Genomic DNA, 57,671 nt, shown 5'->3' on the forward strand with positions numbered 1-57,671 from the left:
TAAGTGGTACACCAACGGTAGCAGGAACATTCAACTACAGCATTCCATTAACAGGAGGATGTGGAAGTGTTAATGCTACAGGTACTATTATAGTAACACCATTAAATACTGCAACACCTGGAATTACGACAACCTTATGTATCAATACAGCCTTGTCACCAAATATTACCCATACCACCACAGGTGCAACAGGAATTGGAACTGCTACAGGCTTACCAACAGGCGTAACAGCAGCTTGGGCAGGAAATACAATCACTATAAGTGGTACACCAACGGTATCAGGAACATTCAACTACAGTATTCCATTAACTGGTGGATGTGGAAGTGTTAATGCTACAGGTACAATAACAATATCAATCAATGCAGCTGGAGTTGCATCATCCTCACCAACTCTATGTATTAATACAGCCTTGTCGCCAAATATTACTCATACTACTACTTTAGCAACAGGAATTGGAACTGTCACAGGCTTACCAACAGGCGTAACAGCAACTTGGGCAGGAAATACAATCACTATAAGTGGTACGCCAACGGTATCAGGAACATTCAACTACAGCATTCCACTTACCGGTGGATGTGGAACTGTTAATGCTACAGGTACTATTATAGTGAAACCTGAACCTGTAGTAACTAATCAAACAGGTTCTATTTGTAGTGATTCCCCTTTTGGAATTGCATTAAATTCCAGCACTAGTGTTCCGGTAGCAACCTATAATATAACAGCCATTAATCTAAATGGATTAACAACATCGGCAGGGAATCCAGTAATAGGAACAGGTTTTTTAGCTAATGAAATTGCTAATGACGCATGGACAAATACTACACCAACAGCAGTAGATGTAATTTACACCGTAGTTCCTGCAAGTGCAGCAGGATGTTTAGGTAATTCATTTACGGTAACTATCACTGTAAACCCTGAACCAGTTGTGGTTAATCAGACACGTACAATATGTAGTGCTATTGCTAATAATATGGTATTAGGAAATGATATAGATTCACCATTGGCAGTCACTTATAATATTACCAATATTAATGCGGGAGGACTAACTCCATTTGGAGGAAATCCAATAACAGGTATAGGATTTTCAAATAATGAAATAGCAGATGATGCGTGGACTAACACAACACCATCGGCTATCAATGTAGTATATACAGTAGTTCCTGTAAGTGCATTAGGATGTACAGGTAATCCGTTTACCGTAACCGTAAAGGTAGAATCTACTCTTGGAGTTGGTCCACAAACGGTAACTACTTGCAGCGATGTCGCCCATGGATTTATTTTAGGCACAGCAGCCAATACTACTTATACTATTACGAATATTAACGATAATGGTCTGACTATTGTAGGTGGTAATCCTGTTATAGGAACTGGGTTTATAGCAAATGAAATAGCTGACGATGCATGGACTAACATGACTCCAGTAGCGGTAAATGTAGTTTATACCATTGAGCCTGTTAGTGCCAATGGTTGTTCCGGTGAACCATTTACAGTAACCGTTACTGTTAACCCGGAACCAGTTATAGCTAATCAAACAGGTTCTATTTGTAGTGATTCTCCTTTTGGAATTGCATTAAATTCCAGCACTGGTGTTCCGGCAGCAACCTATAATATAACAGCCATTAATCTCAATGGATTAACAACATCGGCAGGAAATCCAGTAATAGGAACAGGATTTTTAGCTAATGAAATTGCTAATGACGCATGGACAAATACTACACCTACAGCAGTAGATGTAATTTACACCATAGTTCCTGCAAGTGCAACAGGGTGTTTAGGTAATCCATTTACGGTAACCATCACTATAAACCCGGAACCCGTTGTAGTTAATCAGACAGGTACTATTTGTAGTGATATACCTATCGGAATTATAGTAGGCAATGATATAGATTTGCCAATGGCAGTTAGTTATAATATAATAAATATAAATTCCAATGGATTAACAGCATCAGCTGGTAATCCTCTTATCGGTAGAGGTTTTAGCGCCAATGAAATATCTAATGATTCTTGGACAAATACAGGAGCTTCATCGGTTAATGTAATTTACACAATTGTTCCGGTAAGTGCAGCTGGTTGTGAAGGCAATCCTTTTATGGTGACTGTTACGATTGAATCTGAATTAGCAATTGCCAGCCAGTCGGCAACAGTGTGTAGTGATGCAGTTAATGGCATTATACTAGGGACAGAGCCAACAGCAACTTATACGGTTACATCAATTGTTTCTAATGGATTAACCGCTTCAGCAGGGAATCCACAATTAGGAACTGGCTTTTTAGCAAATGAAATTGGAAATGATATGTGGACAAACTTAGGCACTGTAGCTGTGGATATAGTGTATAATATTATTCCCCAAAGTAGTTCAGGCTGTTTAGGAAATCCATTTACAATTACGTTGACGATAAATCCAGAGCCAATCGTTGCCAACCAAACACTTACGGTTTGTAGTGATGAACAATCAAATGTTATTTTAGGTGATGATGTTGATGGGCCTTCAGCTACAACTTATACGATTACGAATATTAATTCAAATGGTTTATTTTCATTTTCAGGAAATCCACAACTGGGTAATGGATTTTTAGCGAATGAAATCGCAAATGATGCGTGGAAGAATACTACTTTATTGACAGTTCCTGTGGTTTATAAAATAACTCCTGTTTCTGCTGATGGTTGTAAAGGAAATACATTTACTGTTTCAATTAATGTAAATCCACAAATAAATATTGCTGTTGCAACTACTCCAATAATCTGTTATGGCTCTAATGATGCATCAATTACGTTAACCGTAACTGGAGGTACTTCTCCTTACGCAATTGTATGGAGTAATCTGGGAAGCATGACGTTTCAGAATAATCTTTCGGCTGGTGATTATCTGATCACCGTTACAGATTCAAATAATTGTGTAAAAACACTGAATGTAAATATCCCTGAAGCACCCATTTTTACAATCAATCCAGTCGTTAAAAATATTTCTTGTTTTGGTGCCCATGATGGTAGTATCAATCTAAATATTATTGGAGGGATTGCTCCTGTGAAATTGGTTTGGGATGATAATGCAGTAGCCGGAAATGTCAGAAATAATTTAGGACCAGGCTCTTACACGGTAACTATTGTTGACAGTAAGCCTTGTACAATTAAAAAAACTTTTATTATATTAGAACCTCAACCTTTAATTTTATCAGCCAATGTCACCAATGCCTTTGATTGTGATAATTCCAACAGTGGTGCAATAAATCTTCTCGTTGCGGGAGGTACACCACCTTTTAATTATGCTTGGTCAAACGGATCTACAGCCGAGGATTTAGTGAACATTCCTGCAGGAAATTACTTGGTTACTGTAAAAGACGCTAATGGGTGTTCAAAACAGGCGCAATACAGTATCAACAGACCACCGCCTATCGTAATTGGAGTAGCTACAAAAACAGAATTTGACTGTGAAACGAAGTTCGTAAAACAAACATTTGTAGCCCAAGTTTCGGGTGGGGTTCCACCCTACCAGTTGGCATGGTCCAGCGGAACGGTCAGCGGTCCAAATAATGAAATGATGAATACCAGTCAAAACGGAACAGCAATATTATACGTAACGGATGCTTTGGGTTGTAAAGCAAATTACTCCTTCAATGTTAAATTGCAGTCCCTTGGAACACCTTCATTTGATGCAACCTCATATTCTTTTGTAACGTATGGAACTTATTCTATAATAGATCCCATACAGTTTACCAATACCGCTACTGGTGATTTTATCAGTATGGTTTGGGATTTTGGCGACGGTAGCTTTTCAACCGAGCTCAACCCAGTGCACACCTTCCTAAATCCAAAAGAGTATGTGGTGACACAAACTGTTACGTATCCTTTTGGATGTGTCTACGTGCAAAAAATTACATTTAATGTTGAAAAAGGATATTTATTTGTCGTTCCCACTGCCTTCACACCAAACAATGATACTATGAATGATGCATTCAGACCCGTGACTAAAGCGTTAAAAAATGTTCGACTGGATATTTATGATACTTGGGGTTCACTAATCTATTCAGAAACCGGAGACACTTTAAAGGGATGGGATGGTAAAATAAAAGGACAGAATGCGGAAAACGGTAATTATTATTGTAAAGTGAGCGCAGAAACCTTTTATGGAACTATTGTCAATGAAAATCACCCTTTTGTATTAATAAAATAAGCACCCAAAGAGAATGAAACTAAAATTTATTATTTATGTACTGTTAACTTCCATATCGATTGTAGAAGTTAAAGCGCAAGACCCTGTTTTTACGCAGTATTATTTTGTTCCTGAAACTCAGAACGGTGCGTTTACAGGAACCGTAAATACTTTAAACACAGGAATTCTACACCGAACACAATGGCCTGATGGAGCCAGAAGACTGGATACTGATTATGCGTTTATTAATGGCTCAATCGGAAACTTATCAGAAGATTCACGTCCAAGCGATTCCAATCTTCAAAATATTGGAATAGGGCTGACAGTCCTAAACCAGCATGAGGTTTTTACAGATTATAATTACACTCAAATCAATGGTGTATTTTCCCTAAATCTTGACCTTGATAATTTTTATTCCGGTTTAAGAATGATTTTAGGATTAGAAGGAGGTTATGGAACTAAAAATTTTAATTTCAAAAGCCTTTTGTTTGAAGACCAAATCAATACTAACGATGGTAGCATTGGCGGTGGCAGTTTAGATCCAAGTCTTTTACGCCTACAGAACAAAATAAATTTCTTTGATATTTCTTCCGGATTTTTGCTTTATACCGATGATTTTTGGCTCGGAGCTTCAATGAAGCATCTTAACACACCCAATATTGCATTTGACTCCCAAGGTAAACTGCCGTTAGATATGAATTTCACTCTTCAAAGTGGCTATTCATTTAATCTGGACAGTGGCCCCGGTTTTTCGTTCTTACCGGATAATTCCAAATTGGTCCTAACATCAAATTTCATGAAACAAGGTCAATTCAATCGGTTGGATTTTGGTAGTATAGTACATTTTAATCCATTTATTGTAGGAGTTATTGCTGCAACAAATCCTATGATGAAAAGTGCTGACAGCCATCTTCTGACTTCAGTAAATCTGATTGGCTCCATTAAAATATACAATTTCACTTTTGGTTATTCGTATGACGTAAGTACTTCAAAAATAGAGAATACTCAGGGAGTTCATGAATTTTCCCTGACTTGGCAAATAGGCAGGGAATGTCATAGTTGTAATAATTATTTGGCAAGAAGACCTTGGGGCAGGAACTATGATGATTAAAATTTTAAAAGAAATTTTATTGATCTTCAACATAAAAGAAAAAAATAATAAAAACTAGTGTTTTTTTACTGCCAATTATGGAACCATGCAGAATATAACAGATTATATTTCGGAATAGCTTTAGATTTTAAACCTGTTATTTTTGCATTCATTGCAGCCACTAATCTAGAAGGAAAAAGCTATAAAAACTACTTTTTCACCTCTGTTAATCTTTTTAGATCTATAAAATTAATTCATTTGTTTTTTGCTATTATTATGATATTAATACTTCAAAACTTTCAAATACTCATGGAATACATAAGCTTTCACTTACTTAGCAAATAGACTATGAATGCTAGAGCTGTGAAAATTATTTTATAAGTATTCGCGGGATAGAAATTACAAAGAGAGTGTTGCATAATAATCAAGCGTTGAGAAGTATCCCTACTTCATTTCCATTAATGTGAAACAACGTGAGATGTTCATTTAATATAGATTTTTAATTCGTATAAAGAACTCGTATTTAAGATAAATAACAAAAAATATGTACATCAATTTAAGTAAAGTAGTTTAAGGTTTCCATTATCTCATTCGGCTATGCAAAAAGTATCATTTTGAGAAGAAAACGAAAAAACAATTTTAAGTATTCCTAAAGTCTTACCACCTAAATTTTCATGACGCAAATCGAACTCTTTTCTCAAATAATTTCAATATTTAAAAAAAGGTTCCATTACAATAAACTTTCTTAATTATTTTTTTTCCGGAAAGTAAGTCTTTTACAACTAACTTATATATTGCTTCCCCTTGATCTTCACTTGGACTATCATCTAATCTTTCGATAAACTCAACAGTAACAGTATATTTGTCGTTGTAATATAAATCACCTTCACTAGTATCTTCGTTTTCCTTATTATTTTTAATATAATTTTCGTCTTTGAAAGATAATAGTACCTGTTCATTATTTATACAAATGACAAAACTCCTCCCTTGCAATGTAGATTCATATCCAACGAATGTTTTGGATTCAAATAATTCTTTGTTTTCAGAATAACCATTATCAAAATCACCTTGCTTACCCACAAAGTTAAAACTTGATAAAATAAAATATGACTATCCGTAACTAATACCAAGTTGTTTCTAAAGCAGCAATGATCAGTCTATCGGATAGTTTGTCTCCAAAATACCGTCTGTTAAATTTGTAGCAGAACTCATCAAGATAATTTTGTACATATTGCTGGTTTACACAATTATGATGAATGCCTAAAAGTACTTTTTTTGCAATACTGATTGTTCTATTTACCCAAGGAAATATCTTTGCTGACTTTTTCTTGTCTGGTTCTACTACAACATAATGATTTGTTATAACTTCTTTGAGTTTAGCATACCCTGTGTAACCATCGCTTAAGACTGATGCTGTTTTGTCTACTGATTTCCCAACCTCTTTGTTAATAGTGTCAGATTTCAAATCTTCCATAACTACCATTTTTAGATAACCAACTTTTCTGTTTGGTTTGTCCTTTTTTGGTGCAGATATACTGGGTTCCGATTCAACCATTACCAATACTTTTGCTTGTCTTTCACTTCCACGACCTCGTTTATTAGGAGTAGATTCTTGACTATTTTGGCTTTCTTTTTCTGTGATAATATTTTTGTTATCAACCCTTTCAAAGAATCCTTCGTCAAATTCAACACAGCCTTTTAATTGATATTTCTCATCACGCTTACTCATCACCCGACGTATCTTATGCATCATAAACCAAATAGGTTCATAACGCTTGTGACCCAACATACGTTGCATTTCTAATGCCGAAAAACTCTTTTTTGACAGCGTCATGAGTTCAATACACAGCATCCAATATTGAAAAGGCAAATTAGTATTCTCCATAACAGTACCGGAACGAAGACTGATACGATTACCACATTTTTTACATTGAAATTTTAAATCTGTCTTACGAAAGTAATGATCGGTGTGTTCACACTTTTTACATACAACTCCCATTTCAATCCGTTTGGCTTTGAATCCTTCGATACAAGAGGCTTCATCAGGGTATTTCTTAAAAAATTCAGGCAGGTTCATAGTTCAAATTTAATAGGTTGATCACTCAAAGATAAGCTCTTTTTTGAATTGGTACAAGTAACGGATAGTCATAAAATAAAATTATCAGTAGCATCTTTTTTAATCAAGGCACTGATTGTTTTTTCGCATACGTTTAATTCGTAATTTACTTTTTTGATTTTACTTTTTGTACTATAATCTTTAGTGTAACCGACACCTGTATTAAAAACGGTCAAAACATATTGGACGCTTTTAAAACTATTGCTGTATTACAGGCTGAATAGTTACAATTTTTTAACTTCTTATAGAAATATAAGATCCTTTTTGACGATAATTCACACCATTCCACATACAAATACACTGCTTCTAAATAGATTCATAATCGACTTAAATCCCTAATTATTGTCACTTAAAACGATTAATTTCCTCTAATTTTAAAGTTAATTAAAGGCTAAATAAATCTCAAATACCTATAAGAGCATCTAATTTCAATAGATTTGCAAACTTGAATTGATCATTATTTAAACTCATGTCAAAAGAAAAACTTAGAAAAGATAAAACCTGTCTCAATTGTAATCACGCTGTTATCGAGCGTTTTTGCCCTAACTGCGGACAAGAAAACACAAAAACAAGTAAATCTTTTCATCACTTGTTTGTTCATTTTTTTGAAGACTTAACCCATTATGACAATGCTTTTTGGAGAACAATATTCTATTTATTTTTTAAACCTGCAGCTTTAACAATCGCTTATCTATCTGGAAAGCGTTTGTCTTTTTTGGCTCCAATACGACTTTATATTTTTATCAGTTTTATAACTTTTTTATTAATCTCACTATTCCCTCTAGATTCAGCCGTAAAAAGTGAAACTAAAAAAGATCAGGTTATTGTTCCTTCACTAGATTCTTTACATATTGAAGAAAAAAGTGTTGATGGACTTACAAAAGTGGGGATTCTTTCCCAAAAAAATAATGACACTATTAAAAAAATACTTCAACAAACCGAAGAAATTGACAAAAAAGAAGTTGCAGATTTTGGATATAAATCCATTAATGAATTAGACTCGATACAAAAAAATGGAACTGCAAAAGTAAAGGTCAGCCCAACCGAATATTGGTTCCTCAAAAAATGGCTTGCCGTAAAAGAGGAAAATACAAATGAAGAAATTATTGAAAAATTCAGTGATTCTTTTACCAATAATCTGCCAAAAGTATTGTTTATGTATATGCCCGTTTTTGCCTTAATTTTATGGCTTTTCCATCATAAGAAAAAATGGGTTTATTTTGATAACGGAATTTTCACTTTGCATTATTTTTCTTTCTTGCTATTACTCATTTTAATACAATTTTTTATAAATAAATTTTTCCTGTTATTTGACAGTACTCCAATTTTAGAATGGATTCATTTCAGCATAAAAGCAGTTGGGACATTTTGGATGATTTATTATTTCTTCCCGGCACACCGCCGTTTTTACAAAGAAAAAATCATGATTTCTTTATTCAAAAGTAGTGCGATAATAATTATAAATCTACTTATTATAACTGTTCTAGTGGTACTATTTGCGTTGTACACCTACATTAATATACACTAACATTCATAACATAATAGATAACAATCCATAGGTAAACGCTAATCAAATAATAACGTCAATCATTATTTTCCTCTAAGTTGTTGTGATTGTCACCACCTATTCCGTAATGGTTATTTTCCTCATCTTCACTTCCGGAATTTTCAAATTCATCATCTAATTCTGAACCAGGAATATCTAAATCAGCCCCAGAAACATCTTCTTCAAAATCTTTCTCATTCAATTCTCTGACATTATTTATTTCAACAGCTGCCTTATTTTTAGAAATATCCTCAGGATCTATTTCCATCTCTTTTTGAAATTGGTTATAAATATCCTCACTTGGCGGATATAAAAGAGAATCAGGGACTTTATTTTTATCTTCCTTATCCAGTTTTCCTTTATGAAAACCCGATTTATCTTCACTATTTTTCATTTCACTATTTTATTTAATTGATTTACAATACACTAAGTTAATCATTTTTAAACAAAAATGTGTTTAATAAGTGTTTAAAAAATAACAAGACCTTCAAGGATTTTACAATACAAATGGTTATTTAGAATAGCTAAATGAAGTAGCCTGCTTTGAAATTTATTTAGAGTAGGACAGTTTATTTTTAAAAGGTTTCAGCTAACTATTATAAATCTTTTTTTCATTTTATACAACTTAAATAACTAACTTTAAGATACTTAATTTAATTGTGAATTGTAAAAACTAAAAATAGAAAAGCATTAAAAGACAATGGACTTCCCGAAAAACGCCATGAAAGAATACATTTTAACGGAAATTAAAGCTTCTTATTAAAATCAGACAGAATAAAAATGTTATTGAAGCCAGAAATATTCATACGAGAATTGGAAATAAGTGGAATTTGACACAGTTCCAAAGAGGTATTCGAACATTAATATTTGGAAAAAAATTTCATAGAATCTTTTGCCTCTTACTATTTATACCATAATCAACTTAAATTCAATTAATCGCAAACTATTAAATAATACGAAAATGGAAACTAAAAAAACAATTTATCAGTTGCATGAAGAACACAAAACTTGGCTAAACAAACTTTTGTTTTATAGAGATGAACTTAAAATCATGGGTAAACGAATTTCGGAAGTGGCGGAAAAAAACACTTCCAAAGAGGTTCGTTCCTTAGCAGATCACTTTAATAATCAGTTGATTATTCAAAAGGAACAAATTGATATCTTAACTCACGATATTAAAAGTCACGACTCGTTTCTTGAGGCAGCAGTGCTTGATAATCCAAATGCCATTGATCATGAAAAGTTTTCAGACCATATAAATCATAGAGAAAGTATTGCAACATTTGAAAAACTGTTTAAAGAATTGAGGGAAGAATTAATTGACTTTTTATCAAAATGGATGTGAATTACAATTGGTAAAAAAGAAGCAAATATCTCGTAATATAAATCAAGGGCAAGCCTTCCATGGCTATTTGTGCGCTGGGAATTCTAATTTTTATATTGATGCACAACCATTTACAATAATGAAGCCCGAAATGCCTTCTTGCTAACTTATTAAGTCCGAAAAAAAATATTATTCCAAATTTGGTTATTAAGCACTAATATCGTAATATTGCAATATAAATATATAACGATGGGAATTACTAAATCAGAACATTTCAAAGACGAGCAAAACGAACTGGCAATTTTGGCGAAAGCCATAGGTCATCCCGCCCGTATTGCCATTATTCAGCACCTCATCAACGTAAACAGTTGTATGTGCGGCGATATCGTAAACGAATTGCCATTAGCACAACCTACCGTTTCACAGCACTTGAAAGAACTAAAAAATGCCGGACTAATAAAAGGAAATTTTGAAGGAAATGCTATCTGTTATTGTCTCAACGAAGAAGGTTTTAATAAAATAAAAAGTTTTTTTCAACACATCAATACCTATTTAGAAAATAAGAAAAATCAATGTTGTTAATTTTTAAATTATAAAAAATGAAACTATCAGAAATTAAAAAAGAGTTGAGCACGTTAGAAAACGTTGCTTTTGTATTACCAAATGGAACTTATGTCCCAGAACATTTTCACGTAACTGAAGTAGGTTTAATCACCAAAAACTTCATTGATTGCGGAGGAAAAGTTAGAAATGAGAACGTGGTAAACTTCCAATTATGGGACGCCAATGACTTTGACCACCGTCTAAAACCAAAAAAAATTTTAGACATCATCACTCTTTCGGAAAAAGTTTTGGGTATTGAAGATTATGAAGTAGAAGTAGAATTTCAAGGCGAAACAATTGGTAAATACGATATTGGTTTCAATGGAACAGCATTCACTTTATTAAACAAACAAACGGCTTGTTTGGCCCAAGATCAATGTGGAATTCCTGCCGAAAAACAAAAAGTAAAACTATCCGAAATTCCAACACAATCTAGCTGTTGTACTCCCGGAGGAGGAGGCTGTTAATTCTTTAAAATTATAAAATGACTTTAACCAAAACCATCTTATTTCCAGAAATAGACGAAGTAATCCGTTCTTTGGATCTTGAAAGCGTAATAGCTGAGCGCAAAATTATTTTGCAACCACTTATTGATTTTATTCAAAACAAAGTTAACAAGCAACAAGAAATCAGACTTAACTTGATTTGCACCCACAATTCGAGAAGAAGTCATTTATCTCAAGTATGGGCACAGACAGCAGCGGCACATTTCAATATAAAAAATGTATTCTGTTATTCGGGTGGAACTGAAGCAACGGCTTTATTTCCCATGGCTGCCAAAACATTGCAACTATCCGGATTTAAAATTAAAACCATTGCTGAAGGGAAAAATCCAATTTATGCCATAAAATATGCGCCAAACGAGCATCCTATTATTTGTTTTTCTAAAACCTATGACGATGATTTCAATCCACAAAGCGAATTTGCAGCGATACTAACCTGTTCGCAAGCAGATGGCGGGTGCCCGTTTATTGCAGGTGCTGAAATGCGGATTCCAATCACATTTGAAGATCCAAAAGCATTTGACAATACTCCTCAACAAGCAGAAAAATATCAGGAACGCAGTTTACAGATCGCAACCGAAATGTTCTATGTTTTCTCTAAAATAAAATCATAATAATGGCAGCTAAAAAAAGATTAAATTTTCTCGACAGTTACTTGACACTTTGGATATTTCTGGCAATGGCAATTGGCGTTTCTATTGGCTACTTTATTCCGTCAAGCAGCGGCTTTATCAATTCTTTTTCAAGCGGAACGACCAATGTTCCTTTGGCAATTGGATTAATATTAATGATGTATCCTCCATTGACTAAAATTGATTTTTCAAAAATTCCTTTAATGTTTGAAAAGCCAAAATTACTCACCGCCTCTTTTTTAATCACCTGGATTATTGGTCCGTTTTTAATGTTTTTATTAGCAACATTCTTTTTGAAAGATTATCCGGAATACATGACCGGTTTAATCATTATTGGGATTGCGCCTTGCATTGCGATGGTAATTGTCTGGAATGAATTAGCCGAAGGAAACCGGGAATTAACTGCCGGTTTAATCGGAATTAATAGTTTGCTTCAAGTGTTCTTCTTTGGTTTATATGCCTACTTTTATCTGGAAATCATGTTGCCATTATTCGGAATAAAAGGGTTGGAACTAAATATTACTGTAGCACAAATTGCTACAACCGTTGGTATTTATTTAGGAATTCCATTCGCATTAGCGGTGATTAGCCGCTATGCCATCAAGAAATACATTGGAGACAAATGGTTCAATCAAAAATTTACTCCTTTTGTCTCTCCAATTACGTTGATTGCTTTGCTTTTTACAATTGTAATCATGTTCAGTTTAAAAGGCGAAATGATTGTTGAGTTGCCATTGGATGTAATTAGAATTGCCATTCCACTTGTGATTTTCTTTACCATTATGTTTTTCCTGATGTTTTTTGTTTCCAAAAAAATAGGGGCTAATTATAGAGATGCGGTTGCACTTTCATTCACAGCATCCGGTAATAATTTCGAATTGGCAATTGCAGTTTCCGTTGGAGTTTTTGGTATCAATAGCGGACAGGCATTTGCCGGAGTTATAGGTCCATTAGTGGAAGTCCCAGCGTTAATCATTTTAGTAAATGTTGCTTTTTGGCTGCGAAAAAAATATTATCAATCTAAGTAATTTCTAAAGGAAAATTTTAGAATAATACATATATAGTTCTAAATTAACACAAAGCTCCCTAACACTATTTTGGGAGCTTTTTTTTTGTCAAAATATCACTTTACTCCCCAATTACAATATACTTTTATGCACCAAAACAATACTTAAATTATAAATACCCTATTTAAAACTCCCTTTTTTGAAGAATTGCTAATTAATTTCAAAATCGTATAATTAAGTATTTTAATTACGTATTAATACTTATATTTGCGTAATAATACTTAATTAACGAGTTATGATTAAAGTAATAGTAGTCGGAAACGGCATGATAGGTTACAAATTTTGTGAAAAATTCATCGCAAAATCTGGACAAGAAGAATATCAAATCACCGTATTTGGAGAAGAACCAAGATGCGCATACGATAGAGTTCACTTGAGTGAATACTTTGCAGGCAAAAGCGCTGATGACTTATCATTATCGACATCAAATTGGTACGAAGAAAATAATATAATCCTAAATACCTCTGAATTAATCACTGATATTAATAGGGAACAAAAAACAATACATACCCATTTAGAAAAAACGCATACTTACGACTACTTAGTTTTAGCTACAGGGTCCGCTGCTTTTGTACCTCCTATTGAAGGTGTGGATAAAGAAGGCGTTTTTGTATACAGAACTATTGAGGATCTGGACGCAATCATGGCTTACGCCAAGAAAATAAAGCAAAATGGTGCTACAGAAGCTGCCGTCCTTGGTGGTGGATTATTAGGATTAGAAGCTGCTAAAGCGGTATATGATTTAGGATTAAACCCACACGTAGTGGAATTTGCTCCTCGATTGATGCCGAGACAACTAGACAAAGGTGCCAGTGATATGTTACAGTCAAAAATCGAAGAACTCAACATTAGCATTCATCTTAATAAATCAACACAATATATTGCTGGAGAACATGCCATTACGGGAATGATGTTTGAAGGCGATGATCTTCTAAAAGTGGATATGCTGGTAATTTCGGCGGGGATTAAACCACGAGACGAATTAGGCAGGGTTTCCGGGCTGGAAGTAGGCGTTCGAGGAGGAATTGTGGTAAATAACAAAATGCAATCTTCTGATCCTTATATCTATGCGATCGGAGAAGTAGCACTTTATAATCATATGATTTATGGTCTTGTAGCTCCTGGATATGAAATGGCGGATGTCGCTGCTGAACAAATCATGAAAGGGGTAAAAACGATGAGGGAAACCATCGATATGTCCACACAACTAAAATTAATTGGTGTTGAGGTGGCGAGTTTTGGTGATCCTTTTATAGAAAGTGAGTATGTGACCGCCATTGTTTATGAAAACAAATTCAGCGGAATTTATAAAAGAATCAATGTCACCAAAGACGGAAAAAAATTACTGGGCGGTATACTTGTAGGAGATTCGAGTGATTATAATGGATTGTTCCAAATTTATAGCAATGCTATGGCCTTGCCTCCAAATCCGGAAGATCTAATCTTGGGTTCAAGAGGTGGAGAAAGTTCTAGTATGGGAAGTGTTGTGGATTTGCCAGATACTGCCGTAATTTGTTCTTGTGAAAATGTAACAAAAGGAGCAATTTGCTGTTCAATAATTGATGGAACCTGTAAAACAGTATCAGATGTGGTAAAATTAACAAAAGCAACTTCAGGCTGTGGAGGTTGTAAGCCAATGGTAGTTGATTTAGTTAAAGAAGCTCAAAAATCAATTGGCAAAGAAGTGAAAGAAAGCATTTGCGAGCACTTTCATTTTACCCGACAAGAATTATTTGATATCGTAAAAATCAATAAATATACTAACTTTTACGAAGTTGTGGATCACCACGGAAATGGCGATGGTTGCGAGGTTTGTAAGCCGGTTGTAGCTTCTATTTTTTCAAGTATCTACAATGACACCGCAAACAAGCATGTTACTACTCAAGATACCAATGACCGATTCTTGGCTAATATTCAAAGAAACGGAACCTATTCAGTAGTGCCAAGGGTTGCAGGAGGCGAGATTACTCCAGACAAATTAATTGTTATCGGAGAAGTGGCCAAACAATTTGATTTATACACTAAAATTACGGGAGCGCAACGTGTCGATTTATTTGGTGCACATTTGAACGATTTACCAAAAATTTGGAAAATACTAATCGAAAATGGTTTTGAAAGTGGACACGCATACGGAAAATCATTGAGAGCCGTAAAAAGTTGTGTTGGTAACGCTTGGTGTCGTTATGGAATGGATGATAGTGCAGGATTTGCCATTGAACTTGAAGATCGTTACAAAGGTATTCGTGCTCCGCATAAAATTAAAGGAGGCGTTTCGGCTTGTATTAGAGAATGTGCCGAAGCAAGAGGAAAAGATTTTGGACTGATAGCTGTGGAAGGCGGTTGGAATCTTTACATCTGTGGAAACGGTGGAGCCAATCCAAAACACGCTGTTCTACTAGCAGAGCAAATTGATAAAGCAACTGTTATTAAATATTTAGATCGTTTTTTAATGTATTATATCCGTACAGCGGGACCTTTAGTACGTACCGCAACTTGGTTGGATAAAATGGAAGGCGGATTGGATTATTTAAAAGAAGTTATCATTCACGACCGTATCGGTATTTGTGAAGCATTAGAATCTGAAATGGAATCGCTTGTTGGAACTTTTGAATGTGAGTGGAAACAGGTACTTGAAAAACCAAGATTGATGAAACGTTTTAGTCACTTTGTGAATTCAGATGAAACGGATGATACTATCGAATACGTACCGTTAAGAGATCAAAAAATGCCAAAACCGTGGTAATAAATAATTAAATTCTTTCCAGTAAATAGTACTTCAACGGCTTTTTGGGAGTAATGGAAAGATAAAAAAATAAAATTATGGAAAATATATTAAACGATTACAAAGCTGTTTCGTTAGAAGACGTTAAAGTTTGGTTCAAAGCCGGAAAAATAAAAGACTTTTCTAGTAATAGAGGAGGATGTATTAAATATAAAAACAAACAGATAGCCGTTTTTAATTTCGAAAGAAGAAATGAATGGTATGCCTGTCAAAATGCTTGTCCTCACAAAATGGAAATGGTCTTGTCAAGAGGGATGACAGGTTCTGCAGATGGTATTCCAAAGATTGCCTGTCCAATGCACAAGAAAACTTTTTCTCTAATAGATGGTTCCAATCTGAATGGAGAGGAATTTTCAATCGCAACTTACCCTGTAAAAGTTGTAGAAGATGAAGTATTCGTTGGCTTTTTGGAATAATTATGTATCTTTGATTTTAAACATTTCTAATGACAGCAACACCATTCCAGAACGCAAGTAAATGGATTGACGCAGAGAATGCTCAAGATCCAAACCACGAAACATACCAAGCTATAACCTATCCAAAAGAATTATTATATTCAAATCGAATGTATGAAAGACTGATGGATTTTCATCCAAATGCATCAGAAGAAGTTCAAATTGCCTCCAAAGCACAACACATTTGCCGATGGAAAATAGCACGGGAATCCTATCCTATGAATCGTGTGGGTTATTTAAAATGGCGCGAAGATTTGAAAAAATTTCACGCCAAAACAACCGCTGTTATTTTAGAAAAAGCAGGGTACAGCGAGGAATTTATCGCAAGAGTTTCTTTTCTGATCGAAAAAAAATTACTTAAAAAAGACGCCGAAACACAGCTATTAGAAGATGTAATTTGTTTAGTATTTCTAGAGTATTACTTAGACCCTTTTGTACACAAACACGACAGGGAAAAAATGAAAAACATCATTCTGAAAACTTGGCTAAAAATGTCTGAAAAAGGACAGCAGGAAGCCTTAAAAATCAACTACAGTGCTGCGAATCTTGAATTGATCAAAGAGTCTCTTGAACTGTAATTTGATTTCGTTATGACAAAAAGCGCCAAAGGATCATCTATCGATACTATTTCATTTAAAAAATTAAGGCAATTGTATCTTTTCGCCTTATTAACAATTGCCATTACGGTATTGCTAAGCCAGTTGTTGATACAATACAATCTTAACAGCCAACTAAGTGATTCCCGAATAATCAATATTTCGGGAAAACAAAGAATGTTGAGCCAGAAGTTGACGAAAGAGGTTTTAATTTTAAATTTCGTAACGGATACTGCCAAAAAAAATGAAGAAATTACAAGCATAAACGAAACGCTTTCGCTTTGGAAAACTACCCATTTTAATTTAGAAAAAGGAAATGACAGCCTTGGTTTTCCAAAAGAAAAAAGCAAAACTCTTTCGGTATTATTTAAAGCAATTAAACCTAATTTTGACAGTATAGTTAACGCTACAACGCTTTTTTTAGAAAATAAAAAACAAAATACAAAGGAATCCGAAAATCAAAAATTAGTACAAACTATCCTTGAAAACCAAGTAGTTTTTCTTTCTAAAATGAACCAAATTGTTGATGAATACGACAAAGAGGCGCTAGAAAAAGTGACGCTGCAAAGTAAAACGGAATATGCAATTTTAGTATTTACACTATTTGTTTTATTACTGGAATTCTTGTTTATCTTTAAACCGACCAATCAAAAAGTAGAAAAACTTATTTCTAAACTTTTATCTTCCGAAAAAAAGGCATTAAAACTCGCTTATAACACGGAAATAATTAGCGAAATAAAAGAAAACTCTGTTAAAGAATTGAAATCGCTCAATTATGCCATGGAGAATACATTGCTCTATTGCCGTGTTGCGCCTGATGGTACGGTAATTCATATTGGCGAAAAATTCTCTAAACTACTGCAATACAACCCATTTATTTCTGACAAAACATTCTCCCAGGTTTTGACTCCAATAGAAAAAGAGCAAATTCTAATTGACAGGATTCTTGCCGAAAAACAACGCAGTGGCTGGCAAGGAGAGCTCAATATTACCAATAGAGATGGCGAATCGCTCTGGCTCGACTTATCGATGGTTCCCGTAACGATAAAAAAAGAAGAATCTGAATTATTGATTATCTGTTTTGATATTACCGAGCGTAAGAAAGCGGAACAAGAAGTTGAACGATTGAATACCGAAAATGTAACCGATAAAATCAATCAACAAAAGATTATTTCGAGTAAAATTGTCGAAAATCAGGAAAACGAGCAAAACAGGATTGCCCGAGAAATTCACGATGGAATTGGACAAATGCTTACCGGCTTAAAATTTAGTCTGGAAAGCATTAATCTGGATGATAAAGAAAAAGCGGCTCAAAAAATAGAGTACCTGAAAAAATTATCGCTTGACATTATAAAAGGAGTACGTACCGCCACCTTTAATCTAATGCCTCCTGAATTGAGCGACCATGGCATTGTTTCCTCCATTGCAAAATTGACTCAGGAATTATCAAAATTAACAGGGAAGAATATTCTTTTTTATAATAAGACCCATTTTGATAAACGATTGGATTCTTTAATTGAAATTAACATCTACAGACTGACCCAAGAAGCCATTAACAACGCACTTAAATATGCCGAATCTTCGCATATAATTGTACAATTATCTCATAGCAGCACAATTTTGAGTATTACGATTGACGATAACGGAAAAGGATTTGATATTACAACCGTAGAGAAAAAGAGAAATAGCGAGTCCGGAATGGGATTGCTTTTCATGAAAGAAAGGATTCAATATATTAATGGTCGGTTTTTCATCAACTCGATTCCGGGCGAAGGAACTCGTATTACTTTCAATATTCCTATATAATCTTCGGAAAATTACAAAATTCACTCTTTTTTCAATCCAAATAAAATAATTTCATTAGAATACGTATCTTAGCCTTTATTTTTAGGTTAATATACGTAATAATCAGATTTAAAAATTAAGTAAATTATGAGTAATACTATTCGAGTTGTTCTGGCAGATGATCATGTATTTGTAAGAGATGGTATCAAATCATTATTAGAAAACGAAGTAAACATAGAAGTTGTAGGCGAAGCTATTGATGGTTTAGAAGCCCTAAAAATAGTAGAAACGAGCAATCCTGACTTACTCATTTTAGATATTCGTATGCCTAATATGACCGGTATTGAAGTAGTCGAAAAACTAAGAAGTCAAAACAATATGGTAAAAATTGTTATGCTTTCTATGCATGAATCCGAAGAGTACGTATTAAAATCAATCAGAGCCGGAGCCGATGGATACTTACTTAAAGGTTCCAGCAAAGAAGAATTTCTTAAAGCACTCCATACTATTGCTAATGGTGGAAAATATTTCAGTGGTGACATCTCCTCTATATTAATTGGTCAGCTAAACAATCCGTATGGGGTAATGGAAAAAAAGCAAGTACTTGACGAAGAACTGATGATAACCAAAAGGGAAAAAGAAATTCTTAAACTTTTATTATCTGGAAAAGGGAATAAAGAAATAGCCGAAGCTTTAGACATCAGTAAGCGCACTGCAGAGGTTCACCGTTTTAATTTGATGAAAAAATTGAAAGTAAAAAATCTTATGGAACTTTCTAATAAAGCAACAGAATATTCTTTATTGTAATCTTTTTTCAGGAAGAGCATTTCCAATATTTCAAAGACTATGTACTTCTATATAAATTAAGTATAAATACTTAATTATTTTTAGCAAACTGCGAAAACGCAGGTTTAAACTAAGTTTTAGTACTTATATTTGTAAAAAATATAAGTATCATGAAAAATTCAAACTCTTTATCCCAATCCCATAAAATTTTGGTTTTAAATACACTTGCATTTACTGTATGTTTTGCATGTTGGACTTTAAATGGTGTTTTAGTTACCTTCTTAGTAGACAATGGTATTTTTAAATGGAGCGTTGTCCAAGTGGGCTGGCTTCTTGGTATTCCAATTCTAACAGGTTCTATTATGCGTTTACCAATAGGTATTTTAACTGATAAATTTGGTGGGAAACATGTATTCTCCATATTACTGCTTCTCTGTTCTATTCCTTTGTTCCTACTTCCTTTAGCTGATAGTTTTTTCATGTTTGCCCTTCTAAGCTTTTTGTTTGGTATGGTAGGAACCAGTTTTGCTGTTGGTATTGGATTTACTTCTATATGGTACCCAAAAGAATGGCAAGGTAGAGCATTAGGGATTTTCGGAATGGGAAATGCTGGAGCTGCCATAACTACATTTCTTGCCCCTTCCTTATTGAATCATTTTTCAATTGAAGACCCAGAAAATGGCTGGAAATTATTACCTATAATATACGGGGCTTCTCTGGTAATTATTGGTGTTGTATTCTTGGTTTTTGCAAAAAACAAAAAAATAGAGAACCAAACAAAAACGGTTTCTCAAATGCTTCAATCCTTAAAAAGTGTGAGAGTATGGAGATTTGGAGCCTATTATTTCTTAGTATTTGGATGTTTCGTTGCGTATTCCCAATGGTTGTTACCCAACTTTATGAACGTGTATCAAACTAGTCTTGTCATGGGCGGATTATTTGCTACCATGTTTAGCTTGCCTTCTGGAGTGATTCGAGCTTTTGGTGGTTATTTATCCGATAAGTTCGGAGCGCGAAAAGTGATGTATTGGGTACTATCCTCTTCGGTGATATTGAGTGCTTTGTTGATGGTTCCAAAAATGGATATTACTACAACCGGTCCCGGTGTAATGGCTACAAAAAAAGGAACTATTACTGCCATTTCTGATTCTAATGTGAAAATTGGTGAGAAAGATTTCCTTATCGCTCAAAAAGTAGAAAAACCTATGGAAAGCTCCATTTTTCCAGTTCGAACATCTTGGCAACAAGTGGTTGTAACCCAAAATCAAGAAGTGAAGAAAAAGGAATTGGTTGCTAAGGGAATAACCCACATCCGTTTTGACGCCAATATGTGGGTGTACTTAGTTTTAGTAATCGGGATTGGTATTTCTTGGGGAATTGGCAAAGCGGCCGTTTACAAGCACATTCCTGAATATTTCCCAACAGAAGTTGGTGTTGTCGGTGGAATGGTAGGTATGATAGGTGGCTTGGGTGGATTTTTTGGACCAATTATCTTCGGATATTTATTGACTTCAACTGGTGTTTGGTCGAGCTCTTGGATATTTGTACTTCTATTTTCAGCTATATGTTTGGTTTGGATGCATTATACGGCAACCAAAATCATGAACGAAAAACAACCTGATTTATCTAAAGTGATGGAAAGACAATCTTCTAGAAAATAAAAAAAAGACCTATCTAGAAAGCCTTTGAATGCATTCAAAGTCGTTTTTTTGTATTCAATAGACGTATATTTGATATTTAAATCAATTCCAAATGATTCCAAAATAACGAATCTTTAATTTGGTATTCAAAATACAAATGATGAAAGAACAAAAAACTAGTGTAAAAATACTGTTTAGGTTTTTTAGTGCTATTTTAAATGAATGGACTGTTGAAAATTTATGGGCAGCCACTATTAACGCCGAAGAAGGATTGTACAAACTGGATAATATCCCTTTTTATGCTTCTGTTTCCTGTGGCGATATTGTATTAGCCGAATTTGACGAAACCGAAAATAAATTAACTTACAGAGAAACGATTATACATTCTGGAAATTCAACTATCCAAGTTATTCTAAAAGATAAATCTTTTGTGGTAAATGATATACGCGAATTTTTCACTAGTTTGGGTTGCGAATCTGAAAAGTTCAACGACGATTACTTTGTTATAGAAATCCCAGCGGCTGTAGATTATACTCCAATTAGAGAGAAACTAATGGAGCTGGAAGAGAACCATATAATAACGTATGCAGAACCCAATCTTTCAAAAAATCATTGGTACTAAATTATGTTTATAAGACAAAATGAATTCTTGATTGACTATAAGCATCATTAAAATATAAATCCCCGTAATAATAGTCGTTACGGGGATTTAACCATAGACAAATTAAATAAAATTAACTTTTATACACCATCCCCATATCTTCAATAGAGAATTTATCCGTTAATAGATGTAACAATTTATCTCTTAACTCTATATATTAGGGCATTTTTACGATTTCGGTTTTGTTTCTTGGTCTTGGCAAATGAAGCTCAACGATTTCTCTGATGGTTGAAGCTGGACCGTTATTCAATACCACAATTCTATCCGATAAAAACAATGTTTCTACGATATCATTCGTAATCATTACAGTCGTTTTATCTCTGTTATTCAAGTTCCATAATTTCAAAACTTCTAATTACATGCTTTCTTTGGTACGTGCATCCAAAGCCCCAAAAGGCTAATCAAATAATAACGCCAGGGTTTATAGAAAATGCTCTTGCGATTGCTACCCTTCGTTTCATTCCACCGGATAATAGCCCGGCAATTTATCTTTGTACTCGTATAAATTAACTATTTTAGGATTTTTCTCTACGATTTCATGTTTCGCTGATTTGGAATATTTCATTTTAATCGTTGATTTTCAACAAACAGATCCCCAACGATGGAAACATTTTCTCCTTTTTTGATAGAAAGACTAATATCTTTTACTGCAACATATTTTTCGTTTGGTGTTGGAAATAAAATTTACAAATCTTTTATTTCTAAATAACTCATGATGTTTTTATTTTAAGAATTGGACACTCTAATTTATTTTTTGGCTAAAAAGTTAGGCTTGATATTTAGCATTAGATAAGCAAATTGTGGACTAAGATCTGGTGTTATAACATTTTTAACCGCTGCTGATGCCATCGAATTAGTTGCTTTCATTACAGAATATCCAGCTTCAATAGTGATCATTTTGGTCAAATTGTATTGTACCATTAAGTCAACCTCAGTCCCTAAATAAGAATCTAATTCTCCCCCAGCTCCATTAGACAAGGTGTTTGCTGCAGCAAAACCATGTAGATCAGCAAAAAATGTAAGGTTATCTTTCGCGTTGTATTTCATTTTAAAGAAATAGTTCAATAGCCCTTGTTTTCCAAAGCCATTCACAGCATAGAAATAATCCATACTTCCCCAGAATTTGTGCGGTGTTCCGTATAAGGGATCAAAAAGATTACTTTGTGAAGTTGCAGTAACTGCTTTTGTTCCGTCAGTTCCAGATAAATAATTAATTCCAGGACCTACAAATAATTTTCTTCCTACTTGTAAAGTTGATGTTACCGAAGCCAAATTAGCACTTATAGATCTGCCATCTTTGTCCTTACCCCCTTGATGGTAAAGGCTTCCTGTAAGATTGAATTTTCTGGTCACATTAGTGTTGAAATAAAATCCTGTAGTATTGCGACTCCAAACACCTTCACCATATACTTTACTAGTTACAGCCGGTGTTCCAGAAGTAACATTCGTATATTTATTAAAATCATCTTTAAAGAATAAAAACGAGATATCTCCAAAAGAAAGTTTCTTTCCTATATAAGTGTACTGAAATGATTTGTACATCGTACCAATTCCAGTTGTACCAGCACCATAAGCAGTAGGAACTCCATTATAAACTGTTCCTGTGTTCAGTTCTTTATTTTGATTGAATGCTGCCCCAACATTAGCAATCCATCCTTTATTGGCAAATTTAAAAACAATAGCATCGTGTCTTCTTCCTTGTTGTAACCAATCTAGACCTCCCAATACTTTCTGGTCGTCATAAGAAATTTCCTGGCGCCCTATTTTTAAAGATAAGTTTTGGACAGTGCTTATAGTGTCATTTAACATGATTTCTCCCCAAGCCTCATGCAAAAGGATTCCATTATTAGCTTCGGTAGTAGTCCTGTTTATAGAAGAAGCATCTTGTCCCCAAACGCGTACATCTTGCAATGCCATAAAAACTTTAAATCGATATCCTGTAAATCCTATATTTAATCGTGCTTTTTGAGAATTGAATAAGGCAGCTTTATCACCCTCTTTTTGCAATGTTCCTTGTCCCGCTCTTAACTCGGTTCTCTCTCTGATTTGTCCTGTTGCTGTAAATTGTGCTTTCGCTTCGTTTTGACTTAATGCTGTTAAGGCAATTCCCAGAAAAAGTAATTTTGAAATTTTTCCTATTTTTAAACGTTGAATCCCTGCCAATGTGGTTTTAAACTTTTGCATAATCTTATGTTTTAATTAGTATGAAGCAAATTTACATAAGTACTAATACTTAGTTATCTTCTAAATAACAGAAGAAAATAGCTTTTTAACACTTAAAACAACGGGATTAAAACGGTTTTACTTCTGCGATTTGACAGAAAAAGGCAAGAACACCAACAACACTGTGGCTTTAGAATCATCAAACATCTGGTAAGAAATACGTATAACAAAAACTTATCTTCTAGAAATCAAGTCAATCGGCTTTTAGAAAGATAAAAAGCGATTCTATATATTGATAAAAGAAAGGAAGATTGTACGTTCTCCAGAAGGAGACAACATACTGCGAGGACCAGGAAAAACAGAATAAAGGGCGGGATTTATACTTGTATCTATTTGTGTTCTTTAATTTCTGATCTTAATTTGTCAGGATTAACTAAGCCTATTTTCTTACCGACAGTTTTTATAAGCAGTTCTTTTTTTAAACTTGAAATTACCCGAATTACTTGTTCATCATTAGTTCCTGCAAAATCAGCAATCTCTTTTCGAGATAAATCAAGTTCTATTACGCCATTGATTTGTCCAAATTTTCGATGGATATACAACAAGGTATCAATCACTCTTTCTCGTACATTCATTTGTGCAATTTTGCGGATATTATTCTCGCTTTTATTCAATTCTTCTGCATAAAACAGCATTAGATCAAAAGTAAATTCAGGAACATTATGAAGTATTTCCAGCATATCTTCATTACTGAAATTACATAACGTCGTGTCTTCCAAGGCATAAGAACCAATAAGATAGCGCTTACTGGTCCCGAAACCTCTGAAGCCAACCGTATCGCCATCTTTGGTTAATCTCACAATTTGTTCCCTTCCGTTAATACCTGTTTTCACCGTTTTTACTTTTCCTTTATGGATAAAGTACAAACCCTGAATAGGCGAACCTTCAATGATAAATTGCTGCGCTTTTTTACAAGTAAAACTGCGTTTTCTTTCAATATAGCTTTTCATTTGTTCTAAATGAATGTGTTTTTTAATGAAACAATTTTCATTCACACAGCTGCTACAAGAGGCTAATTCTTCTTTCATACTACGCTACTATTTGTTTTTAAAAGGACCCGAGCGATAGCGAACGGGCGAAGCAATATACTATTCGCCATTCTTCATTATCATTTATTATTTTGAATAATGCAATGTCACTGATAAAATTTAAAATTGTTCCTGAGGCAATTCAGGGTTCCAATTTTTTTTAACCAAAAATATAAAATAAAATTCATTTAATACGTATTAATACGTAAAAATACTTATTTTTACACTTTCATAAGATAGACAGAGAATACATACTAGGCTTTCATTGTTAATAAAGAAATTCAATAATGCAAAATTCAGAAATAAAAACCACGTGTTCCTATTGTGGAGTAGGTTGCGGAATTATAGTAACCAATGATGCAAAAAATGGAGTAACCGTTACGGGAGATAAAGACCATCCCGTAAATAAAGGGATGCTTTGCTCAAAAGGGATGAACTTGCATTATGTGGTCAATGATACCTCCGATAGAATCCTTTATCCAGAAATGAGATGGAGTAAGTCACATCCTATGGAAAGAGTGAGCTGGGATACCGCGCTAGATCGTGCAGCAGCGGTCTTTTCCTCCATAATAAAAAAACATGGTCCTGACAGTGTTGGGTTCTACATTTCTGGACAATGCCTTACTGAGGAATATTATTTGGTAAACAAATTGGTAAAAGGGTACCTGAAAACCAATAATATCGATACCAACTCCCGTTTGTGTATGAGTTCAGCGGTGGCGGGCTACAAGAAAACTTTTGGAGAAGATTCTGTACCCATTGCTTACGATGACATTGAACTGGCAGATACCTTTTTGATTACAGGAGCTAATCCTGCCTGGTGTCACCCTATCCTTTTTAGACGAATCGAGCAACACAAGGAAAAAAATCCGAAAACAAAAATCATCGTTGTTGATCCTCGAAAAACAGATTCGGCTTTAGCTGCAGATTTGCATTTACAAATCATTCCGGGTACTGATATAATTTTATACCATGCTTTAGCCAAAAGGTTGATCGAAAAAGGATATGCCGATACTGATTTCATTAAAAAACATACTGAAAATTTCAAATTATATAAAGACCTTGTTCTTTCTAGTTCCTTAGAAAAAGCATCTAAACTTTGTGGCGTTCCTTTAAATGACATCAAATTAGCGGCTGATATCATTGGTAAAGCCAAAGGATTTCTTTCGCTTTGGGCAATGGGTTTGAATCAAAGTGCTATTGGCGTAGACAAAAACACAGCCTTACTTAACCTTTCTTTGCTAACCGGCCACGTAGGAAAACCAGGTTCTGGACCTTTTTCATTGACAGGACAACCCAATGCTATGGGTGGACGTGAAGTGGGCGGAATGGCAAATTTACTGGCTGTTCATAAAGAATTAAACAATCCGGTACATCGTAAAGAAGTATCTGATTTTTGGGGAGTTGAAGACCTATCTGAAAAACCGGGATTAACGGCAACAGAGATGTTTGAAGCTTTGGAATCTGGGAAAATGAAAGCGATCTGGATTATATGTACCAATCCGTTAGTGAGTTTGCCTGATTCTCGCAGAGTGGAAAAAGCTTTAGCTAATGCCAAATTTGTGGTCGTTCAGGATATTTCCCATAATGCCGATACGTCAAAATTTGCCGATCTATTATTACCTGCAGCAGGTTGGCTGGAGAAAGAAGGAACAATGACGAATTCTGAAAGACGAATATCCTATTTGCCAAAAGGTATCAATGCCCCAGGAGAAGCATTACCGGATGTGGAAATTCTGACTCGTTTTGCTAAAAAAATGAATTTCACGGGATTCAATTTCAATAGTACCGAAGACGTCTATAAGGAATATTGTTTAATGACAAAAAACACCACGATTGATATTTCCTTTTTAAATTACAATCGTCTAAAAAACGAAGGTACCTTTCAATGGCCTGTCCCTGATTACGGACATCCCGGAACGCCCCGTTTATTTACCGATAAAAAATTCTATACGCCATCACAAAAAGCGATATTTAATATTCCAACGGCTATTGAAAACACGTCCGAACAACCAAATGACAGGTTTCCGTTTATTTTAACTACTGGGCGCATTCGTGATCAATGGCATACGATGACGAAAACCGGAAAAGTATCCCGCTTGATGACCCATATACCAAGTCCCGTGCTTGAAATAAATCCTATTGATGCCTACAAAGCATCCATAAAAAACGGAGATATTGTTGTGGTCACCAGCAAAAACGGGACTGTTCGTGTAAAAGCAAAAGTGGCTGACACCATAAGAGAAGGCGTTGTTTTCCTACCGATGCATTGGGGAAAACAATTGGAAAATGATTTGAATAGAACCAATAATTTAACGAATACTCTCGTAGATCCTGTTTCAAAAGAACCTGATTTTAAGTTTACTACTGTTTCCGTAGCCAAATACGTGAAACCTTTCGAAAAAATCGCGGTTGTAGGTGCTGGAGCAGCGGCTTTCCGATTTATTCAAAACTACCGGGAAATCAATACTTCAGATGAAATCATTGTTTTTTCGAATGAAGAGAATCCATTTTACAACCGAGTTTTACTACCGGAATATGTAACTGCAGAACTTTCTTGGGAACAGCTTTTAAAAATAAAAGACGAAGCTTTACGCCACCTAAATATCAAGATGAAATCAGGCGTTTCAATTGACAACATCAATACTAAAGAAAATATAATTCTAGATAGTGAAGGCATTACCCATTCTTTCGACTCTTTAATATTAGCAACAGGAAGCCGCCCTTTTATTCCTGAAAATGCACAATTGCATTTACCAGGACGATTCACTATCAGAAAAAAAGAAGATGCAGACCGCTTGAAAAACTATTTGGATAACACTAATTTAATTCCAGAAGAGCAACATGTTGTTATCGTAGGTGGTGGATTATTAGGATTAGAATTGGCCGCAGCATTAAAACATAAGAAAGTAAAAATTACAATAATTCAAAGGGCTTCCCGATTAATGGAACGCCAATTAGACCGAATTTCGAGTAAGCTTCTGGCCGAAGAAGTCCAACTTCGGGACATTCAAATTTATTTTGATAATGAAGTCAGTACCGTGTTCGAAACAGATAATCCAAACGAAATAGAAATTGCCCTGAAAAGTGGCCGAATTATAACTGCCAATGCCATCGTTTATACCATTGGTACTATTCCAAATATAGAATTAGCAAAGGAATCCGGTATTTCCTGCGGACGTGGCGTAAAAGTAAATCAGTACTTACAATCGTCGATTCCTAATGTATTTGCGATTGGAGAAATCGCTGAATTCAACAACCAGCTATTCGGAATAACATCGGCAGCGGAAGAACAAGCGGATGTCTTGGCAAATTATATGGCCGGAGATATCAGCAGCTTTTATAAAAGTTCGGTGTTGATGAATATCCTGAAACTCGAAGACATCAATTTATGCAGTATTGGCGAAATAGAAATGCCTGACAATGATGATTCATACGAAGAAATTGTGTTTGCTGATTTAGGAAAAAGATATTATAAAAAATGTATTGTCAAAAATGACTTATTAGTTGGTGCTATTTTGATGGGTGATAAAAATGAGTTTGCGGAGTTCAAAACAATGATCGAAAGCAAAATCGAATTATCTGATAAAAGAAACACCTTGCTTAGAGGAAGTTCGAATACAAAACCCGCAATTGGCAAATTAGTTTGTTCTTGCAGCCAGGTAGGAAGCGGAAATATTGAAGAAGCCATAAAAAGCGGCGTGACCAATTTTACTGAATTATGCAAAACCACCGGAGCTGGATTAGGTTGTGGAAGTTGTAAAACTGAAGTGAAAGAAATATTAGCGAAGATTAAATAATAGTGGTCAGTAGCATCTGAACACTGCAAACTGAACACCAAACACTATAAAATATGGAATTGACAAGACTAATAGTAAAAGGAGGTGTTATTTCACCAGGTGAATTGCGTGGAATTGTAAATATGGCTTTAGAACAAGGACTGGAATCCATCTCCTTTGGTTCTAGACAGGATATCATATTCCCTAAAGGTTTCAACCACATTGAAAAGGAAAAAACAGGTAAGAACTATTTTGTTTATCCCAATGAAAAAAGTGGGAATAACATCGTTTCGTCCTATGTGTCTACCGATATTTTCAGAAATACGCCTTGGCTTACCGGAAATAAATTTTTGTATATTTTAGAGCAATTTAAAGAACAACCCAAGCTAAAAGTAAACATCACCGATCCAAAACAACAGTTAGTTCCATTGTTTACGGGACATATCAACTTTATTGCTTCCGATCATGAAGATTATTGGTTTCTATATGTCCGCCTGCCAAAATGGGATAAAATGGAAATGTATCCCGTACTGATCTACAGTTGGAACATAGGCGAAATATATTACGCCATTGAAAAAATATTGGAAGAGGAACCTGATTCTGTCGACATGATTTTTCAATTGCTCAGTGAAGCTTTGGACACCAATAATAGAACAATAGACAAACCTTTAAACATTCCTTTTTATCCTTTTCCTTACTATGAGGGAATGAACCGATTGGGAATTGACCAATATTGGTTAGGATTGTATTGGAGAAATAACCTGTACGATTTAGACTTTCTGAAAGAAATGTGCGATTTATGTTTTGATTGCAAAATTGGGAAAATATGCATCACACCATGGAAATCCTTTATTATAAAAGGGATTCCAAAGGAACGAAAATTAGATTGGGAAAAATTCCTGGGTAAAAAAGGAATTAATGTACGCCATTCTTTATTGGAACTTAACTGGCACTTACCTGTTGCGATGGAATGGGCGTTGAATCTTAAAACTTTTCTGGTCCGCACGCTTGATCAGTTTGACATCAGTACGTATGGACTGACCTTTGGTTTATCAGAATATAATCGTGAGGGACATTCCTTCACTTCGATTGTAGTGGAGAAAAATGAATTGCCAAAAGACTTGGAGTCCATCAAAATTAGAGATACGTATAATGTTTTGTATGCCAAAAATTTTGATCCAAATACTAAAGAATATATTGTTCATACCCAAGATGTCGATAAACTGGAATTACCAAACATTTTGATTGAATTGAGCAGGAAATATTTTGAAGAACTAGGAAATCAATCGGTGGAAATTAGTCACACTGCAACCAAAAAAGAGAAAGCAGCACAAGATATCCATCAATGCCCAGACTGTTTGACTTTATACAATTCAGAATACGGTGATCTTATTCAAGGAATTGAAAAAGGTGTCCTATTCAAAGATCTACCAGAAGATTATTGCTGTTCGTTATGTGAATCTCCAAAAATAAATTTTATTGTGTTGACAGGAGAGAAACTGGACACTTTATCATAATCGCAAGAAAATTAGCTACCAATTAATTTATCTTCCTTTTATATTCGAGAGGCTATATTGCACAATAACCTATAGGTTTAGACCAAACCATTAATAAATTAGAAAAATTAAGCTTTAATACTTAATTTCTTAATGGTTAAAACAAAAATATTCATCAAATGACCAGTACTTTCAAAACGGTAAGTTTCTCTCATATCACTATTTCTGAGTTAATGCTTCCATCGCACACTAATTTTAGTGGTAAAATTCACGGAGGTTATATTCTATCCTTACTCGATCAAATTGCTTTTGCCTGCGCTTCAAGATTTTCAGGTAACTATTGCGTAACGGCTTCTGTGGATACAGTAAATTTCCTAAAACCAATTGAAGTGGGCGAACTAGTTACCATGAAAGCCAGTGTGAATTACGTTGGAACCAGTTCAATGATTATTGGTATTCGTGTGGAGGCCGAAAATATCCAGACCGGAGTCGTAAAACATTGTAACTCTTCCTATTTTACAATGGTTTCCAAAGACAAAGACGGAAAAAAAGCAGCCGTTCCCGGATTATTACTTACGAATTTAAAAGAAGTGAGTAGGTTTCAAAATTGTGTAAAACAAATTGCTTTAAAAAAAGAAAGAGAATATCAAAAGAGCATTGCTACTTTTGGATCTATCGAAAGCATTTTAAGTTTAAATCGGTATAATATTAAGGTGGAGTTGCAATACTAATTAATATGATTTGCTAATATTAAAAGAATAACGTCCTCTAGCTTGCCAAAGTTCTGGTTTTAGAATTCCGTTTGCCTAAATGTAGCCCAAGAGTTTATTAGAATTACTCCTTTTAAAGGTATACCATCTGCCCTCATTTTGATAAACGCTTGTCGCTATTTTGTTTGTAGAACAAACACCATTATATTCTTTTTAAATCTCTCTGTATCCAACTCTTGAAATCCAATATTCAATAACACAAAGAACTATATTGCTATTCATGACGTTAGTACTACCACACGAGCCAATCATATTGATTTTGAATAATTAATGCACTTAAGATTCTTCATGTCAAAATGCTATCACACCTTTTTAATTAAACATTTTTCTGTAAGTTGACGGTATAACGGATTTTACAAAAGGACTATAGTTTTTATCTATTAAAAATAAATTTAGACAAGAATTTTTATATGTAAGTTTGTTATCTGGAAAATAAAACAATTACAATATGGAAAATAACACAAACTCAGGCACAACGTCCTACAATGTGAACAGTGAAAGCAAATGTCCGTTTAATCATGGTGCTAGTGATGGAACTCATTCAAAGCAAGGCGCTGGTTCTGCTCCGGCAAATCGTGAATGGTGGCCAAATCAATTGAAATTAAACATCCTACGCCAACACGGTGCGTCATCTAACCCAATGGGAGAAACGTTCAGCTATGCGGAAGAGTTCAAGTCTTTAGATTTTGCAGCCTTGAAAAAGGACATCATGGATTTAATGACCACTTCACAAGACTGGTGGCCAGCAGATTATGGTTTTTACGGTGGTCTATTCATCAGAATGGCTTGGCACAGTGCAGGTACGTATCGCATCGCGGACGGACGTGGTGGGTCTGGAGCTGGAACGCAACGTTTTGCACCGTTAAACAGTTGGCCAGACAATGCCAACTTAGATAAGGCTCGTTTGTTACTTTGGCCTATCAAACAAAAATATGGCAGAAAAATTTCTTGGGCTGATTTATTGATTTTAACTGGTAACTGTGCTTTAGAATCGGCTGGTTTTGAAACTTTTGGTTTCGCTGGCGGACGTGAAGATGTTTGGGAACCAAATGAAGATATTTATTGGGGTTCCGAGCGCGAATGGTTAGGTGACAATCGTTATAATGGAAAACGCGAATTAGAGCAACCTCTTGCTGCAGTTCAAATGGGATTAATCTATGTAAATCCAGAAGGACCTAACGGAAACCCAGATCCAGTATTAGCAGCGCATGATATTCGTGAAACTTTTGCCCGTATGGCAATGAATGATGAAGAGACTGTTGCATTAAGTGCAGGTGGACATACTTTGGGTAAAACCCATGGTGCGGCAGATCCAGAGAAATATGTTACTGCTGAACCAGCAGGAGCAAGTATCGAAGAACAAAGTAAAGGTTGGAAAAACAGTTTTGGTACCGGTAATGGTGGAGATACAATTACTAGTGGTTTAGAAGGGGCATGGACTACCACTCCGTCTAAATGGAGCAATAACTATTTCGAAAATTTATTTGGTTATGAGTGGGAATTAACTAAAAGTCCCGCAGGTGCGCACCAGTGGAAACCAAAAGATGGTGCAGGAGCTGGTTTAGTGCCAGATGCTCACGACCCATCAAAAAGTCACCAACCGTTTATGTTGACAACAGACCTTTCACTGCGATTTGATCCTGCTTATGAAAAAATATCAAGACGTTTTCTAGAGAATCCAGCCGAATTCAATGATGTATTTGCTAGAGCATGGTTCAAGCTAACACACCGTGATATGGGTCCAAAGACTCGCTATTTAGGACCAGAAGTTCCTGCTGAAGAATTAATTTGGCAAGATCCTATTCCTGCGGTTACACATCAATTAATTGACAATCAAGATATTGATTTTCTAAAAGCAACCATTTTGGCTTCAGGATTATCAGTTTCTCAATTGGTATCAACTGCCTGGGCTTCCGCATCAACTTTCCGTGGGTCTGACAAACGTGGCGGAGCAAACGGTGGTCGTATTCGTCTAGAACCTCAAAAAGATTGGAAAGTGAATAATCCTTCTCAATTGGAGATAGTTCTAGAAACACTTGGTCAAATTCAAAAAGAATTCAACAACGCTAATTTTGGCGGTAAGCAAGTTTCCATTGCTGATTTAATAGTCTTAGGTGGTAGTGCAGGAATTGAAAAAGCAGCAAAAAATGCTAATCATGATGTGAAAGTGCCTTTTACACCCGGAAGAACAGACGCTTTACAAGAACAAACAGATGTAGATTCATTTGCAGTTCTTGAGCCTCAAGCAGATGGTTTCCGTAATTACGTTAAGAAAAAATATACGGTTTCCGCTGAAGAACTCCTTATTGATAAAGCACAATTGTTAACACTATCTGTACCAGAAATGACGGCTCTTGTTGGAGGTATGCGAGTACTGAATACAAACTTTGATCAGTCTCAAACGGGAATTTTCACAAAACGTCCAGAGGCTTTAACGAACGATTTCTTTGTAAACCTACTTGATTTAGGTACAACTTGGAAAGCTGTTTCAGAATCGGATGACGCATTTGTGGGTACCGATCGTAAAACAGGTGCAATCAAATGGGTTGGAACGCGTGTGGATCTTATTTTTGGTTCTAATACAGAGCTAAGAGCCATTGCTGAAGTTTATGGCTGTATCGATTCTCAAGAAAAGTTTGTTAAGGACTTTATTGCAGCGTGGAATAAGGTAATGAACCTAGACCGTTTCGACTTAGTTTAATTATAAACCTTGTAGTATATAGTATTAAAGGTGGCCTGTAATGGGCCACCTTTTTTATTTTGATTTATTATTCATTATCATCGCTCGTGTCCGACAAAGGAGGTCTCAAACCAAATGCGATATCACTATTTTTTTGAAATTTAGTTTCAAGGCACAAGCGGAAATTTCCTGTAAACTGGGCGGTTATCTTTAGGAGCAGCATGATTGCAGATTTCAAGAACGAATCCTCCTGCTGTCCGCTGTATCTCTTCGCTACGCTGCGAGGATGTCGCTTCCATCAGGGCTAGGAATAACGAATTTTTTTCATAATGACATTTCCACAATCTGATCATTGCGAGGAACGAAGCAATCACACTTAAATATTCCTCTCAAAAGTAAGAAATAACTACAAAAATACTCTTTATGAAAAAAGCTTATAAGTCGTTCATGAACCGCGTTACAAACGCTACGTTTTGCACTATTAAAGTAGGTACTCGTTGAAAACGAGCCAGAGATCGTTTAAATAAATATAATATTATGTTGGAATTTCAGTGGTCTTTTAGAAGCTAGCGCGAGCGCAATGTCATTAAGTTAAGCTATTTCTATATTGCATCTTTCTGATTTTTAAGGACTCTAGGTCTAATTCGTTTATTGTATTTACCTACTTCACGTTTATTGTTTCTGTTTTTCCGAATGGGAATTGTGTTTCGAAGAAATAGGTTTTCTAATTCTTTAAATACAGATTCCAATGGTGCTTCTTTAATAAGCAATTCTAAAATTCTATTTTTCAGGAAGCCATAGGATAAATTGGTATTTATTTTATAATCTAGTTTTGTATTCTCGTTCATAACTTTCATTTCTTCTTCCAAACCATTAACAATGACCGATTGTAAATTGCTAATAAATATGGCGCAGAAAAAATCTTGTTGAATTGTTATTTTTGAGTAACCCGTAAAAAACTCTACTTTCAATTTATTTTTTAATTCGTCGTAAAATGTCTCAACTCCCCATCTCAAAAAATATAATTCTTTAAACATACTTGCTGGATAAATTTGACTATCCAACAATGATGTCATCAGAACTTCAACCTCTCCATTAGGCAAATCAACCCTAACTAAACGAACTCTAATTTTAGTGTTTTTATCGTATTCTTTCCCTGTGAATATGTGCTTTTCTTGTGGTTTAATATCAACAATTTGGGTTCTTTTTTTACTGCCAACAAAAGAACTTACTAACTTACTATGGTTTTTTTTTACTCTTATCAAATAATCAATTCCAGCTTTAATATGTTCATATTTAAAATCATAAGAAGGATATCCTCTGTCGTAAATAATCAAATCATTTTGCTTCCAATGTGATTTGTGTTTTAATGCCAAATCTCTTTCTCCAGTTTTTATATTTTCTAAAACCGAGTCTATTGCTAAGTGATTTAAAACGTCATATAATACAGATGACATTGCTTGCACTATTGATGTCTCATATTGATTTTTAGATTCACCAAAAAACAACTTTAATTCTTGTGTAAAAGGTAAAGTTATCTTTGACCCATCAACCGCTAAAATTCTTAAACCATTAAACCTTTTAATGCTTAAATTACTTGGGATGTACGTATTTTTGATAATTATCTCTGATAAGTGTTTAAAAACATCCGGGTTTATTTTTCTCCTTTTTTGTACAAATGCACTTTTAGTGAAATTTTGAATCTTAAAAGAAACCTTGCTTAAATTTATAAAATTCACAAAATTATCAATTTCTATTGGCAAACTTTTTCTAAGAAAATTAAACATAAAAAGTAACATATCTCCAAAAGGTTGTTTTCTTGTTCTACTGAAATCCGCTTTATTCATTCGGTAATCTACAATAATTTTGTCACTATAAATCTCTCCTCTTAATATTTCTAAAATTTTTAAAGCGCTTTCCTTTGTCTTCATGCGTATATTAAATTATACTATAAATATACGAAAAAGATTACTTTTAAACAAGGATAGTAATGTCTAAATGCTTGTTTTTAAACAAACAAACCCGATAACTTAATGACATTGAGAGCGACCGCAGGAAGCTCCTGCCGGCGCCTAGAAAAAGGGTATAAGACCAAATGGGTTGTAACGAATAACGAGATTAGCTCCTAAAAAAAATTGTAGAAAATTAACCGCCAATAGCAATCATGCTGCGGTTGTCTTGATTCAAAGCGGGATTATTTACGTCCTCGATAGTAGTCATTCCTGCGCGTACTTTCTTTTTGTTTTTAATGGCAAAAGCAATCAAGTATTCTATCGCTTCGCCATTTCTGAAAGGGGTCAATACATCTGTTTCGGAGTTAGAGAACAGACAGTTTTTTAGTTGCCCGTTGGCCGTAAGGCGAATTCTATTGCAACCGTCACAAAAAGGATTGGTTATCGAACTGATTATCCCAAAACTTCCCAAGTAGTTTTTTATTTTGAATTCTCTGGCAGTGAAGTTTTTATCGTCTTCTAATTTCTCTACATGGGATTCCGGGAAATGATGTTGCACCTGATCCAGAATTTCCTTTTGAGAAACCATTTTGCTCTTGTCCCACTCATTTCCTGCAAAAGGCATGAATTCTATAAACCGAATCGAAATGGGTAAAAACTTAGTGAGTTTAATAAAATCAATAATTTCATCGTCATTGAATCCTTTGATCAAAACCACATTGACTTTGATTTTGAAATCATTGTTCAACAACAAATGTAAATTATTAATTACACTCTGAAACTGGTCTCTAAGCGTAATCGAATGAAATTTTGAAGCCACCAAAGTATCTAAACTCAAGTTGATTTTTTTGACGTTAAATTGCTTTAAAACGTCTAGATGTTTGTTAATCAGAATTCCGTTTGTAGTAATGGAAATCTCGGTTTTGAGTGACCCCAGTTTGGCTATTATCTCAGGAAAATCTTTTCTTAATAGCGGTTCTCCGCCGGTCAATCTTATTTTGTCAACACCATTAGTGACGAATGTTTGGGCGATGGCGTGAATTTCGTCAGCCGTCATCAAGCTTGCTTTTGGGCTTAATACAATTCCATCGGCTGGCATGCAATAGGTACAACGCAAATTGCATTTCTCAATTAAGGAAATACGCAAATAGTTGTGTTTACGTCCAAAATCATCCGTTAAAACAGCGTTATTTGGTGTCATGATTATTGCCTTTTAATATATGAAAAACATGCAGCACGTGAGGAAATATGGCATCCATGGATTCCTTTGCGCCATTTGTTGAACCCGGCAAAGCCAATACCAACGAATTTCTAAAGTTCCCGCGACTGTTCTGGAAAGCATCGAATACGGCATCCGTTGTTGCCCGTAATTGCGTATGGCTTCCTCAATTCCTGGGATTCTGGTTTCTAATAACGGTTCCAATGCTTGCGGCGTAACATCTCTTGGCGAAAGCCCGGTTCCTCCCGTAAAAATGATCAATTGATTTTCTTTTGCGAAAGCTTTAGTGCGCTCCTGAATCACATCCATTTCATCCGGTATGATTTCGTAATGTGTCGTTTTGACTCCGCAAACTTCCAGTTTTTCAACGATTATTTTACCGGAACGATCTTGCTTATCTCCCGCGAAAATTGAATCGGAACAAACGAAAACCGCCGCTTTAATCGCTGATGGAAATCTATTTTTGAAAGACGATTTCCCGCCTTCTTTATTGATTAATTTAATCGTCGAAATCTCAATGTTTTTGTCAATAGGTTTCAGCATATCATACATCGTAAGCGCCACAATCGAAGCACCGTGCATCGCCTCTACCTCAACTCCAGTTTTGTAAACCGTTTTTACCTTGAAAATAATATCAATGCTCAATGCGTTGATTTCATATTCCACCGATGTAAATTCAATAGGAATAGGATGGCAATCCGGAATGGATAAATGCGTGTTTTTCACCGCAAATAACCCGGCAGTTTTGGCCATTTCCAGCACGTTCCCTTTTGGCACCAGATTATTTACAACGGCATCAATTGTGGCTTGAAGACTCACAATTACTGTTGCCTTTGCTGTTGCGGTTCGGAGCGTACTTATTTTATGTGTAATATCAACCATTTATATGTGTCTAAAGTTTTAAAGTCTAAAGTTGGAAAGTCAACCTCTTGAAAACAATAAAACCGTTATTTTAATTCGTTTGGATTATTCTATTTATAACCCGTAGGTGTAATTCAATTTATTTAATTTTTTTAACACATAGAAACATACATTTTAAAATTTTGGAAGGCGTTTCACTTTATTAGAGAAAACCTTAGCTATGTGAACCCAAGAATTGGACTATTCAAGTCTTTTTTTCTATGTTTCTATTTGGCTTAATTTTTTTATTTAAGATTAATTAAAATTTTTATTGATTACACCCAACGGGTTATTTATAGTATTCAAAAAGACTTTCGACCTTCAAATTTATGACTACTAACTATTTTTCTTCCAAGTAAAAGTACTGTTTTCGAATATTTCTTTACCAAAAATTGGCACATCTGTTTTAATCCAATTCACAATCGCTTCCGTGGCTTCATACACTTGCTTTCTTCTGGTTGTCGAAACAAAGACAAACAAACAGATTTCCCCTGCTTTAACCACGCCCAAACTATGATAAATGTGCATGCAAATCAAATCGAATTGCGCGAAAGCTTTCTCTTTAATCACGTTCAGGGCTTCGTCTGCCATTTCTTCGTAAGCGGTGTAATCAATTGCAGCTACGGTTTGACCATCAATTACATCGGCTCTAACCTGACCCACGAAAATATTATGCGCACCAATAGTAGTTTTCGATTGGTGTTTGGCAATCGACTGTCCTATAAATTCTGAAGAAATTGGTCCCTGAATGAAAACAGTTTTGGTACTCATGATCTTTATTTTTATATTTTAGGAAACAGAAACTGTTCCTTTATGCAGTATTTTATCCAATGCAATAGCGCCACCGGCAATACTTTTGGCAGTCGCAAAATTATTATTTATAAGGATTTCAACTGCCTTTTTACTTCTAATTCCGGATTGACAAAAAACAAATATTTCCGCATTACTATCCAACTGAGGCAATGCAGATTCTAAACGGTCTAACGGAATTTGAAGCCCATTTTTGATTGTTATTTTTGGATACTCTTCTGAATTTCGAACATCAAGAAAAACAACATTTTTATTATTTATTTGTTCCAATGCTAGAGCAACGCTGATTTCTAAAATTGTACTTTCGATTACGGTATGTTTTTTTTCGAACGCTACTCTATCGATAGTATTTATGTCTGTTTTTGAAAACTCAAACTTCTGTTGTTCGTTATTGAGCATATTATAAACCAATAATTTTCCAGACAACAACTCCCCTATTCCCAAAACCATTTTCAAAACTTCATTCGCCTGAAACATACCTATGATTCCAACCAATATTCCCATAACACCCGCATCACTACAGTTTCTCACTTCATTATTTTCCTCTGGAAACAAACAGCGGTATGTAGGTCCATTTTTATAATTAAAAACAGAAACCTGCCCTTCAAATTTATAAATAGAACCGTAAACAAACGGTTTGTTGGTTACGCAACACGCATCATTAATCAAATATTTAGTATTCAGATTATCCGTGGCATCAACCATAATATCATACTGCTCGAATAATGAAATTACATTTTTAGAGTCTAATTTTTCAGTGATTGCATTTATTTTTATAGAAGGATTTAGTGCCAAAGCCATTGCTGCCGCCTCCAGCACTTTACTTTTCCCCACCGAACTGCTTTTGTAAATCACTTGGCGTTGCAAGTTGGTCACTTCGATTCTATCATCGTCAATAATTCCAATTTCCCCTATTCCGGCTGCAGCTAAATACGGTAAAACAGCCGCCCCCAATCCTCCGGCACCAATGATCAAGACTTTGGCTTGTTGCAGTTTTTGTTGCCCATTAATACCTACTTCTGGAAGTATAATTTGTCGGTTGTATCGTGCTGTTTCCATAAATCTAGGTTTAGAACAAACGTTTTATTTCTGAACGCCACTTTTTTTAAAATCAAAAATCTTAAATCGTTAATCAAAAATATTAAATCTCTACCCTCCAGCAAATGGTGGTAATAAAGCAACAACATCATTGCTTTTCAGCATATAATTTGCTGTATCCTGTACTATTTTTTGATTAATTGCAACACTAAAAAAAAGTTGACTCAATTGGTATTTTTGTTCTAATGCTGCTATTAATTGGTGTAAAGGTAAACCCGAAAAAGAAATTTCTTCTCCTTGCGTTTTTGTTTTTTCGGCTATAGCGCCAAAATATTTGACTGCGATCATGCCGTTAAATTTAAGTTTTGAAAAATAAACTCATCATCCGAAAATTCCTCTTGAAAATAAGTCCTTAATTTTGAAGCATTTCGCACCACTTCACCAATGACAATGATTGCAGGAGAGGAAAGTTGGTGCTCCTCGACTAACTTCGTAATAGAACTTATGGTTCCAACCACTTTTTTCTCCGTGTCTTTGGTACCATTTTGAATGATGGCAACAGGCAAATCATCGGTTCTGTTGTTTTGATAAATCGAAATAATTTCGCCCAATTTATTCATTCCCATCAAAATGACCACCGTTGCTGAGGATTGAGAAGCCAAGGCCACATCTTTGGACAATTTATGATCCGAAGTTGTTCCGGTAATTACCCAGAAACTTTCGGCTACTCTTCTTTGCGTCAAACTTATTCCATTAGACGCCGGCACACCTAAAGCCGATGAAATTCCGGGAACAATAGCGGTTTCCAAATCAAATTTTTCAGCATATTCTATTTCTTCACTTCCTCTGCCAAAAACAAATGGATCTCCGCCTTTCAATCGAACGACATGACCAAAACGTTTTGCCATCAACACAATCAATTCATTAATTTGATCTTGACTGTAGGCGTGACAACCAAAACGCTTACCCACAAAAATGATTTCAGCATGGGTAGCATACTGCAACAACTCTTCATTTACAAGGGCATCATACAAAACAACATCAGCATTTTCCAATGCTTTGATTGCTTTTAAAGTGATTAACTCCACATCTCCAGGACCTGCCCCGACGATTGTCAATTTTGGTGTATCTGAATTTTTCATTTTAACTGGGATAAATTGGTATTCAATTCGTTCAACTCGGCAACAGAATTTATATTTTTAAACATGTGTCTTTTGGCATTCGGAATCGGAATCAATTGATGTTTTACATTTAAAATGAAGCGCATCATTTTCAAAGCATTAGCATCAATTGCCTTTTTTAAAACAGGTATTAAACTTTTAGCATAAATCCCGATCAAAGGATGAATCCGATCAGAATCTTTAAAAACAGAAACATCAAAATTTGTACCATGCTTTTCAACCAATTCCAATAGTATTTCGGTAGAAATCAATGGAATGTCGCAACTCAATATCAAATTCAACTCCGTTTCCGAATGAACCAGCGCGGTGTATATTCCGCCCAAAGGCCCTTTATCAATAACTATATCTTTTATTTTCCTGTAGAACAAATAATCGTAATCGTTTGTATTAGTAACCAATTGAATGTTACTTGATATTGGTAAAACCGCTTCAATAATATGCTCGATAAAAGGTTTGTTTTGGTACAACACCAATCCTTTCTCCGACTGCATTCGGCTGCTTTTTCCTCCACAAAGAATCGATACTTGCATACTTTCTAATTTATTGACTTAAACAATCAATTTCACGCTCGCCAATAGGATTACCGTTGCCAACACACATTTCAACACTTTATTGGAAAAATAGCCGCTCCCGTAATAGGCACCTAATATTCCTCCGAAAACAGCTATTGGAACTAAATAAAAACTTTCTGTTGGAAATGTTTTGTCTCCCATAAAATAGCCCGAAAGTCCTGCAATAGAATTCACCAGAATAAATAAACTCGAAATGGCTGCTGTTTCTTTTAACATTGCCCAACCCAATAATAAAATGATTGGACTCAGGATAACACCGCCACCAATGCCTAACATTCCGGATAATAAACCTATTCCAAAACCTATCCCCATAGCTAGAGGAATATTCATTTTAGTACTATCTGTTTCTTTAGAATTAAAAAAACCGAACAATCGCAATGCTGCCAGAATCAATACGATTCCTAACACTATTTTATAAAAACTATTTTCTAACGGAATCATTCCGCCTATAAAAGCCGCCGGTACCGGAGTTATCGCGAAAGGATAAAACAGTTTGGGTTTGAAGAAATCTTTTTTATAATAAAAGAAAAAAGAAATTCCTGAAACAAACAAATTAAGCAACAAGGCGGATGGTTTCATCACCGAAACTGGGAATGCAAAAATCGCCATCAATGCCAAATATCCCGAAGCGCCACCATGACCCACGCTGGAATACAAAAACGCAACCACCGCTAATAATACGCCGAATAAAATCAAAAAATCATTATTTACTATTGACATCTTATAATCTATTAATTAAGTGGTATAACTAATACTTCCTGATCTTTTTCAACATTTACCACATCATAAGGCAAATAAATTAAAGCATTTGCTACCGCAAAAGTGTTCAACATGGCTGAACTTTGACTCTCCAATATGGTAACTTTTTCATCATCATACAACCCTTTCAAAAACAAGGATTTTCCTGATGTGTTTTCAAATTGGGCGGTTATTTTTCGTTTGATTTTTGGCAAATGAATCGCTTCAAAACCCATATTTATTTTTAGCGCCGGATGAACATAAATATAAAAACTGGTCAATGTTGAAGCTGGATTTCCAGGCAAGGCAAAAACAATTGTTTTGTCTTTTTTTCCAAAAAATAACGGTTTTCCAGGCTTTTGATTAATTTTATAAAACAACTCTTCTACACCATTAGACAAAAGCGCTTCTTTTACAAAATCATAATCCCCAACCGAAATTCCGCCCGAAGCAAGCACAACATCAAAAGTAGCAAGACAATATTTCAGCAACTTTTTTGTCGCTTTCAAATTATCTTTTACCCGAAATGTTTCTATTTTTTTAATCCCAATTCCCTGCAAAGCAGATTCAAGCATAATAGAATTACTTTCGTAAATGGTTCCTTCCGATAATTTTTTGTCCACTTTTACCAATTCGTTTCCAGTAACCACAATAGCTACTTTTGGTTTGGCATAAACTGTTATTTCCGTAATTCCCAAACAAGCTAAAAATCCTATAGCTGCCGGAGTAATCACCGTATTATTTTCAAGTACAAATTGGTTTTCTTTTATTTGCTCGCCTTTGTTTCTGACATTCGCAAAACGGTCAGGCATTTTAGTAATTTCAACCGTTTTATTTTTAACTGTAGTATGTTCCTGCATGACAATCGTATCCAAATTATCCGGAACATAAGCACCTGTGAATATTCTGATTGCGTCTCCTTTTTTTATTTTTTTATTCGAAAAATCGCCAGCTTGTGAAGTACTTACCACATTAAACTGTTGCAATTCACTATATGCAAAAGCGTAACCATCCATCGCTGATTGACGGAAAGGCGGCATATCCATTGGAGAATAAATTGCTTCCGCCAAAATAAAACCAAGTGATTTTGCCACTCTAATTTTTCTGATAGGCATCTTGCAACTATTTTCTGCAATGATCGATAAGGCTTGGTCCACTTGTCTCATACAATTTTAAATAAACTAAGTAAAAATACTTACTACAAATATAAGTAAATATATAAAGCTCAACACATAATTGACTACAATTAAAGCCGAAATGTATAAAGTGCAATTAAATTCGTTTTATTTATCATAAAGCAAATAAAGCAATACCAAATCTGTAAAATCCATAAAACAAAAAACCCAAAATCTAGAAAGATTTTGGGTTTACTTATGCTAATAAAAAACAGCAATAATTTATTCCACAGGCAAAATAAGGGTGGATGTGATTGCTTCCAGAACTTCAAAAGCAGTTTCTGCCATCTTATTTCCTTTGGTGTCTAATAATGGATTAACCTCCACAAATTCGATACAAACAACTTTTTTAGACTCAATAATTTGATTGATAATTGCAATTATTTCGTACTGATCAAATCCCTTGGGAACTGGAGTTCCGGTCCCGTAAGAAATCATATCACAATCCATTGAATCTACATCAAAAGAAATATACAATCTATCGCAATGCGACAACTTTGCCAAAGCTTCAGTAACACATTTTTTAAGACCTCTATAGCGGATTTCTGCCACCATATAATTTCTGATCTTTAATTTTTCGATCTGCTTATCCTCCGCTTCTTCGGTGTCACGAACACCAAAATAAACTAAATTTTCAGCAAATATTTTAGCGCCTGGGTGGCCAATATTCTTCATTTCTTCCCAAAGCTCTTGCGTTTCTGCAGGAACTTCATTATTCTGACAACCCAAATTATCATCAGCAATCGCGGCAGACAGTGGCATTCCGTGAATATTTCCCGAAGGTGATGTGTAAGGCGAATGCAAATCAGCGTGAGCATCAATCCAAATTACTCCTAAGGTTTGCGCCGGATAAACCGCTTTTATTCCACTTATGGTTCCCAAAGCCGAAGAATGATCTCCTGATAACACTATTGGAAAAAAATTATCCTTTAAATTTTTCTTCACTGCATTACAAACCCGAGTACATTGTTCTACAACATGCTCGATTCTTTTGGCTGAAGTGCTTCTGTTTTTATCATAAATGGATTCGTTATGTGTTTTAACATCTTCAAATTCAAATTGATTAAAATAATCACTATTTTGATTGATAGCCGCAATTTCGATCGCATCGATACCCATATCCGAACCTCTGGTTCCGGCACCAATATCAGATCTGTTTTTTATTAATTTAATTGCTTTTTCCATTGTAATAACCATTATTTGAAATCATTTAATGCTTTCTCAATAATCGCCAGACATTCGTGAATTTGAGCCTCAGTAATAACCAATGGCGGAGCAAATCGTATTTTATTTCCGTGTGTTGGTTTTGCCAATAAACCATAATCTCTAAATTTCATACAAATATCCCAAGCTAAATCGGATTCCTCATCGCTGTTAATAACGATAGCATTTAATAATCCTTTACCGCGAACCAATGTGATTAAAGGATTTCTTGCAGCAATTTCGTTAAGTCCCGTTCTTAAAACTTCTCCTAAGTAAGCAGCATTTTCAGCCAGATTTTCATCTCTAACCACTTCAAGAGCTGCAATTGCAACGGCAGCCGCAACTGGATTTCCACCAAAAGTTGAACCGTGTTGTCCCGGTTTGATTACATTCATAATTGAATCATTAGCTAATACAGCCGAAACGGGATAAACACCACCTGAAATGGCTTTACCTAAAATAAGAATATCTGGTTTAACTTCTGGTTTGTTTTCACAACTTTTTGTACAAGAACAGTTTCCGCAAGTAGCCAATAATCTTCCAGTACGTGCAATCCCTGTTTGAACTTCGTCAGCAATGAATAAAGCATTGTGCTCTTCACAAAGTGCTTTGGCTTTTGCCAAATAACCTTCTGCAGGAACATAAACGCCGGCTTCTCCCTGAATTGGTTCCACTAAGAAACCTGCAATATTTTTTGTTGATTTTAAAACATTTTCCAATGCCTCAATATCATCATATGGTATTTTTATAAATCCTTCTGTAAAAGGACCAAAGCTTTTACGTGCATTTTCATCATTTGAAAACGAAATGATTGTAGTGGTTCTTCCATGAAAATTATTCTCACAAACGATTATTTGTGCTTGATTTTCAGGAATTCCTTTTACTTCATACGCCCATTTTCTACATATTTTCAAAGCAGTCTCTACCGCTTCAGCTCCCGTATTCATTGGTAAAACCTTATCGAAATTAAAATATTTCGTCATGAATTCTTCATAAGGACCCAATTGATCGTTGTAAAAAGCGCGTGAAGTCAAAGTCAAGGTTTGCGCTTGTTTCACCATAGCACCAACAATTTTCGGATGACAATGTCCTTGATTTACCGCAGAATAAGCGGACAGGAAATCAAAATATTTTTTTCCGTCAATATCCCAAACATACACTCCTTCTCCTCTTTCCAAAACTACCGGCAAAGGATGGTAATTGTGCGCACCGTATTTATTTTCTTTTTCTATCAACTCGTTTGACTTTGAAGAAAGTGTTTGATCAATGTGTTCCATAACTTACTATTTTTAAAAACTTTGAAACAAAAATAACTAATATTTTTTATTTCACAATAAAATACAATGATTTTGACTTGATTTTGACGTAAAAAAATTAATATTTCTTTTATTTGTACGAAAATAAGTCATTTTACACAAAGTATTTACTGTTTTTAGTGTTAGATGAAAAATAATAATTACTTTTATACTTATTAAAAATTACTTTTTAATTTAATAGAAAAACCCATGGATGTATTATTAGATGAATTCGACATCAATATTATTAAAGAACTTGAAAAAGATGGCAGAATGGCATATTCAGCAATTGCCACTGCTTTAAAAATATCCAATACAATGGTTCACCAGCGGATTAACAGATTAATTGACCAAGGAATAATTATTGGGATAAAACCAATTATTAATGAGAAAAAGATTGGTTTCGATTGGGCCTCTTTCACCGGCATCACATTAAACAAAGACCAAGATTCGAATCGAATTATTGCCGAATTAAAAAATATTCCTGAAATAACCGAATGTTATTATGTTACCGGTTCGTTTACGCTTTACATAAAAATAGTAGCCCAAGACCATGAGCACATGAGAAAGATACTTTATGAAAAAATAGACAATATCCCCGGAATATCAAAAACAGATTCTATCATAGAGTTGGGTTGTGCATTCAAGCGAAATGTAAGTCTCTAACTTAAAATTAAATCAAAATGAAGAATTTCAAAATCCATTTACTGCAGGTAATTTTAGTTTTTTGTTTTAGTTCTCCAATGTTTTCGCAAAACATTTCTACTAAGGAAATTAAAAGACTCCAAGAATTAGCTCAACAAGTAACAATTATCAGAGACAATTGGGGAATTGCTCATGTATATGGAAAAACTGATGCTGATGCTGTTTTTGGAATGCTTTACGCACAATGTGAAGACGATTTCAAACGAGTAGAAATGAATTATATCGAAAAACTGGGGAGACTTTCCGAAATTAAAGGGCAATCGGTTTTATACAATGATTTAGAAATTAAACTTTTGATTGACACGGAGGAAGCGAAAGCGGATTATAAAAAAGCTACGCCTTGGCTAAAAAAATTATTGAATAGTTATGCTGACGGAATAAATTTTTACTTAAACAATCACCCCGAAGTGAAACCTGCATTATTGACCCATTTTGAACCTTGGTATCCTTTACTGTGGACAGATGGCAGCATCGGAGCCATAAGTACTGCCGATCTTTCGACAGGAGAATTGAAAGCTTTTTATTCTGGAAACACGGATAAAGTAGCTTATATCGAAAGAGAAAAAGACGTACAAACAGGTTCGAACGGGTTTGCAATCGCTCCTTCTAAAACTGCTTCAGGAAATGCCATTTTGTATATCAACCCACACACTACCTTTTATTTCCGACCTGAAATACAAGTGAGCAGCGAAGAAGGATTAAATGCATACGGCGCAGTAACTTGGGGACAATTTTTTATATATCAGGGTTTTAATGAAAATTGTGGCTGGATGCACACGTCTTCAAATGTCGATGTAGCCGATATCTATGCCGAGAAAATCGTAACCAAAAACGGCAAATTATTTTACGAATACGATAAAAAATTAGTACCCGTTATCGAAAAAAAAATAACCATCAATTATCTTGAAAACGGAAAACTGATTCCCAAAATTTTTAAAACATACTCTACCAATAACGGTCCAATAATGGCAAAAAGAGATGGGAAATGGATTAGTTTGAAATCAAACAATCGCTCCATGAACAGCTTAGTGCAAAGTTGGGTGAGAACAAAATCGAAAGGATTTGACGACTATAAAAAAGCAATGGACTTAAAAGCCAATACTTCAAATAACACCGTTTACGCTGATAATAAAGGAAACATAGCGTACTGGCACGGAAACTTCATTCCCATTAGAGACAAAAATCTGAATTGGTCAAAAGTGATGGACGGCGCAACATCCGCCACACAATGGAAAGGATTACATCCTGTTTCAGAAACGGTTCATTTATACAATCCTACAAACGGCTGGCTGCAAAATTGCAATTCTACCCCTTTTACTGTGGCTGGGATTAACAGTCCGAAAAAAGAAAATTATAGACCTTATATGGCGCCCGATGGTGAAAGTTTTAGAGGATTAAATGCCGTTCGGTTATTGAGTAAAGGCAGCAATTATACGCTAGACAAAGTAATTGCCGACGGTTACGATACAAAACTAACTGCTTTTGAATTTCTAATTCCAGCCTTAGTGGCCAGTTTTGAAAAAAACACACTCAAAGATAATATGCTTTACAAGGAATTAATAGAACCCATCGCACTATTAAAGGATTGGGATTATTATGCCAAAGAAAATTCAACAGCTACAACTTTAGCTATTGAATGGGCCTATAAATTAGATCCTATTATTCAAAAGGTATATGTTAAAGAAGGTGAATTAGATCAAGTCCAAAATACTCAGAATTTTGCAAAAAATGCTTCTCCCAATCAATTGATTCCTCAACTACAAATAGTGGTGAATGAATTAAAAACAAAATTTGGCACCTGGCAAATTCCTTGGGGAGAAATTAATCGTTTCCAGCGATTATCGGGTGATATCAATCTCGTTTATAATGATGCATTAGAAAGTATACCAATAGGTTATGGACCAGCACTCTGGGGGAGTTTACCTGCTTACAAGAGCAATTATCAAAAAGGCAGTAAAAAGCGCTACGGATTTAACGGCAACAGTTTTGTATGTGCAGTAGAATTTGGTCCAAAAATAAAAGCAAAGTCTTTATTAGCAGGTGGAAACAGTAGCGATCCAAAATCGAAACATTTCTATGACCAAGCTGAAATGTACCGAAAAGGACAATTCAAAGACGTCTTGTTTTATAAAGACGATGTTCAAAAAAATGCTGAAAAAACCTATCATCCCGGCGAATAATCTCTCTACTTTTCATTATAAGAATTAAAAATACAGTCATAAGATAAAAAAATAAAAATCTTAATTTTAACACCCATTAATTGAGACATTTGTAAAAATAAAACAACCGATATGAAAAATATTTTCTTTGCCCTTTTAGGATTCGTATTGTTTTCCAATGGTGTATTTGCACAATTGAAAACAGTAAAATACACAGATGGAAATCAAAAATTAAATGGATTGTCAATTGCTCCAAAAAAAGCAAGCAAAACTAAACCTGGAATCTTAATTCTTCCCGCTTGGAAAGGAATAGATACGCACTCAAAACAATCAGCAGAACAATTGTCAAAAATGGGATATTATGCATTTGTAGCAGACATTTATGGCGAGGGAAACTACCCAACAAGCACGCAGGAAGCAGGAAAGCAAGCCGGTTTCTACAAAAACAATGTGACTGATTATCAAAGACGCATTCAACTTGCTCTTGATCAGCTAGTAAAAGCAGGCGCAAATCCAGATAACATTGTAGTGATAGGCTACTGTTTTGGAGGAACTGGTGTTCTTGAAGCAGCAAGAGCAGGAATGAAAATTCAAGGAGCAGTTTCTTTTCACGGTGGTTTAGGACGTGATGCTGCTAGAGTTAATAATCCAATCACTGCAAAAATATTGGTTTTACATGGTGCTGATGACACTTATGTGCCAGCTGCAGAAGTAGCCGCTTTTCAACAAGAAATGAGAGATACAAAAGCAGATTGGGAAATGATCTATTACGCTAATTCAGTACATGCCTTTACAGATCCTGAAGCTGGAAACGATAATTCAAAAGGAGCGGCTTATAACGAAAAAGCAGCCAAACGTTCTTGGGAACGAATGGATTCTTTCTTGAAGGAAGTTTTAAAATAATTTTAAAAAAAAACGGTATAAGTTCGGTTTTTTTGTTAGTTTTATAATGAAATTTAACAAAAATATAGAATTTACACTGTTTTTTTATGTCAAAAAGTATAATCAGAAAAGATAAAACCTGTCTAAATTGTTGATACGTTGTAGAAAACAGACTCCGTCTTAATTGCGGTAAGGAAAACACGGATACCAGAAAAACATTCCATCACCTTTATATTCATTTTTTTAAGGATTTAACCCATTATGAAAACGCTTTATAGAAACATGATTTATTTCAGTCCTGAACAACAGTTTATTATTTTTTATTAACTTCATTCTAATCATTATTATATTTACACTTTTTGTCTTTTACACATTTATCAATTTACATTAAAAAGCATGAGAAAAATAACCGCATTCAGTTTACTTATAATTTTAAACACAAGTTGCATTAGTCAAAAAATCAGTCTTAATTATGTTGATCCTACAAAGTACATGAACACAATTACAGCAGATGAATTAAAAACGCATTTGTATATTGTTGCTGCTGATTCTATGGAAGGACGCGAAACGGGTTCTGCAGGACAAAAAAGAGCAGGTGTTTACCTAATCAATCAATACAAGAAAAACAACGTTTCCTTTCCTAAAGGAGCCACTGATTATTACCAAAGAATCCCTGCCGCTTTCCTAAACGCAAAACGCAACGAAAATTTGCCTGACTCAGAGAATATCTGGGCCTACATTGAAGGATCCGAGAAACCTAATGAAGTTCTGGTTATTTCAGCACATTACGATCATGTTGGGATCAAAGATGGCGAAGTGTACAATGGTGCTGATGACGACGGTTCCGGAACTGTCGCTTTACTGGAAATCGCACAAGCATTCGAAAAAGCAAAGATAGACGGTCACGGTCCTAAACGTTCTATTCTTTTTCTTCATGTGACTGGAGAGGAGCATGGTTTACACGGTTCTCGCTATTATTCAGAAAACCCTTTGTTCCCAATAGCAAACACGATAACCGACATTAATATTGATATGATTGGTCGTCGTGACGAGGCACATGTAAACACGAATAATTATGTATATGTAATTGGTGCAGACCGTTTATCAACTGATTTGAATACTATTTGTACTATTGCAAACGCGAAGTACACTAAATTAGATTTAGACTATAAATACAATGATCCAAAAGATCCGAATCATTTTTATGAGCGTTCTGATCATTATAATTTTGCCAAAAATGGCATTCCAGCTGTTTTCTTTTTCAATGGTGTCCATGCCGATTACCATCAAAAAACGGATGAACCAAATAAAATTGAATATGACGCATTGGCCAAAAGAGCGAAATTTGCTTTCGTAACCGCTTGGGAATTAGCAAACAGAGAAAATCGTCCGGTAGTAGATAAAAAATAAATTTATAATTGGGGCACATCCCCGCTTCCACTAGCGTTACAGCGTCGTCGGGCTATACGTTGCAATCTTTTATTACCCTTTCAGGGTCTTGAACCCTGAAAGGGTAATAAAAGGATTTACACTGCTATCCCTTGTGCAAACCATAAAAAAGAGCTTTGAAGGAATTTCAAAACTCTTTTTTTATTTAGATTTAGAACACAAAAAAAAGCCCATCTACTGAACTTTTTCTCTAATATATTGTATGAAAATTACTTAAGCATTCTCATCAAACATAATTTCATCACCACTGTCTATTTTATGTAATGGTTTCTCCATTGGCAACGTAAAATAAAAAGAAGAACCTTCCCCAGGTATACTTTCTACCCATATTTCACCACCATTTTTTTCTAAAAAGCCTTTCACTAATAATAATCCAATCCCCGCGCCTTTATTTTCTAATCTAGCTTTGGAGAGGATATTCATTTGTGGCTTAAAAAGTTTTTCTTGAATTTCTTTAGACATGCCAATACCCGAGTCTTTGATTCGGACTATTATTTTATCATCTTGCGTTTTAGCAGTAACCGTAATTTTACCTCCGGGTAATGAATGCTTTATTGCATTTGAAACTATATTTTGAATAATCGAAAGCAACATTTTTCCATCGGCAAAAACTTTAGTATTCTCCTCAATTTCGTGATGAAGATTTATTGCATTTAAAGAAGCCGTATCGTTTAAAGTGTCAAATACCTTTTTCACATATTGTACCAATTCAATTTTTCTTGGAGAAAATACTTCCGCTGCATATTTTATTCTTGCCCACTCGACTAGGTAGTCTAACATATTTAACTCGTCGATCGATGCTTTATGGATGAGTTCAAGCATTTCATTAACGACACTTGGGTCTAGTCGTTCAAAATTTGCTTTCAAATAGCCCGTCGTTGCAATTATACTTGACAGCGGACTTCTCAAATCATGCGAAAGAATAGCAAGAACACTTTCTTTATGCGTATTTAGATCTTCTAATTCTTTAACATAATTTTTTATAGCATCTTCTGATTTCTTCCTTTCTGTTAAGTCGCGTAAGATTTTAACGTATCCTAACATTTCACCATCGATTCCAGTTAATGGGAAAACTAATCCATAAGCATAAAACACACTTTTATCTTTACAAAGGTGCCATCTATTATCTGTTGCTCTTCCCTCCTTTAATGCTGTTATAATTTCATTTTTTGGTATAGCATTTTGTTGGTCTTCTTCTGTAAAAATGATATCAAAATGTTTTCCTATAATTTCATCTGTTTTATAACCAAAGATTTTTGCCGCCCCAGAGCTCCAACTATTAATTACAAAATCATTATCAATGGTAAAAATGGAGTAATCCTGCAAGCTATCAATGATTTGACTATAAAATTCCGAAGTTGGAATATAATTACTTTTGAGAATTTTAGAACTGATTTGCTCGTTTTTCATTTGTTAGTTATAATGATATTTAAAAATTTTGAATACAAAATAGTATTTGAAAATCAGACATCAATGAGGGCAAAGATAGGCAAAAGGAAATATGAAAACTTAAAAACGAACTTTATTAGCCCTATCGTAAGAATCTAACTGTTATATGTACTATTCCTAAAATCAATTTCAAAAATACATCCTTCCTATTGCCTATTGTATTGCCTCTAAAGACAATAGTTTTCAGAATTTACCTTTTCTACAAAAATATTGCCCTCATTTATCTCATGATCAAAATTCTAAACGAATTCATTGCCCACGCGATTTATACCGGGCCTTATTACAATATTCAAGCCAATAAATAGACGCAATAATTTCACTAAAGTTTATTCCACAAAAAAAGCCTCGAATTTCTTCGAAGCTTTTGCTTTCTGGGTGGGAGACGGGGCTCGAACCCGCGACCCTCGGTACCACAAACCGATGCTCTAACCAACTGAGCTACAACCACCATTTGCTTAGCGGTGGCAAATATACAACATAAGTTTACTTCTGCAAATAATTTTTTTAAAAAATTACATGAAAATTATATCAAATCTCCTAAGCTATTGACTGCCAAATATCTTTCAACAGTAAAACCTTCTGCATGATCTACTCCCACGAGCCTTCCTAAATCCTGAGAACGGTAATTAAGGCTTTCAAAGAAGTTTTTACTGGTGATTGGTGATTCCGGTTCTTTAGAATTGGCATCATAAAATTGCGAACGATACGCTGTAATAGATTCAATTTTCTTATCCGTAAAACCTGTAATGTCAACCACAAAATCCGGTACCAAGTTTTTCCACTGAATGTACTGATAAACTAATTTAGGTCTCCAGGCCTCTTGGCTTTCTCCATCAACACTCGTTTCTACTTTTCTCAATCCTGATAAAAAACAAGCATCCGAAACTAATTTACTTCCCTTTGCATGATCAATATGACGATCGTCAATTGCATTACACAATACAATCTCTGGTCGATACTTGCGAATCATCTTTATTACTTCTAGCTGATTTTTTTCGTCATTTACAAAAAAACCATCTCGCATTTCTAAATTCTCGCGTACTAAAACCCCAAGAATTTTTGCTGCAGCATTTGCTTCCTGATCCCTAATTTCAGCTGAGCCGCGCGTTCCTAATTCGCCACGGGTTAAATCAACTATTCCAACTGTTTTACCTAAGGAAATTTCTTTTAAAATGGTTCCGCCACAGCCTAATTCTACATCATCCGGATGCGCACCAAAAGCTAATATATCTAATTTCATCAAAAATTCGTTTAAAGTTTTTTTTGTTTAATGTTTCAAAGCATTCGCAATCGATAACTGTTTATTTTACGGCACCAGAAACAGAAATCATTTTGCGAATTACTACTCCAAATCTAAAATTTTCTTCATCGTCGCCGATTTATTTACGCTTTCCCTCCACTCTTTTTCAGGAATACTATCAACTGTAATACCGCAACCCATATACAAATGCGCTTGTGTCATGGCGAGTTCCGCACCCATCTTAATTTGCATGCACCGCAAGTTAACGTATAAATCCGTTTTTAATTCCTCTTTGTTAAATCCTTCCTTGTTTAACTCACCTAAAAACCCAGTATAATATTCTCTCTCATAACCTTCATTTTCTAAAATAAAGGCTTTGGCAACGTCTTTAGGTAAGCCACATACGGCAGGTGTTGGGTGCAAAACGGAAACTATTTGCTTCAAGCTAGAATTTTCCTTTATTACACCCTCAATATCCGTTTTGATATGAGCCAAAGTCCCCGCTTGAATGGTATAAGGACTGGAAACCGACACTTCTGAAGACAGCTCTTTTAGATTATTTATAATGAAATCAGTAACAAATTGCTGTTCCTCCATTTCTTTTTTCTCCCAGACTACTTCAGCCGAACCTTCAAGTTTTTGTGTTCCGGCAAGTGCCATCGTACTAAACTTCTTATTAGTGGCCTTAAGCAATCTTTCCGGCGTAGCACCCATCCACAATCCAATTTTTGGATGAAACCAGCAATAGCAAAAAGCACTTGGATAACTTTGAGTTAATTTTTCAAATATGGAGACTAAATCAAAATCGGACAAATCAACGATTTCTTTCCTTGACAAAACCACTTTTCTTAGAATTCCATTTGCAATAGCATCAATTCCTTTTTGAACAAGTTTTTCAAAATGCTCTTTGGCTTGCCTGTCTTCTGATTCTTTGAAATCAGAAAAAGTACTGTCTGCTGAAGATGTAATTAGAGCTTCCCATTTTACAGATTCCTTTTTAGGGATAAGGATCATTTGGCTGCCTTCAAAAGGCGCAAAAACGAATCCGCTCTCTTCAAAATTTTCGGTAAAATATAAATGGTCGTTATTCTGAAAAAAACCCGCTAATTTGATATCATTGGGTTTTCTGTATAAGACAAAAGGTAAATTCTGAGCTTGTTGCTGTTTTACTTTTATATAAAAATCTATCATAGATTAAATTTTAAAATGGATTTGAATAAAAAACGGTCTTCACATTTTATTTTTTTTCTTTGGTCAAAACCATATTAGTCAATTTACACAATGAAATCAAATTTCCGGCTTCATCTGTCACTTTAATTTCCCAAAGATGTAGCGTCCTTCCTTTATGAATAATTCGGGCCGTTCCGTAAACGACCCCTTCGCGAATACTTTTTAAATGGTTCGCTGAAATTTCAATTCCACGTACTTCTTGTTCTTTATCATTAATAAAAAAATGGGAAGCCGCACTGCCCACACTTTCTGCTAAAGCTACCGAGGCGCCGCCATGCAACAATCCCATAGGCTGATGAACAGATGGGTTGACAGGCATTTTGGCTACTAAAAAACCTTCTCCTGCATCAATATATTCAATATTTAAGGTTTCCATCAAGGTATTCTTTGAAAATTCATTGCAGTATTCCAGCATTTTAACTTTATCTAATATCATCCCTTTATCTTTTTAAAATGTAAATTTAATTAAAAGATAATTTAGAAAACAGCAAAACAATTGATAATCTAATCTCAAAATCAAAATTCATAGCTATTCAAATGAGTTTTTTCCTATTTTTACAAAAAATCTATCACAATGCGTCCTATTACTTTATTGTTATTTATTGGAATATTGATTTCAGTTTGCTCCTGTCGAAGTGATTTTGAGACAACTGCTAGCACCGGTGATTTGACTTTTTCTAAAGACACTATTTATTTAGATACTGTTTTCACTAAAATTGGTTCCAGTACCTACCGATTAAAAGTATACAATAAAAGTAAAAATGACATCACCATTCCCACCATACAATTAGCGAAAGGATTGAATTCAAAATATAGAATGACGGTTGACGGAATGCAAGGAAACAACGGTAAAATATTCAGCAATGTAGATTTATTGGCCAAGGATAGTTTGTATATTTTCATAGAAACCACAGCCAATATTGCAGATGCTAATCCAACGGATTTTCTTTATACTGACCAAATTCAGTTTGATAGTGGCGAAAACCTTCAAAAGATAGAATTGGTGACCTTAATTCAAGATGCCATTTTTCTTTATCCAAAACGTTTTGCTGATGGAACTACCGAAACACTTCCTATTGGTGACGAAAAAATTGAGGGTTTCTTTTTGGATGAAAATGACGCTGTAAACGGAAACGAACTCCATTTTAAAAACACAAAACCTTACGTTATCTATGGTTATGCCGCAGTTCCTTCGGGTAAAACAGTAACTTTTGATGCAGGATCCAGAGTTCATTTTCACGCAAATTCTGGTCTTATTGTATCTAATACTGCTTCGATAAATGTGAATGGCGCCGTTTCTACCACCGATAAACTAGAGAAAGAAGTCATTTTTGAAGGAGACCGTTTAGAACCTGATTATTCTGATGTTCCGGGACAATGGGGAACAATCTGGCTGACCAATGGCAGCACCAACAGCAATTTGAATCATCTTACCATCAAAAATGCCACCATCGGATTATTGATACAAAACAATGATGGAACGACCGTAAATATAAAAAACACCCAAATTTACAATTGTGCTAATTATGGGATTTTGGCTCAGACTGCAAAAATCAGCGGAGAAAATCTGGTGATCAATAATGCCGGCCAGGCGAGTTTGGCTTGTTCTTATGGGGGAAATTATAAATTCACCCATTGTACCTTCAATAACAATTGGAATAGTTCTGAGCAAGTGGCCGTTTTTCTGAGTAACAATATTTCGGGTGCCGTTCCGGAAGTCAAAGATTTAACCGCAGCAACCTTCAACAATTGTATTATTTACGGTTCTTATGCCACTGAAATGATATTAAAGAAAAAAACGGGTGCTGCTTTCCAATACCAATTCAACAATTGTCTGCTGAAATTTGATAATGTTTCCAATTCATTTACCACGAATCCCGATTATCAATTTGGAACTGACACGGCTCATTACAACGCAATAATTTTGAACAAAGACCCAAAATTCTTTAAAGTCTCATTAAATAAATTCAATATTGACAATATTTCTGCCGCTTTCGCAAAAGGAAATTCGGCGTATCTGATTCCGTTAGATATTTTGGGAAATACCAGGACTTTACCACCAGATTTAGGAGCGTATCAAAACAAACCATTTCCAAAATAAAATCTTTAGAAACTACTTCATTGTTCAAAATTCAATAGTATTTATGCAATGTTAAATCACAATTCATAGAACTTTTCAACAAAAAAATAAAGATTTACTACCTGATTTAGTAGTATATCCACACCATTTCGATAATTATTCTACCTAAATTTACGAAATTGATAATTATGTTAATAATTTCTTAATATGGTGTCGCTTTTAAAGTCTTAGTTTTGGCATCAACAAATTTTAACCAAAACCCATTTTTTAAACGATGAAAAAAATCTACTCATTATTAGTACTAATGTTCTGTACGGCGAGCATTGCTCAAATACCAACGGGCTATTATTCTACTGCCACCGGAACGGGGTACACCTTGAAAACCCAATTATATAACATTATTAAAGGTCACGTTGACAATGGATATGCTGGTTTATATACTACCTATCAAACTTCGGATGTTGATAATTTTTATGAAAATGACGGTTCCGTTTTAGATATGTACTCTGAAAAACCTGCTGGAACTGATCCTTATAATTATTCTCTGGGAACAACACAAAGATGCGGAACTTATAGTGTTGAAGGAGATTGCTACAATAGAGAGCATATCATTCCTCAATCTAGTTTTGGATCTGCAGCACCGATGGTTTCTGATGCCCATTTTATAACACCGACAGATGG

General features: G+C 34.9%; 46 protein-coding genes, 1 tRNA gene and 1 pseudogene (1 of these 48 running past the window's edge). 25 read left to right on the forward strand and 23 right to left on the reverse strand.

Annotation, left to right across the window (positions count from 1 at the left end):
* Nucleotides 1-4,172, forward strand: a 4,172-nt coding sequence (locus ACFX5F_RS07210; RefSeq protein ID WP_379851303.1) for a PKD-like domain-containing protein, incomplete at its 5' end; no start/stop codon positions are given.
* 13 nt (nucleotides 4,173-4,185) lie between these two features.
* Entirely contained in the window at nucleotides 4,186-5,262 is a 1,077-nt protein-coding gene (locus ACFX5F_RS07215) for a PorP/SprF family type IX secretion system membrane protein (protein ID WP_379851305.1), read from the forward strand.
* Nucleotides 5,263-5,955: 693 nt separating this feature from the next.
* Here the strand turns inward: ACFX5F_RS07215 and ACFX5F_RS07220 are convergent.
* Nucleotides 5,956-6,321, reverse strand: coding sequence for a hypothetical protein (locus ACFX5F_RS07220; RefSeq protein WP_379851307.1), 366 nt, complete (start codon nucleotides 6,319-6,321; stop codon nucleotides 5,956-5,958).
* Between the two features lie 40 nt (nucleotides 6,322-6,361).
* On the reverse strand, nucleotides 6,362-7,318 hold the full coding sequence (locus tag ACFX5F_RS07225; protein WP_379851309.1) for an IS1595 family transposase: 957 nt from the start codon (nucleotides 7,316-7,318) through the stop codon (nucleotides 6,362-6,364).
* Between the two features lie 508 nt (nucleotides 7,319-7,826).
* Here ACFX5F_RS07225 and ACFX5F_RS07230 point away from each other — a divergent pair.
* Nucleotides 7,827-8,885 carry a DUF3667 domain-containing protein gene (locus tag ACFX5F_RS07230; RefSeq protein ID WP_379851310.1) on the forward strand — a complete coding sequence of 353 codons (1,059 nt, stop codon included), beginning with the start codon at nucleotides 7,827-7,829 and terminating at the stop codon, nucleotides 8,883-8,885.
* A gap of 55 nt (nucleotides 8,886-8,940) precedes the next feature.
* On the opposite strand, the gene ACFX5F_RS07235 is transcribed toward ACFX5F_RS07230, so the two are convergent.
* The gene (locus tag ACFX5F_RS07235; protein WP_379851312.1) at nucleotides 8,941-9,297 is read right to left on the reverse strand and encodes a hypothetical protein; all 357 of its coding nucleotides are present in this window, start codon (nucleotides 9,295-9,297) and stop codon (nucleotides 8,941-8,943) included.
* A gap of 567 nt (nucleotides 9,298-9,864) precedes the next feature.
* On the opposite strand from ACFX5F_RS07235, the gene ACFX5F_RS07240 reads away from it, so the two are divergent.
* From ACFX5F_RS07240 to ACFX5F_RS07295, 12 genes are all read left to right on the forward strand, one after another.
* Nucleotides 9,865-10,248 (forward strand): hypothetical protein, encoded by a 384-nt coding sequence (locus ACFX5F_RS07240; protein WP_379851314.1) that lies wholly within the window; start codon nucleotides 9,865-9,867, stop codon nucleotides 10,246-10,248.
* Nucleotides 10,249-10,476: 228 nt separating this feature from the next.
* Nucleotides 10,477-10,809: an ArsR/SmtB family transcription factor gene (locus ACFX5F_RS07245; RefSeq protein WP_379851316.1), complete on the forward strand. Its 333-nt coding sequence runs from the start codon at nucleotides 10,477-10,479 to the stop codon at nucleotides 10,807-10,809.
* A gap of 17 nt (nucleotides 10,810-10,826) precedes the next feature.
* On the forward strand, nucleotides 10,827-11,297 hold the full coding sequence (locus ACFX5F_RS07250; protein WP_379851318.1) for a DUF6428 family protein: 471 nt from the start codon (nucleotides 10,827-10,829) through the stop codon (nucleotides 11,295-11,297).
* Nucleotides 11,298-11,314: 17 nt separating this feature from the next.
* Complete coding sequence (locus ACFX5F_RS07255) at nucleotides 11,315-11,947, forward strand: arsenate-mycothiol transferase ArsC (protein WP_379851319.1); 633 nt, start codon at nucleotides 11,315-11,317, stop codon at nucleotides 11,945-11,947.
* Between the two features lie 2 nt (nucleotides 11,948-11,949).
* Entirely contained in the window at nucleotides 11,950-12,993 is a 1,044-nt protein-coding gene (gene arsB / locus ACFX5F_RS07260; protein WP_379851321.1) for an ACR3 family arsenite efflux transporter, read from the forward strand.
* A 274-nt stretch (nucleotides 12,994-13,267) separates the two neighbouring features.
* Entirely contained in the window at nucleotides 13,268-15,775 is a 2,508-nt protein-coding gene (gene nirB, locus ACFX5F_RS07265; RefSeq protein WP_379851323.1) for a nitrite reductase large subunit NirB, read from the forward strand.
* A gap of 77 nt (nucleotides 15,776-15,852) precedes the next feature.
* Nucleotides 15,853-16,230 carry a nitrite reductase small subunit NirD gene (gene nirD / locus ACFX5F_RS07270; protein ID WP_379851325.1) on the forward strand — a complete coding sequence of 126 codons (378 nt, stop codon included), beginning with the start codon at nucleotides 15,853-15,855 and terminating at the stop codon, nucleotides 16,228-16,230.
* 29 nt (nucleotides 16,231-16,259) lie between these two features.
* Nucleotides 16,260-16,847: a DUF4202 domain-containing protein gene (locus ACFX5F_RS07275; protein WP_379851327.1), complete on the forward strand. Its 588-nt coding sequence runs from the start codon at nucleotides 16,260-16,262 to the stop codon at nucleotides 16,845-16,847.
* A gap of 12 nt (nucleotides 16,848-16,859) precedes the next feature.
* Entirely contained in the window at nucleotides 16,860-18,671 is a 1,812-nt protein-coding gene (locus tag ACFX5F_RS07280; RefSeq protein WP_379851329.1) for a sensor histidine kinase, read from the forward strand.
* A gap of 126 nt (nucleotides 18,672-18,797) precedes the next feature.
* Nucleotides 18,798-19,457: a response regulator gene (locus ACFX5F_RS07285; RefSeq protein ID WP_379851331.1), complete on the forward strand. Its 660-nt coding sequence runs from the start codon at nucleotides 18,798-18,800 to the stop codon at nucleotides 19,455-19,457.
* A gap of 149 nt (nucleotides 19,458-19,606) precedes the next feature.
* On the forward strand, nucleotides 19,607-21,097 hold the full coding sequence (locus ACFX5F_RS07290) for an MFS transporter (protein ID WP_379851333.1): 1,491 nt from the start codon (nucleotides 19,607-19,609) through the stop codon (nucleotides 21,095-21,097).
* Nucleotides 21,098-21,233: 136 nt separating this feature from the next.
* On the forward strand, nucleotides 21,234-21,698 hold the full coding sequence (locus tag ACFX5F_RS07295; protein ID WP_379851335.1) for a DUF4265 domain-containing protein: 465 nt from the start codon (nucleotides 21,234-21,236) through the stop codon (nucleotides 21,696-21,698).
* Between the two features lie 196 nt (nucleotides 21,699-21,894).
* On the opposite strand, the gene ACFX5F_RS07300 is transcribed toward ACFX5F_RS07295, so the two are convergent.
* The 3 genes from ACFX5F_RS07300 to ACFX5F_RS07310 form a co-directional block, all read right to left on the reverse strand.
* Nucleotides 21,895-22,083, reverse strand: coding sequence for a hypothetical protein (locus tag ACFX5F_RS07300; RefSeq protein ID WP_379851337.1), 189 nt, complete (start codon nucleotides 22,081-22,083; stop codon nucleotides 21,895-21,897).
* A gap of 401 nt (nucleotides 22,084-22,484) precedes the next feature.
* Nucleotides 22,485-23,921: an alginate export family protein gene (locus tag ACFX5F_RS07305; protein ID WP_379851339.1), complete on the reverse strand. Its 1,437-nt coding sequence runs from the start codon at nucleotides 23,919-23,921 to the stop codon at nucleotides 22,485-22,487.
* 368 nt (nucleotides 23,922-24,289) lie between these two features.
* Nucleotides 24,290-24,988 (reverse strand): Crp/Fnr family transcriptional regulator, encoded by a 699-nt coding sequence (locus tag ACFX5F_RS07310; protein WP_379851341.1) that lies wholly within the window; start codon nucleotides 24,986-24,988, stop codon nucleotides 24,290-24,292.
* Between the two features lie 287 nt (nucleotides 24,989-25,275).
* On the opposite strand from ACFX5F_RS07310, the gene ACFX5F_RS07315 reads away from it, so the two are divergent.
* The 4 genes from ACFX5F_RS07315 to katG all read left to right on the forward strand — a co-directional run bounded on the left by ACFX5F_RS07315 (nucleotide 25,276) and on the right by katG (nucleotide 33,734).
* Nucleotides 25,276-28,788, forward strand: coding sequence for a molybdopterin-dependent oxidoreductase (locus ACFX5F_RS07315; RefSeq protein ID WP_379851343.1), 3,513 nt, complete (start codon nucleotides 25,276-25,278; stop codon nucleotides 28,786-28,788).
* A 53-nt stretch (nucleotides 28,789-28,841) separates the two neighbouring features.
* Entirely contained in the window at nucleotides 28,842-30,284 is a 1,443-nt protein-coding gene (locus tag ACFX5F_RS07320) for a rubredoxin (protein ID WP_379851345.1), read from the forward strand.
* Between the two features lie 158 nt (nucleotides 30,285-30,442).
* Nucleotides 30,443-30,994, forward strand: a complete 552-nt coding sequence (locus ACFX5F_RS07325) for an acyl-CoA thioesterase (RefSeq protein ID WP_379851346.1) — start codon at nucleotides 30,443-30,445, stop codon at nucleotides 30,992-30,994.
* A gap of 487 nt (nucleotides 30,995-31,481) precedes the next feature.
* Nucleotides 31,482-33,734 (forward strand): catalase/peroxidase HPI, encoded by a 2,253-nt coding sequence (gene katG / locus ACFX5F_RS07330; RefSeq protein WP_379851348.1) that lies wholly within the window; start codon nucleotides 31,482-31,484, stop codon nucleotides 33,732-33,734.
* A gap of 581 nt (nucleotides 33,735-34,315) precedes the next feature.
* Here katG and ACFX5F_RS07335 read toward each other — a convergent pair.
* The 12 genes and pseudogenes from ACFX5F_RS07335 to rocD form a co-directional block, all read right to left on the reverse strand.
* Nucleotides 34,316-35,644: an IS4 family transposase gene (locus ACFX5F_RS07335; protein WP_379851350.1), complete on the reverse strand. Its 1,329-nt coding sequence runs from the start codon at nucleotides 35,642-35,644 to the stop codon at nucleotides 34,316-34,318.
* 214 nt (nucleotides 35,645-35,858) lie between these two features.
* Complete coding sequence (gene moaA, locus ACFX5F_RS07340; RefSeq protein WP_379851352.1) at nucleotides 35,859-36,866, reverse strand: GTP 3',8-cyclase MoaA; 1,008 nt, start codon at nucleotides 36,864-36,866, stop codon at nucleotides 35,859-35,861.
* Nucleotides 36,853-37,766: pseudogene (gene moaCB / locus ACFX5F_RS07345) on the reverse strand (bifunctional molybdenum cofactor biosynthesis protein MoaC/MoaB). Before moaCB ends, moaA begins: the two are co-directional and overlap by 14 nt.
* 354 nt (nucleotides 37,767-38,120) lie before the next feature.
* Complete coding sequence (locus tag ACFX5F_RS07350) at nucleotides 38,121-38,555, reverse strand: molybdenum cofactor biosynthesis protein MoaE (protein WP_379851354.1); 435 nt, start codon at nucleotides 38,553-38,555, stop codon at nucleotides 38,121-38,123.
* A gap of 18 nt (nucleotides 38,556-38,573) precedes the next feature.
* A complete protein-coding gene (gene moeB, locus ACFX5F_RS07355; protein ID WP_379851356.1) occupies nucleotides 38,574-39,653 on the reverse strand; it encodes a molybdopterin-synthase adenylyltransferase MoeB in 1,080 nt (359 codons plus the stop codon).
* Nucleotides 39,654-39,743: 90 nt separating this feature from the next.
* Entirely contained in the window at nucleotides 39,744-39,980 is a 237-nt protein-coding gene (locus ACFX5F_RS07360) for a MoaD/ThiS family protein (RefSeq protein WP_379851358.1), read from the reverse strand.
* Nucleotides 39,977-40,774, reverse strand: coding sequence for a uroporphyrinogen-III C-methyltransferase (gene cobA / locus ACFX5F_RS07365; RefSeq protein ID WP_379851360.1), 798 nt, complete (start codon nucleotides 40,772-40,774; stop codon nucleotides 39,977-39,979). The genes ACFX5F_RS07360 and cobA overlap by 4 nt, the downstream gene beginning before the upstream one ends.
* Nucleotides 40,771-41,343, reverse strand: coding sequence for a molybdenum cofactor guanylyltransferase (locus ACFX5F_RS07370; protein ID WP_379851362.1), 573 nt, complete (start codon nucleotides 41,341-41,343; stop codon nucleotides 40,771-40,773). Before ACFX5F_RS07370 ends, cobA begins: the two co-directional genes overlap by 4 nt.
* Nucleotides 41,344-41,361: 18 nt before the next feature.
* Nucleotides 41,362-42,105 (reverse strand): sulfite exporter TauE/SafE family protein, encoded by a 744-nt coding sequence (locus tag ACFX5F_RS07375; protein ID WP_379851364.1) that lies wholly within the window; start codon nucleotides 42,103-42,105, stop codon nucleotides 41,362-41,364.
* Between the two features lie 11 nt (nucleotides 42,106-42,116).
* Nucleotides 42,117-43,289, reverse strand: coding sequence for a molybdopterin molybdotransferase MoeA (locus tag ACFX5F_RS07380; protein ID WP_379851366.1), 1,173 nt, complete (start codon nucleotides 43,287-43,289; stop codon nucleotides 42,117-42,119).
* Nucleotides 43,290-43,520: 231 nt separating this feature from the next.
* Complete coding sequence (locus ACFX5F_RS07385) at nucleotides 43,521-44,483, reverse strand: arginase (protein ID WP_379851368.1); 963 nt, start codon at nucleotides 44,481-44,483, stop codon at nucleotides 43,521-43,523.
* Between the two features lie 11 nt (nucleotides 44,484-44,494).
* Nucleotides 44,495-45,778 (reverse strand): ornithine--oxo-acid transaminase, encoded by a 1,284-nt coding sequence (rocD, locus tag ACFX5F_RS07390; protein ID WP_379851370.1) that lies wholly within the window; start codon nucleotides 45,776-45,778, stop codon nucleotides 44,495-44,497.
* Nucleotides 45,779-46,006: 228 nt separating this feature from the next.
* Between rocD and ACFX5F_RS07395 the strand changes: the two genes are divergently transcribed.
* From ACFX5F_RS07395 to ACFX5F_RS07410, 4 genes are all read left to right on the forward strand, one after another.
* A complete protein-coding gene (locus tag ACFX5F_RS07395; RefSeq protein ID WP_073208256.1) occupies nucleotides 46,007-46,462 on the forward strand; it encodes an Lrp/AsnC family transcriptional regulator in 456 nt (151 codons plus the stop codon).
* A gap of 17 nt (nucleotides 46,463-46,479) precedes the next feature.
* On the forward strand, nucleotides 46,480-48,681 hold the full coding sequence (locus ACFX5F_RS07400; protein WP_379851372.1) for a penicillin acylase family protein: 2,202 nt from the start codon (nucleotides 46,480-46,482) through the stop codon (nucleotides 48,679-48,681).
* Nucleotides 48,682-48,792: 111 nt separating this feature from the next.
* Complete coding sequence (locus tag ACFX5F_RS07405; RefSeq protein WP_379851374.1) at nucleotides 48,793-49,563, forward strand: dienelactone hydrolase family protein; 771 nt, start codon at nucleotides 48,793-48,795, stop codon at nucleotides 49,561-49,563.
* Between the two features lie 375 nt (nucleotides 49,564-49,938).
* On the forward strand, nucleotides 49,939-50,952 hold the full coding sequence (locus ACFX5F_RS07410) for a M28 family peptidase (RefSeq protein WP_379851376.1): 1,014 nt from the start codon (nucleotides 49,939-49,941) through the stop codon (nucleotides 50,950-50,952).
* A gap of 252 nt (nucleotides 50,953-51,204) precedes the next feature.
* Here the strand turns inward: ACFX5F_RS07410 and ACFX5F_RS07415 are convergent, their stop codons facing one another.
* From ACFX5F_RS07415 to ACFX5F_RS07435, 5 genes are all read right to left on the reverse strand, one after another.
* Nucleotides 51,205-52,401: a PAS domain-containing sensor histidine kinase gene (locus ACFX5F_RS07415; RefSeq protein ID WP_379851378.1), complete on the reverse strand. Its 1,197-nt coding sequence runs from the start codon at nucleotides 52,399-52,401 to the stop codon at nucleotides 51,205-51,207.
* 412 nt (nucleotides 52,402-52,813) lie between these two features.
* Nucleotides 52,814-52,889: transfer RNA gene (locus ACFX5F_RS07420), tRNA-His, on the reverse strand.
* Between the two features lie 74 nt (nucleotides 52,890-52,963).
* Nucleotides 52,964-53,680, reverse strand: a complete 717-nt coding sequence (bshB1, locus tag ACFX5F_RS07425) for a bacillithiol biosynthesis deacetylase BshB1 (protein ID WP_379851381.1) — start codon at nucleotides 53,678-53,680, stop codon at nucleotides 52,964-52,966.
* Between the two features lie 102 nt (nucleotides 53,681-53,782).
* Nucleotides 53,783-54,871, reverse strand: coding sequence for an isochorismate synthase (locus tag ACFX5F_RS07430; protein ID WP_379851383.1), 1,089 nt, complete (start codon nucleotides 54,869-54,871; stop codon nucleotides 53,783-53,785).
* 46 nt (nucleotides 54,872-54,917) lie between these two features.
* Complete coding sequence (locus ACFX5F_RS07435; RefSeq protein ID WP_379851385.1) at nucleotides 54,918-55,346, reverse strand: PaaI family thioesterase; 429 nt, start codon at nucleotides 55,344-55,346, stop codon at nucleotides 54,918-54,920.
* A 138-nt stretch (nucleotides 55,347-55,484) separates the two neighbouring features.
* On the opposite strand from ACFX5F_RS07435, the gene ACFX5F_RS07440 reads away from it, so the two are divergent.
* Nucleotides 55,485-57,011, forward strand: a complete 1,527-nt coding sequence (locus tag ACFX5F_RS07440) for a hypothetical protein (RefSeq protein ID WP_379851387.1) — start codon at nucleotides 55,485-55,487, stop codon at nucleotides 57,009-57,011.
* A gap of 253 nt (nucleotides 57,012-57,264) precedes the next feature.
* Nucleotides 57,265-57,671 carry the beginning of an endonuclease gene (locus ACFX5F_RS07445; protein ID WP_379851389.1) on the forward strand. 2,425 nt of this gene lie beyond the right edge of the window, so the window shows 407 of its 2,832 coding nt (coding positions 1-407); its start codon is at nucleotides 57,265-57,267; the stop codon falls past the right edge of the window.

The organism is Flavobacterium zhoui (genome assembly GCF_042787235.1).
GTDB classification, from domain to species: domain Bacteria; phylum Bacteroidota; class Bacteroidia; order Flavobacteriales; family Flavobacteriaceae; genus Flavobacterium; species Flavobacterium zhoui.

Bases quoted from the DNA above. Each gene is read 5' to 3' on its own strand.
- ACFX5F_RS07215 (WP_379851305.1), top strand. From the start codon at position 4,186: ATGAAACTAAAATTTATTATTTATGTACTGTTAACTTCCATATCGATT.
- ACFX5F_RS07225 (WP_379851309.1), bottom strand. From the start codon at position 7,318: ATGAACCTGCCTGAATTTTTTAAGAAATACCCTGATGAAGCCTCTTGT.
- ACFX5F_RS07230 (WP_379851310.1), top strand. From the start codon at position 7,827: ATGTCAAAAGAAAAACTTAGAAAAGATAAAACCTGTCTCAATTGTAAT.
- ACFX5F_RS07235 (WP_379851312.1), bottom strand. From the start codon at position 9,297: ATGAAAAATAGTGAAGATAAATCGGGTTTTCATAAAGGAAAACTGGAT.
- ACFX5F_RS07240 (WP_379851314.1), top strand. From the start codon at position 9,865: ATGGAAACTAAAAAAACAATTTATCAGTTGCATGAAGAACACAAAACT.
- ACFX5F_RS07245 (WP_379851316.1), top strand. From the start codon at position 10,477: ATGGGAATTACTAAATCAGAACATTTCAAAGACGAGCAAAACGAACTG.
- ACFX5F_RS07250 (WP_379851318.1), top strand. From the start codon at position 10,827: ATGAAACTATCAGAAATTAAAAAAGAGTTGAGCACGTTAGAAAACGTT.
- ACFX5F_RS07255 (WP_379851319.1), top strand. From the start codon at position 11,315: ATGACTTTAACCAAAACCATCTTATTTCCAGAAATAGACGAAGTAATC.
- arsB (WP_379851321.1), top strand. From the start codon at position 11,950: ATGGCAGCTAAAAAAAGATTAAATTTTCTCGACAGTTACTTGACACTT.
- nirB (WP_379851323.1), top strand. From the start codon at position 13,268: ATGATTAAAGTAATAGTAGTCGGAAACGGCATGATAGGTTACAAATTT.
- nirD (WP_379851325.1), top strand. From the start codon at position 15,853: ATGGAAAATATATTAAACGATTACAAAGCTGTTTCGTTAGAAGACGTT.
- ACFX5F_RS07275 (WP_379851327.1), top strand. From the start codon at position 16,260: ATGACAGCAACACCATTCCAGAACGCAAGTAAATGGATTGACGCAGAG.
- ACFX5F_RS07280 (WP_379851329.1), top strand. From the start codon at position 16,860: ATGACAAAAAGCGCCAAAGGATCATCTATCGATACTATTTCATTTAAA.
- ACFX5F_RS07285 (WP_379851331.1), top strand. From the start codon at position 18,798: ATGAGTAATACTATTCGAGTTGTTCTGGCAGATGATCATGTATTTGTA.
- ACFX5F_RS07290 (WP_379851333.1), top strand. From the start codon at position 19,607: ATGAAAAATTCAAACTCTTTATCCCAATCCCATAAAATTTTGGTTTTA.
- ACFX5F_RS07295 (WP_379851335.1), top strand. From the start codon at position 21,234: ATGATGAAAGAACAAAAAACTAGTGTAAAAATACTGTTTAGGTTTTTT.
- ACFX5F_RS07305 (WP_379851339.1), bottom strand. From the start codon at position 23,921: ATGCAAAAGTTTAAAACCACATTGGCAGGGATTCAACGTTTAAAAATA.
- ACFX5F_RS07310 (WP_379851341.1), bottom strand. From the start codon at position 24,988: ATGAAAGAAGAATTAGCCTCTTGTAGCAGCTGTGTGAATGAAAATTGT.
- ACFX5F_RS07315 (WP_379851343.1), top strand. From the start codon at position 25,276: ATGCAAAATTCAGAAATAAAAACCACGTGTTCCTATTGTGGAGTAGGT.
- ACFX5F_RS07320 (WP_379851345.1), top strand. From the start codon at position 28,842: ATGGAATTGACAAGACTAATAGTAAAAGGAGGTGTTATTTCACCAGGT.
- ACFX5F_RS07325 (WP_379851346.1), top strand. From the start codon at position 30,443: ATGACCAGTACTTTCAAAACGGTAAGTTTCTCTCATATCACTATTTCT.
- katG (WP_379851348.1), top strand. From the start codon at position 31,482: ATGGAAAATAACACAAACTCAGGCACAACGTCCTACAATGTGAACAGT.
- ACFX5F_RS07335 (WP_379851350.1), bottom strand. From the start codon at position 35,644: ATGAAGACAAAGGAAAGCGCTTTAAAAATTTTAGAAATATTAAGAGGA.
- moaA (WP_379851352.1), bottom strand. From the start codon at position 36,866: ATGACACCAAATAACGCTGTTTTAACGGATGATTTTGGACGTAAACAC.
- ACFX5F_RS07350 (WP_379851354.1), bottom strand. From the start codon at position 38,555: ATGAGTACCAAAACTGTTTTCATTCAGGGACCAATTTCTTCAGAATTT.
- moeB (WP_379851356.1), bottom strand. From the start codon at position 39,653: ATGGAAACAGCACGATACAACCGACAAATTATACTTCCAGAAGTAGGT.
- ACFX5F_RS07360 (WP_379851358.1), bottom strand. From the start codon at position 39,980: ATGATCGCAGTCAAATATTTTGGCGCTATAGCCGAAAAAACAAAAACG.
- cobA (WP_379851360.1), bottom strand. From the start codon at position 40,774: ATGAAAAATTCAGATACACCAAAATTGACAATCGTCGGGGCAGGTCCT.
- ACFX5F_RS07370 (WP_379851362.1), bottom strand. From the start codon at position 41,343: ATGCAAGTATCGATTCTTTGTGGAGGAAAAAGCAGCCGAATGCAGTCG.
- ACFX5F_RS07375 (WP_379851364.1), bottom strand. From the start codon at position 42,105: ATGTCAATAGTAAATAATGATTTTTTGATTTTATTCGGCGTATTATTA.
- ACFX5F_RS07380 (WP_379851366.1), bottom strand. From the start codon at position 43,289: ATGAGACAAGTGGACCAAGCCTTATCGATCATTGCAGAAAATAGTTGC.
- ACFX5F_RS07385 (WP_379851368.1), bottom strand. From the start codon at position 44,483: ATGGAAAAAGCAATTAAATTAATAAAAAACAGATCTGATATTGGTGCC.
- rocD (WP_379851370.1), bottom strand. From the start codon at position 45,778: ATGGAACACATTGATCAAACACTTTCTTCAAAGTCAAACGAGTTGATA.
- ACFX5F_RS07395 (WP_073208256.1), top strand. From the start codon at position 46,007: ATGGATGTATTATTAGATGAATTCGACATCAATATTATTAAAGAACTT.
- ACFX5F_RS07400 (WP_379851372.1), top strand. From the start codon at position 46,480: ATGAAGAATTTCAAAATCCATTTACTGCAGGTAATTTTAGTTTTTTGT.
- ACFX5F_RS07405 (WP_379851374.1), top strand. From the start codon at position 48,793: ATGAAAAATATTTTCTTTGCCCTTTTAGGATTCGTATTGTTTTCCAAT.
- ACFX5F_RS07410 (WP_379851376.1), top strand. From the start codon at position 49,939: ATGAGAAAAATAACCGCATTCAGTTTACTTATAATTTTAAACACAAGT.
- ACFX5F_RS07415 (WP_379851378.1), bottom strand. From the start codon at position 52,401: ATGAAAAACGAGCAAATCAGTTCTAAAATTCTCAAAAGTAATTATATT.
- bshB1 (WP_379851381.1), bottom strand. From the start codon at position 53,680: ATGAAATTAGATATATTAGCTTTTGGTGCGCATCCGGATGATGTAGAA.
- ACFX5F_RS07430 (WP_379851383.1), bottom strand. From the start codon at position 54,871: ATGATAGATTTTTATATAAAAGTAAAACAGCAACAAGCTCAGAATTTA.
- ACFX5F_RS07435 (WP_379851385.1), bottom strand. From the start codon at position 55,346: ATGATATTAGATAAAGTTAAAATGCTGGAATACTGCAATGAATTTTCA.
- ACFX5F_RS07440 (WP_379851387.1), top strand. From the start codon at position 55,485: ATGCGTCCTATTACTTTATTGTTATTTATTGGAATATTGATTTCAGTT.